Origin of the sequence: Bacteroides difficilis (genome assembly GCF_048319815.1) — a bacterium.
GTDB lineage: Bacteria > Bacteroidota > Bacteroidia > Bacteroidales > Bacteroidaceae > Bacteroides > Bacteroides zhangwenhongii.
This window is the reverse complement of record NZ_CP182814.1, coordinates 3460284-3517954: the sequence shown is the minus strand read 5'-3', so window position 1 is coordinate 3517954 and position 57671 is coordinate 3460284. Positions and strand designations below refer to the sequence as shown.

Here is a 57671-nt window from a genome sequence, read left to right as displayed (position 1 = left end):
ATAAGAGAATGACATTGAGATATAATATATTTCAATTCTTCTGCATTATGATCTGATATAAGTAACACACGTTTGGTATTTCTATATTTGTTGAAAATTTCACTCAATGGGTTTCTATCATCTGTATATGACCAAACAACATGAGGTATCAATGCTATATTATAGTTAGTATTTTTAAGTAAATAATCTATCAAGAAGAAATAATTATTCATAACAGCACCTTCTGATTGCTCACGTTCTATAATCATAGGACTGATATTTATACCAACAGTATTTCCAGGTATAAACCCCTCAGGTAACTTGCATTCTTTTGTTCGCAATATAAATGCTGGGTCTGGTAAACAATAGATATCACTATCTACACCAGCCTGTTTTAAAGCATTATATGAAATAGATTCTCGAGCGATTATAGCAGAATAATTTGAAAGGTCTTTAATCATACTAAGATCTGAAATATTCTCCAATATTGAACATCCCAAAAGAATTGTTTTACCACCATTTTGATTTATCTCAGTGTTTAGACAATTTAACCAAATGTTATTATTATAGGAATAATTGTCTCCTCCCGCTGAAATATAAAGGCTATCTCTATCCACAGACCTTAAAAAGTCTGTATACAAAAATTTATAATATCTATAATCAGAAGGAAAAAGTTTTTGTGAAACTAAATATTTAAAATATTTAAACTGATTTTTCTTAATTTCCGAATGAAGAGGCATAAAATGGACAATATCACCTAAACCATAAGAAATATCCTCTTTTATATTGGAGGAAGCAAACTTAATATCGTCTACACCAGTAGAAAGCAAACTATAGATCGAACGTGTTAGTGCCTCACATCCATGATTTCCTGCCGCTCCATTAGCATATACTACAATTTTCTTCATTGAAATAATGTATTTAATTGTTCTCTATATTTGTCCATTGTATAAGCCTGCAACTTTGTTTTTTGCAAAGATTGATAAGCAATACGTTTCTCTGGATAAAGAATACATTCTTTGATAGCATTACTAATTGATTCTTTATTATAATCAACCATAATGCCATATTTTCCATTATCCAAAACCTCGGTTGCACCAACTGTTTTTGTAGCAATACATGGCACTCCTAATGCCATTGCCTCAATCAGCACAAGTCCAAAACCTTCATACTTAGAAGGTAAAATTAAATAACTAGACTGTTTGACATATGGAAACGGATTCTGTTTGGCTCCCAGTAAAAATATATTCTTCAAATTATTTTCTCGAATTTTGGTTTCAAGAAATTTACGTTCGCATCCATCACCTATAATATACAAATGGCATCTCTTTACATATTCCTCTGGCAGACACGCCATAGAATCTATTAGTATTTCTACTCCCTTTTCATGATTTAGTCTTCCAACAAATACAAGATTCAAAACATCTTGATTCATTGTAATATCACATGAACATAATGATTTTTTATATATCGCATCAACATCCACAGCATTTGGGACGGAAATTGTTTTTGATAATGACAATAGTGTGGTAAATTTCTGTTTAAGCAACTCACTCACAAATATAGTTCTATCAAATCTTTGTAACATCAATCTTGTGTTACTTATCAAAGTTTCCCTATCATTCACGCCATCACATAAAAAATCTGTATGTATCCATGCATATTTACGACTTCTTGACTTCGACTTAGCTACTACATTTATTGCCCAATCCTCAGCAAAAGCGACCTCTATATCAAACTGATGACGACTAACATAATAGTTGTACAGAAAAACTTGAAATGCCCTATTATCCATAATAAGACGGCTGTATAAAGATAATAATACATTGTTTGATATTTTGCGACGCCAACAATCAAGTGTATTATACTTAGCTAATATCTTAATTTCTTCAATATATTCCGTATATAAATCGAAAATAGTTAATACTGTAACATCACAACGATTATTTAATGCTCTAAGCACATCTAAAAGAACATGAGTAAGCCCCCCTTCTAATACATAATTTACAACAATTAGCACTTTAGTTCGACCCATACCTACCAAATTACATCAATCAAATTGTTAACAAATTATAAATATCATTACCAATAAAATCACCTACTACTATATCTTAAATAAAGGATATTGTGTTAGCAAGTAAAATAAAGATATTGTGCTCATAGCAACTTCTAAGATAAAGTTACCATATTCTTTACTGATTTTCACAAATTACCATTATCTCCTAAAATAGTTTATCAAGGATTTTTCATATGCATTCATACCCCAAAACCACATTATAATAACATATATAATAGCATATAAAAAAGCATTAATAAACAAGTACAACCATGTATTCACTACCATAAAGCTACATACATAATAAGATATTACAAGTATAACACATGTGCAGATAATCAATTTCCCTATCTCCTTCCAAAATTTGAAAATATCAATTCGCATTTTTACCTTGTAGAACCAATTAAGAATGAAGAACTGACCTAAAATAAAAGTACCTCCAGTTACTGCCGCACACCCCAAGCCACCATATATTCTTGCCATGGGAATAGAAATACAAACATTAAGTATAGCAATACCAAACAAAACCAACGAACGAAACTTATGAAGATTTCTAGCATACATCATTTGAAGGCCTAAATTCTGTATTAAAGGAATTGTAAAAGGTATCAACACAAATAAAGCTATATAATATGACTCCTCATAATCTAAACCTGCCCACAATACTATGAACCGCTTCCCTAACAGAATAAAACCTGTAAGAACAAAGGCCAAAATAAGATATTGTAAACGCCCCACTTTAGTAAATAAGTCTGAAAATTCTGTATCTGAGACATGATTAACATCCATAGTAGTAAGACGAGGAAGGAACATTCCTGTTATCGCAGTTGAAAATTGCATATAATATGAGACAAAATTAGCACCGATATTGTATACTGCCACTACAACTGTTCCGGCTACTGCTCCAAGAATAAACTGATCTGTACCCCAATATACTTTATCCACGATAAGTGCAAAAAGGACATAGAATGAAAAACCAAATAATTCCCTAAGAAAACTTCGTTCAAATTTCACATGTTTAATTCTTACCTTTAATATACCGAATACATAATAAACAACAACTACTACATTAATAAGATTCAACATTGTAGAGGCTATTGTAATGCCAACAGATTTAGAACCAAGAAACAATAAAGGAAGCATAATAAGAGGGTTAATTACTATATTTATAATACCAACCGCCTTAGTAAACACAAAACGTTCATAAGCCATCATTACAGCATAAAAAACACTAGAGAGCATACTCATAGCCACATTGAACGTCATTAAAATCATCAACTTTTGTAATTTACTAAATTCTTCTTCTGTAAGAGACTGGCTAAACAATCCATGAATATTAAAAACGAGCAATGTTCCTACCAACAATATTACCAAACTAAGAAATCCAAAGATCTTCAAAAAAAGAGTCATCACTCCATACTCCATTTCTTTGTTTTCTTCTGCCTTGTATTTAGTTATATAACGTACCATTGCTGAACCTAATCCTAAGTTCAACAAGCCTAAATACCCTACTACCGATTGTGCTAAAGATATCAATCCATACTCACCTTGTCCCAACATCCGAAGCATAATAGGAGTGTAAACTATCGAGATCATAGTACCAAGGAATATGGTCAGATATGACAAAATTGCCCCTGATTTTATCTGATTAATTGCCATTATTCAACAAATTGCATACTAACTAATTTTTTCTCTAAAATAGGCCATAATACGTTCCATAGTTTTAATCGAAGTTGGTCGATTATTATTGCCAAAAAAAATACAACAAACATACACAAAAAAGATAGTATCCAAAATGTTATAGTTGTATAATTCGAATGTAGTTCAATAAAAAAATCTTTATATCTATAAAGTGTATTAGGATTAGTGTGTATAAGAAATACTGCGAAACAACTAGCTCCGCACCAATTTACAAATTTACTTTTAATTTCAACTTTAGAGAACAATAATAGAAAACTTACAGCAACAAGAAGAGTTGTAGGTGAGATGTAATTTAAAAATATTAAGCCCAAAGTTACTGTATGAAAACCAAGATATGAGGGCAGTATATACAAAGTTGACACAAAAATTATGGATCCAACAATCAATAATATATAAGTAATCTTATTGTAGTGAAGAAATCTTGAACCATAAACTTTTAAATATCTTGCAAACAAATATAGCCCCATGAATGATAAAGGATTATATCCTCCCCATATATAACGGGTTGCGGAAGGAAATATCCAACCATAAATAAATTGGAATATATAAAAACTCACTAATACTGTACACAATGTTTTTTTTGAAGAATGCTCTACTAAACTATTCAAAGCCGGGGACATTATATAAAGAACAAGATAGGCTTTTATAAACCAATTGAGTTCTGTCGCCACAATACAACCAAGTATTCCATTAACAGAAAGATGTGAAATCCCAATAAATAATGTAATAATATAGATCCCTATAAGCCAAAAGAAACACTGAAAAAGGAAACTACATATCCCCTTTACTCTAGGCTTTATACCAAACCAGCCAGATATAAGTACAAATATATCAACACATGCTATACTAAGTGACCAAAACAATAATCTAGGTATAACATCCACAAGATTTGTCACACATTCTTCTGCCGTTGGTTCCCCCAATGAAAAAAAATCAGCATGAACGAGTAAAACCAAAAACATGGCTACCATGCGCAAAAGTTCAAAATTAGATAATCTTTCTTTCCCTATCATATGTGTAAGGTATGTAGAAGATATTATTATATCATTCCCTGGAAAAAGGTACAAATACTCCTTTACTTTTTCCGGTCTATTTCTTCAAACTTGGAATTTTTAGACTTAAATTCAGGAACTATCCTTTTCATCAACTTCACCGTCTCCCAAATTTGTACTGAACGCGATAATCTCTCAAACTCATCATATGTTTCCACAATATCTTCATACTCATACCGACGCACCTTAGCTATCTTAATCTTCTTATGATGGGTAGGAATCGTATTTTCTTCATCACTTAATACCTCCTCATACAGTTTTTCACCCGGTCGTAGTCCTGTAAATTGTATTTCAATATCTTCATTCGGTTTATATCCCGCCAATTCGATCATACGAACAGCCAAATCTACTATTTTCACAGGTTTTCCCATTTCGAAAACAAAGATCTCATATCCTTCCCCCATAGTGGCGGCCTCCATTACCAAACGACACGCCTCCGGAATGGTCATGAAATAGCGTATGATATCGGGATGAGTCACCGTTACGGGACCACCATTTTCTATTTGTTCTTTAAAACGGGGAATAACTGAGCCATTGCTACCCAATACATTTCCAAAGCGGGTAGTTATAAATTTAGTACATCCTTTTACTTTGCCTTCTTTAATGGCATAGCTCAAACTCTGTACATAAATTTCTGCCAAACGTTTGGAGCACCCCATCACATTAGTAGGATTTACAGCTTTGTCTGTGGAAACCATGATCATCTTTTCCGCTCCATATTTAACTGCCATATCCGCAACTTGACGGGTACCGGTCACATTAACCAATACAGCTTCACATGGATTTTCCTCCATCAACGGGACGTGTTTATAAGCAGCTGCATGAAAAATAATTTGAGGATGATAGGTATCAAACACCATACGTAAACGCTCTATGACACGCACATCACCTATCACAGGAACAAAATCAAGATGTGGGAATCGGCGTTCACATTCCAAACGAATATTGTGTAATGGTGTTTCTGCCGAATCAAACATAATCAGTTTACGGATTCCAAGATGTGCCAATTGACGACAAAGTTCACTACCAATACTACCGGCTGCTCCCGTAACCATTACTACTTTATCGCTGAATTCATTGGCAACTTCACTCATATTGATATTAATTTCCGGACGTCCCAACAAGTCTTCAATCTTGACCGGACGTACCCATTGATGAAAGTTACCGTTTTCATCCGCTTCGCTGATAGAAGGAGCTATCAAAGTCTTGATGTGATTATCCTTGCAGTATTGAAGCAAACGAGTTTCCTCTAAACGGGTAGACTCATTATGAGCAAATAAAATACCTTGAATACGGCGTTTACGAATAAGCTGCTGGAAATCTTGTTCATTGGTGAAATAATAAATAGGGAATCCCGCCAAACGACGATGCTTGTAAATAGTTCCATAACAATAGAATCCGACAACTTTATAATGAAAACTATGTAGTAAACGGGTCTTCAGTGCTACACTCTTATCGTCTGTACCATAAATGAGAATACGCATATTCTCCTTATTCATCAATTCAATTAACGCCTCGTAGACTATCACCATCAACATACGGAAAGTAGACAAAGCAATCAAAGTCAACATCCCATCAAATAAGACAAACATCAACCTCTGATTGGCAGACAATCCGAACGGTTCAATCCATAAGAAAATAGCAATCGCTATACATACCGATTTGAATGATGAGCAACAGATCAACGGCCATAAACAACGCAACTGGGAATAACGAATGGTATTACGATAAGTATGGAAAAGATAGGAAGCTATCGTAGTCGCAATAGCGGCTAAAATTCCAATTCGAATCATAGCCCCACTATCTAAAGACACTTCAGCGTTATAATGTATCCACCAATAAGTAAAACAAGTGGACAATACTGAAATAAACAAATCAATTCCCCATATTATCCAGTAACTAAAGTAAGTTCTACTTATATACTGGATAAAAGCATTCAATTTTTCTTTCATCCCCCAATAATAAAAAGTTCCCCTTATTTCTTTTTTTTATTCGTCTCCGAGTAGTAGCCATCCCCATAGCCATATCCGTAACCGTAGCTATAACCATAGCCATAACCATACTTTTTCTTTTCAATATGGCTGTCGTTTAATACAATGCACAGATGTTTGAACTTACCTTCCTGATGCAAACGTTCCAACTCCGGAAGATAACGACGATCGAGTTTTCCATCACGGACCACATATAAAGTCAATTCAGCCACACGGTTTACAATCGTAGCGTCTGCTACCACCTGCGCAGGGACATTATCCAAAATTATATAATCATATTTTTTCTTCAACTCATCTACCAATTTCTCCAAACGATCGCTCATCAGAAGTTCGGAAGGATTAGGAGGCACAGGGCCAACCAACAACATATCTACAGCAGGATGAATCAGCCCTTTGTCCAGTATATTGTCTATATCATCATGCAAACCGGAAAGGTAAGTACTCAATCCTTCCTTATGTTTGACACCCACTAATTTACCTTGAGTCCGTTTACGTAAATCTGTATCTACCAATACTACTTTCTTTCCGGCTATAGCCAATGCCACTGCCAAGTTGCGAGACACAAAAGACTTTCCTTCACCGGGCATGGTAGACGTAAACATAATTACACGGGCATCCTTTGCTACAAAATTTATATTTGAACGCAATAAGCGAAAGGCTTCAGAGATAAGATCATTCTTATGTTCATCTACTACTATGAAATTATCTGCTACTTCTTCCTTACGGGAAGGAATCTCACCCAACACCGGAATGGTGGTATAATCTTCTATGTCCTTACGTCCCCGAACGGAAGTATTCCATAGCATCAACAACACTTGTATCCCCAAAGGAATAGCTAATCCCACCGCTAAAGCAGCCAGCAAAAAAGTTGTAGAATGAGGGGCAATAGGCGCATTAGAACCAAATGGAGACTCCACAACACGAATATTAGCCTCCGTTACAGCTAACTGAAGCGCATTTTCTTCACGCTTATTCAACAGAAAAGTATACAATGCCTCTTTAATGGATTGCTGGCGGATAATACTCAACGCCATCTTTTCCTGCTTGGGCACCGCTTGAATCTCAGTATTAATCTGATGTTCCACAGCACGTGTCCTATCCAATCGTAGACGAAGATTTTTGATATAATTATCCATTGAACCGGAAATTACGGTACGCATCTCCGCCAAATTCTTATCAGCCGTCTGGACTACCGGATTTTTTTCTCCGGATTCAGCCAACAGATGGTTACGCTGAAGCATAAGTTCATTGTAAGCGGTAATCTGGTTTTGCACACTTGCATCCCCTACTCCGGAAACATTAGGAATCAGTTGATTGTTGCGGGTTACATCCATCAAATAACTCTTAATGGATTGTGCAATAGACAATTCTGTTTCCATCTGCAAGGTTTCACCTTTCACACGACTGCTTTCAGCCAGATATTGAGAGCCGTTGCCTTCTGTACCTATAATACGATTGCGCTGTTTAAAGTCTGTCAATTCTTCTTCTACATCTCCCAGTTCCTTGCCGATCACCGCAATGCGTTCGTCTATGAATTTAGCTGTATTTACAGCTATACGATTTTTATCCTCAATAATCGTTTCGTTATACACATTTATCAAAGCACTCAATATCGCATCGGCACGTGAAACATTATTGCCAACACAGGTGATTTGTACCATCGTAGTACCTTTACCTGCCAAAGAAGTAGAAATACCTCCTTTATAAATAGCCGTAGCCGCTTCCGGACTCATACGTTTTACTAAGACAGGCTTACCTATGTATGTAGAGAGGTTCTCAGGTTTCAAATTGACAATCACTCGTCCTGCTTCTGTCTGTAATGTGTCTCCATAGGCATGATTACCATTTATTGAGAGCTTCTTTCCTCCTACGACAAGATTGGAAATCGTGTAGTTTTTTACATCCAGCGGAGTGACATTCATTGAAACAAAAGAGTGATAAGGATCAAAAAAAGTCACTTCAACCGGAGATTCTGCAAACAAGGAAGTATTACGAAAAAAGCCGTCTTCCTCATACGACACATCCAAATGCAGACGATTGACTACCTCACGTACCAATTGATGTGAGCGAAGGATATACATTTCATTTTCAACCCCGCTTCCTGTTACTCCTCCCTGAAGTTCCAGCATGGCGGATATATCCGAATTAGCTGTTTTTCCACCGGTCTTCACTAACATGACGGCCTGACGCTGATAAACAGGAACCAGTGTACGAGTATACAAGTAAGCAGCACTCACACAGACAATTACAGAAATGGCAAACCAATACCAATTAGCTATGATCAATTCTACAACATCCCGTAAAGTGATATTAAAACCACTCTCTCCAGCCGTTTTCTCCTTGTTTTCTTGAGTATATTCCATTTTTATTTTGCAAGAATAAAGATTAATGACAGTACGGAAGCCAACACACCTATAATACTACTACCGGCAGATAAGTAAGTCAGTGCAGAACTTCCCTTCACATTAATTGATTTATTGGGCTCTACGTAAACCACGTCATTTTGTTGCATATAATAAACCGGAGAATTAAAAATGTCTTCACTGGAAGTCAAATCTACCGTATAGCTCTTGCGCTCTCCGTTTTCTTCCCGAATCACCTGTATATTATTCCGTTTCGCTGTTGGCGGCAAATCACCGCCTAGCCCTATCGCATCCAAGATAGTCACCCTGTCGCTAGGAAGTTCTTTCACACCGGGACTGTTGACTTCTCCCAAAAGCAAAATTTTCGCTCCCTTAAAACGGACTTCTACCGTCGGATCTTTGATATACTCACCTTCTATCAACTTATTCTTGATTACCCCTGCCAATTCCAAACGTGTAAGACCGGCTACATGTATTTTTCCCAAAACAGGTACTTCAATATCGCCATTCTTATCCACCAGAAGTCCTTGCAGTTCTTGCGAAGCTCCGCTAGTGGTGGATGAGCCCAACACCTGACTATTGGCAAAAGGTGTCAACAACTCCGGTGCCTTGCTATTAATAGTAATATAAAGCTGGTCATCCGGCTTGATATGCAATTCATAATCATCAAGTACTTTCTGTGAACTCGGGTCTAACGAATTTGCACCCTGCAGATAAAGCATTTTTTTAGATGAGACACAGGAGGTCAGCCCTCCTGCAAGACACAAGAGTAGCAAAGAGTTTGCTAGAAATTTTTTCATGAAAATATTTTTTTTGATTATTCTGATACCGGCTCTACACATCCCACCGGTATATCCACACATGCACACCCCAACATAGTTAACCGAACAGCAACTTTAGACTTGCCGTCCACATTTACCAACTCTCCTTCCAAGCCTGCCAAAGGTCCTTTTATCACCCGTACCTTTTCTCCCGGTGCCAACGGCGATGTGCTCATACTGATCGTTTCATCCGAATAATCGAGCATAAATTTGAATCGCAACATTTGTTGGTCAGGAATAACAGCCGGAGTACTTTCCCCACGCAGTACCATATAGCGGCTGATAGCGGACAGCGTCAACACCTCTTTTTGTTCTTGAGGGTCGACATGGACAAAAATCATCATCGGAAGTAAAACGCGATCTACCACTTTACGACGATCACTCCATTTATGAACCTCTTGTTGAATAGGAAGGAAATTTTCAATCCCCATTTTCGTTAGCCGCTCACTCGTTTTTTTCTCGTGATATATGCGTACAACCGCCACTAGCCAGCGTTTTGAGCGCGCTACGCTTCTGCCAATCACAGTTGTTGGCAGAAGATTCTGATCGTCATTTTTTCTAATGATCATGTATATTTATCCTTCATTTCTCCGCTATTTTTAGGACAACGGAATGAATTTTGGTACAAAGATAGATAAAATAATAAATAACAAACAAGAAAAAAACTTTCTTTTTACTCACAAATCAAAATATGTGAGTAAAACAGTTTCGAACATAAAAGGATTATTTTTCTACGCAGCGAACGAAGCAAGCATCCTTACCGCCACTTGTACCCCAACTACCCATAGGATAAAAATCGAATGTAAAATAATTAAAATCCCATCCTACATTGTTTTCCGTTGTACCATTTACCTTATTCTCTCCGGTCTTATCATACCAGTATATCGCACCAGGACGCATATAGATGTCATAAAACAATGGGCAGTCATTGACACCATTAGGATAAGCAGCACTTACATCAGTCGGCTTGAAATATGTATTTCTACTTGATGCATATCGCAAAATTCCCTTATATTGATTTTCCGCTAATTCCCCTCTAGAATCTTTCCTATGACCATAACCGGAAGCACCTATCGGGAAAAATAGATTTTTTCCTGTTTGTTCGTTATAAACAAAACATCCTCTCATTCCACGTATCTTTGAGGTTGTGTAATCATAACCGTACACGTCATTTAGATCATCAGCAGTTTCTTTAGCCCCATCTCCATATAACACTCCATATCCTTGTTTTATATAATCACTATCAAACAATGCCTGATAATCCGAGGCACTGGCAACCTTCCAGCCGGTTTTGGGCTCCGTAAAATCTTCATTCCGGGTTATATCACTCCACTTCTTCTTTTCACCACTTCCGGCTATTGTAAAGAAGCCATCTTCAGGGTATGACTTTTTAAAATCCTCAGGTACGACATTAACCCAATATTCTTTGGGATTCTTATTATTCAACGCATCAATAGGGTAGGTCCAATTACCACGCCCGAACAGAGAGCCTTCATCCAGCGGAGATTCCGCTTCTTCCGTCTTTGTCCTCATATTCTTGGCATGCCATCTCGTTCCACCGGCTATCAAGTCATCCGGACTATCCCCCTGCCGTACAAATATAAGGTGATAGCAAGTATAGTTGTGGTATTCTACCCTTATGATGGCATAACGAGAAGTATTGGCATCACACGTCCCGTCAAAATTGACATTAAAATCAATCTCAGAACCGTTTTTCCCATATACGGTATCTTTTATGCATTCCGACATTCCACTCCCTTTGTCAAGGTTGATAACCCGCACTGAACTTCCATCGCTGTTGCAATGCCTTACAATATATGCCTTCCACGGACCTTCTGACACAAATGTCTCAAATTTGGTTGCATTCTCTTTTGGCAAGCGTTTCAACACCACATGAAACGGTTCACTCTTTCCGCTGCTACGATATATGCCTTTGGGATTGACAATACGGCGCACTTGATAAATGGTTACCATATTTTCAAATGGTTTTTCCAAACCTTTCAGCTTGGTAGTAATTTTGACTTCTGCCTTCCGATGATATGCGACATAAGGATTGTTACCGGTATAAGCCGTTTCTTTTATCAATTGTTTGGCACGCGTATACATAGGTATAAAGATATTGTATGTATTCGCTTCGGTAGGATGTTGTTCCACACGGTATGTGTCTGTCGAATCGGAACCGGTTGTAGTATGTTCTCCCACACTCATGTCTGTATATGTACGTTCTCCTCTTTTAGGAGCTTTTTCATAATGCTCTTTATTAGAATCCACGTTTACCGAAGTGGTCGTTTTGCGAATAACCAGATCTACAGTCTTATGCAATGAGAGGAAACCATTCCACTGATTAGCATTCACTTTGTCCATTTGGGAGTAATATATCAAGCCGCTGGCATTATACGGAGCCCAACGGTTATCCGTAATTTCCGCCTTGATGTATTCAATTTCACGTCCACCTGTATTTACTTTGATAGGGTACATCATTGAATGATTATACAAATATGATATGAAATAGGGTTCCGGAGTTATAACACCTGGTTCCGGTTCCTCATATTCGATATGCCAGTCTACATCATTGGCAAAATTTTTGAATCTGAGCGTCAGTTTGTAATGACAGTTGCGCTTGGCGTTATAGTCTTTGTAAATATCCTGACCAAGCATGAACCGGTATTTGATAGAACCATTGCCAATTCTTTCTGAATTAATGGATACATAATATGCATCTACTTCTACATATGTACCATACGGCATGCCATCCTTAAATTTATAACCGGGATCTCCCGGCATTCCGGGAGCGTCAAGCCCGTCTTTTCCATCAGCGTCCTGCCGCTTGTCCTTACCTTCCCCCTGCATATTCTCATAAAAGTATACAGCAACGGAGTCTTCATGATGGGAACCATAATAAGGTTTTCCCCGTGTGATACGCGGGCCGTTATATTCATGGTCGTAAGCTGTAGGCAAACTGCCTTTATAGTATTTTAGTTCCTCACCGTCCAACAAAGTTTTATCCAGTCCGTATCCCTCGGCACCTACATTATTATCCTTCCCCAAATAACATTGCATCGGAATATCCTTTATCTGTACCGACCTGAGATACACAAAAACACCTTCTTTCAGACGGCTGCCGTCATAAGCAATTGTAAGCTTCGAAGCAGCCCGGCGCAACCATGAATGCAGGTAGATGCTCGGTCTATTGATGGTAAGAGGTTCGTTTTCAGGCTGGTCTTTCTTGGTCGATGTGAAATATCCAAGCATCTGGCTGTTTTTGCCAACTTCACCGGAAACATTATGCCAGGTTAACGGAATACGCTTAAGTCCGTCTATGGTCTTGATATAATCGGAATACTTCTTGGCTAGAAGATCGGGAACATTGGCAACAGCATAAATATAGTATCTGCCAAAAGGTATTTCTTTTAATTTGAAAGTGGCACGTGGAGTCTGTGTCTCTGCAGATATTTTATTGTCTGCGTCTGCGTCCACACGTTTCTCATCGGTTATTTCAAAATCCAGAATCTGACGGCTTTGATTCTCCACAAGGTTTCCGCTTTCATCATACAACAAGACATAAAGTGTCTCTATTTCTTTAATCGCATCTCCCGCCGCCCTTGTGTTCTGCGTAAGCCCCGAAGCCATAGGACGGAAATCTACGGTGGCAGACACCGTGCTCTGCCCCTCTCCAAGTGATTCCGTTCTTTCAAACCAGTCGTCCACACAACTTGCCATGCTGAGGACAAGTATGAACAGAAATGTATATAATATATCACGTTTCATCATCTTACCGTATTATCGTTCTTTCTTAGTATGTTACTGTCGTTTCATTTATAATCCGAAATCCGGGTTAAGAACAACCTCGCTATAAGGTATTACATCCACTTTCACACCCTCCTCCCAGAAAGTGACGTCGACCAGTATATGAGTATTGCGGAAAAGGGCTTTCAGATTCGGAAAAAGCCGGGTAAACAATACTTCTTTCTCTTCTGAGGCCCCGTTTTCTCCTTCAAGATTCTTCTCTGTCAGATGAAGGGTCATCGTATAGGCTTGCTCTCCATATTCTTGCGTTCCATCTTTGAGGTTCTTACTCTCCGGGAGATAAAATACGGGGAACATTTTTTCACCGGGAGTGGGAGCTTCATTCACATGATACGTGAGACCGGGAACAAGAGTCGGAGAACGAACAATGACTGCCTCGTGAGCCTGCCCGGAAGGAATATCGTAATCCTGTATCCATCCTCTCCTATCCGCCAGCGTCACATCCTCCGGATGCTTTTGTGACTCATCCGCCACTTTTTTCATCCAATCAACCCAAAAGAACTGCTCGTCCTCAAAAAACATCTCCTTTTCCTTTTTATGAGGGATCAGATAGGTTGTCCCCACTATTCCGGAAATAGTAATTGCATCCACACTGACAGCATTTTCACGTTCGTTCGTAAAATGGAATGCGAATTTGGTAGCAGCACGAACCAAATAGAACTGCCGTTCTACCAGACTCTCCGCATTGACCGGAACATCATATACCGAACTCATAGGAATGGGGTTCCTATAATCAGGAGTGAAATACAATTCGTCCACAATGCTCCTGAATGTATTATCACCGACTGTCAATGTTTCCAATTTTCCATGAAGTTCGGAAGATACACTCTCTTCGTTAGCTATCAGGTATATTTTCTTCGTTTCATTCCGTGTCACCTCTAATATTCTGAAACACTCGGTTTGAGGGAAGTTACCGAAATCAACATAGACGTTATGTTCCACACTGCCGTCCGCATGGAGGACAACAATGCGTAACGTGTACATATATTCGACAGAGTTATCCGCAGAGATATCAACCGCACGGGTTTTATCAAGAAGAGCGGTATGCAGGATGAGTGTAGCGGTGGAAGTATCCGGCTGTACTTCGTCCATACAGCCATTCTCTCCGCTGCTACACGCTGCCAACAGTAATGCCCAACCGGCAAATGCTGCCATCCATACTGTATATCGCGATATTTTTTTCACTCTATATCCACATTAGAACGTACCACTTTCCATGAAAGGATTTGTATCACTGTACTTACCCATTTATTGTCTTCGTCAAGAAAAAATGTCATATTATACTCATCTGCCCGATCGAGAAATTCCTGTTCGGACATATTCCTGTTACATTCGCCTCTTACCAACAGAGCGTAGTCAATAACGGGAATGGAAACAACTAGTTTTCCTTCCGTAGTATGAATCGTCAACATCGGACGTGAGTACAGGTTCCAGTCTCTTTTCACCAACCTGCTTACCGTAAGTTCTGCTACGGCAGCCTTGACTGTTGTCACAGCACGGTTCCCGACTTCGGGCATTACATCCACACCGGATTTTGTTAGTACATCAACACCAGCTTCACCCGAATAGGTGGACCAAGCACGATAGGTAATCGGCTCATCATTGATCAATGAGTTATCATGTGCCATCCAGCCGTTCCGGTCTTCAATGCTAAAGACAAAGTCGTCAGCGTTTATGTCTTCTCCGGAAAGATGCTGAAGCACCACACGAAATACGTTCGTATCCTTCGTCAGGGGCATGACATATGTATACTCGCCCCCATCATCATTTACAGGCAGACTGACATCGAGAGTGCCATGAAACAATGGATGTAAGTCTTTTCTAGAACAAGTGATACGTTTTTGAGTACCTGTTGCTTCGTCTGTCTCCAAATCATATTGCCGTTTCAACTTACAATGCAAATCTTCCAGATGGCATCTATGCGATACGTCGGGCAAAGTGAAGGATTCTTCGTTATCAAGTCCGCACCATGCGACAAGATGGTAATCACCAGGATCAAGGTCAAGAGACATGGTATAATCACCTGATGCAAGGATACTGCTTTGTTCGGCAGACTGCCATACCAGCTCTCCTTCAGGATTGAACGCGTAGAGTCTGACAGACTTCACTTCATGAGCAAAAGCATCGGCAAACTTCAGATTCATATCATAACGGAATTTCAGACGGTAGCGCACGGAGCAATCGCCTTCTTCGTTATAAATCATACTATCACACGATACGAACAGGAAAGCATGCACTACGACTGTCAATGCTGCTATTCCCCAACATTTGATATAAGACAGTGTGTTCATTATCTATCATTTTTTATTAATGACCAATATATATAGTCTACGGGTGGAACCGCAGTGGAAATTTCTAATTAAGCGGAAACCCAGAATCTTCTTCGGGATTTCAAAAACGGCATCTCTCTTTGCGCCGATAGCCCAAGCGCTTTCTTTACATTAAAGGGATGGCGGAACTCTCTTCCGACGGGAAGCGGTCCCGCCATCAGGATTACTTAGTGGTTGTTTTTATGGTTCTGTTTGCTATGAATAATCACCATTCCAAATCAACATTCTGTTTTACAACTCTCCATGAAAGAATATTGATTTGTGCAGCAAGATAAGTATCATCATTCTTCGGATGTTGCGGAACAATCTTTTCATCAGGATTCAAAACCGGAGTTCCAAGGCCAGCAACAGAAGTGATGGCAATATCATAAATATGGTTACGTACTACCCCAAACTTACCCTTAGTTTCTTCCGCACTTTCTTCATGCTTAATGTCAGTATAATAATATGTTTTACCGGATGACCATATTCTTGCACCAATCGAATTCTTATTGGCAAGTATCTTATTTACGTCATCATGGGTAGTATACGCCTCTCCATTCGCTTTATAGAATGTCACATCTTTTGCCGTCTCTTCATTCAACTGCAAATAGCTCAAATATCTCTTACTGTCTTCTGAAGAATTATCAGCGACACCTGCATCTATACCGGAAACAAGTTTCACCATATCCTTACTAATTGATACCAGTTTCTCATTCTCGCCATCTTCTTCTTTTGTATAAATCTGAGTATTTACAATACCCAACATTGCTGTCAATGCACCGGCTTCGGTATACTGTGTTCCACCCCATTCAGCCAAACTAACAAAAGTAGCCTTATTGTTCTCATCGACTGTCACCAATCGGGCTGCAATAATCGCCTGAGTACGATTGCTTAGAGCATCAGCCGAGACGTAAGTGGACTTTGTTCCATCAATATTATCTGCCGCATTTTCAAGACAGTATGCATTATGACCATCATATGAAGTAGAATTTCCATTTTCAACTCCTATAGTGCCCACCTTCTTAGCTATTTCATTATAGCTTAAATAACCAAGTGTAATATTTGCCGGGTTCTGTGCCCAATAAGAACGATAAAGAGCAGACATATTCCAAGTCCAACCTAAATTCCAGTCAGAATCTACTTTTTTGAAAAGATATGTTTTATCAGCAGTACCCGTCACATCCCATCCAGTAAAAATAGCATATACAACTTTTGCGTCTTCTCCTTCACCAACAGTTATATTGGTGTCACTGTCTTTTGCTGTTTTCAACGGAACGGCTACATATTCTTTAGCTACGCCATCTTCTTCTAATGTTACTGTTTTGGAAGAGACTCCTTCTTTCCATGCAGTATACAATCTTGCTTTAGCCCATACGCGTTCTACATAGATATTTACCGGATCCTCAGTGGCAGCCTCTGGTCTAGTTTTCAACTTATCTGCAGTTACCTCAACCTCACAACAGAAACTCTTGGAACCAAAAACAGAACTTGTCATCAAGAAACCATCATCTGCAGAACCAGACGATGCTATCTCATCACGAAGTTGACTCAAAGACTTGTTAGCATCACCTAAGAAACAATTGGTACCTACTCCACCGTTAAGTACTGCAACCATAGATTTAAGACCATCTACATTGTCATCCTTATCCGTTTCAATAACGAGCACTGCATCCACTTTTTCCTCAATATTAGGCATCTCGCTTTCAGTACTTCCCAAATCTTTGCCTTCAAGTGAATAATCATAATAATTTTTTCCTTCACGTCTTACCGGACAAGCAGAACCATCTGCTTTGAAGAAATAAAAACGTATCGACTTCACTTCATTTTCATTCGCCAACCCTTCTTCAAACAAATCTCCATCCTGATTTCCGGGATTTGTTTCTGCACGTGTCCTGATAGCTGCCGGATTAGCAATCCGAACAGACAGAAAACGACTCTGACCGTCAAATTCCGGACCGTTGGTTTCGGGCATAATTTCATCGCTGGAACAAGCACTAAACACCATTACTCCAAGCAAGCCCCAAAATAAATTTGATAACTTCATAAAATTAAATGTTAATGGATTAATAAATTATTTTTAGCTTTCTCTATTTTATCTATCTCAATAAGGATTATATCAGCCTGTTCTACTCCCATCGCTTTCGCATCATTGAGGAGCCTTCGCGCATTATCATAATCTTCAATAAGAAAGGCATATGCTCCACGAGCATAAACCGCCTGTGATGAATCTCCCGCTTTGAAAAGATAGCGTTTTGCACTTTCAAAATCCTTGCGCTGCATTGCGGAATTCGCTGCATTCAGATTGGCAGTCTCATCATCAGGATACATTCTCACTGCCGTTTCAAACACGTCGTTGAACTCAACGCTTCCCGGTTCGTACGTCCGTGCCACAAGATAGAATTCATTGAGACTAAGTTTCTGGGGTTGCACCCTTATGACGCGCTTTATCTCTTCGACATCACTAAAGCTACGGATGACGTAGTCTATACGATAGTCTGTATGACGTAAGGCCGGATAACAATTCTGCAACAAGAAGCGGTATTCCTCCGGATAAGTCCGCTTTATCTTCGCTTCTTTAGTATCCGGTTCCAGATTGCTGTCAATCATGTCCAATATCTCTGTACGGTGTGCCAGATTAGTTTTTTCGACATAACGGCGCAAACCAGCCCAATCTTCCGGCTCATAGTCCGTAATTATCACACTATCCTTGAAATGATATAACTGATTGATATAATGCTTCAAAGCTGCCGTACGACCTATTGCCAGATCTCGATTATGGGAATACGGACTCTCGGGCGACGCATATCCTTTGAGCCATACGGAAGTGATAGTGATGTCCTTGTCATTCCGCACAGAATCTATAGAGGCTTGGATTTTACCCAGTTCATGCGTATTCCGACGATATTCAGGATAAATGACCGTCTTGTTGACCGGGAAGTCAATGAAGGCCGAACCGGAGAGCGAGCGACTCTTGACAGCCTCTGCCTGAGGGTAGACATAGAGCAACTGCGGAGACAACGGAAGTACTTCCATATAGCCGCCCAACGGCTCCACACATTCTGCCAATAGCGTGTTGCAACAGCCATAATCACTGCGATACAATTCCAATGCTGCTCCGTTCATCCATCCATAATATGGAATAATGGCATGGTATGCCACATCGGAGGGTTTTGAACGCGCTTTAAATGACATTTCTTTTGCACCGGACAGCATACTTTCTCCATTACGCACATAATAATAATAACGTTGACGCCCATAAACTCCTATTGACGGAAGTTCGAGCGTATCTGTAGCGCACACAAAGCGGGGAGTAAGCAATACAGCCCTGTTTATATCTACTTCCAAAGGGGACAAGCCCATATTCATGTCAACCACTATATATTCACCGTTCCGTTCAATCCTAAGACTATCGGTTGTCACTCCGACTGTTTGCTGGGCATTCAACATACAACCTATTCCCAGCAATGCTGCTATAATAAAAATAAATTGTTTCATAACTAAACGCTTTTAGAATAAATAGACTAGATTTACCGCTACCTTAGTGGGACCGAAATAGTTATGCGGTTTATTTTCACTAACTTTCTTTCCACATCCGGCACACCTGAAACGATCATAACGGGTATAGGAATAACCGACACCTATTTCCGTCTCGATGTTCCAATGCCGCCCCAATATCCAGGCATACCCATAGGCAACACCCGCGCCTACAAACCAGCCTTGATACCGGGTGCTTTTAAGCGTCGAGAAATCAGTGCCCAGTAAACTAAAATCTGTATCAATGCCACCTATATTATATTGTCCGCCGTGCAGATGGGCTCCGATAAAATGCCCCGCAAAACGGTCGCAAAACCAATAACGAGCTTCAGGTTGCACTGCCCAATGCTTCCACCGGCGATCATGAGACAAAGTCCATGCATTGACCTCTCCGGAAATGTCGAGCGTCCAACGAGGAGCCAGCCCTACCTCCAAACTGGTATTTATATTTAGAAAAACATCGGATAAAATATTGGTCTTTACTGCCACATCTTGTGCACAAACCGGATGAGCCACAATATTCATGACTATTATCAGAAAAAAAATCCCTAGTTTCATCATTTATGTGTATTCTTATGCTAAAATATTGTTGTTATTTCCCATGAAATATCATCCAAACAGGTAAAGCTACAAACAGACATACATTTTACCGATAATCCAAGAATATAACTGTTTAAGTTTCCCTTGTAAATATGTTTATCCCCCAATCATATCCTTTTTATAGCCTTATCTGATACTTCTCTTATCAAGAAAAGTACCACTAACACTGAATATCTGATATTTACATATTTGCATTACATGGATATGTCATTCCGATTAACATTTGACAAAAAATGCTAATATTATTTGTTGTAAAATAAAAAAGTTTATTTAATATAATGAGAGATACCCTGTTTTTTGTAATTTTGCACCGTTTAATACTTTTCTTGATAAGAAAAGTACCAGATTAACAACGTGTTTTCATACTTTTTTAAGTCATTATAAGGAGTTGATGATAAGACTATTAGCCTTATCAATAGCAGAAGTGTCCAATGAAGCAAGATAAATTTTCGTAGTATTCTCAGAATCGTGTCCCATAGCTTCGCAAATCACTGAAATAGAGATATTTTTACTTTTGGCTATACTTGCCCAAGCGTGGCGCGCAACATATGTTGTCAGCGTTACATTCAAGTTCAACAGTTTTCCAATCATTTTCAATTTCCTGTTGATTAAATGTGCCGCATTTTGATATTGCCGCCTCTCATCTTTTGCAATATCTTTTATTATCGGTAGCAGGTAAGGTGTATCTACCGTATCATACTTATTGATAATCTCCTGCATAGGCTTTTCCCATTTGATAAAAAGCTGCTGATTCGTTTTGTGACGCCGATAAGACAAAATACCGTTCCGGATATCTTTCTTTTTGAGAAACGCTATATCTACGAATGACATCCCACGGGTATAAAACGAAAACATAAAGATATCCCGGGCATAATCCATCGATGGAGAAAATTTCAATTCCAGATCCCTTATTTGACGGATTACTTTTATGGGCACAGCGCGTTTCATAGTCTTGTCAATTCCGGTATAAACATATTTGAACGGATTACGTTGCACTGTCAACTCTTTATCTACGGCACGATTATATATTGCCCGCAAATTTCTCATGTAATAGGAAGAGCTGTTGGGACATACTCCGGCGGATTTCAAATAGGTTTCATACTCGACCATAAGAACAGAATCGATACTTTCAATAAGGATATCTCCACGTCTTCCCATGAAACGCTCAAAACTATTCAAGGCCACCGTATAAGTTTCAGCAGTACGCTCTTTACCAACCTGCTCCAGCTGCATAACAAGTTCCCGTCCAAACGAAAGGAAACCACCAGCTAAAGAATCCTGAAAAGACTTCACCACATCTTCTGAGGTAAAGGTAGCCGTAGTTCGCTTGAGCCTCAAAACAATTTCCCTGAGTCGGGACTGATCTTCTAAAATACATTTTCTCATTGTAACCAAATAATGTGCACGTATTGCGTCATCAGCAGGAATGATGATTAACGACAACCGTTTATCCCATTCTGAGGGAAAAAGCTTGTAACCGGTGTTTATGCACCTCACAACCCTGTCATGAATCACTTGATAAAACAAAGTCCCCTCTTTATCCAAAACAGAGGAAGGACGAAATTTGAGTTTTACTGTTGCCATATAAGCTATATTTTGAATTAAACAATTAGTGATATAACAAATATGGAAATAAAAAAAAGAGACTGAATAACTTTTTATTGTTAAACAGCCTCTTAATATTGTTTTTTTAGAGTTTACCCAGAATTACCTACCACTTGTAGTTAATACCGAAACTGAGCAGTTCCTTTAACTGGAAATAACTGTCACCTTCAGTGGGTTTGGAACTATCATCAAAACGGGTGTGAACGTAAAGTTTGGTAGAGAGATAACGGTTCAGAACAAAATTGAATGTGTTTTCCCATTCTACACGAGCCCAATGGTAGTTAGTCAGATAGTTGAGACGGGATTCCAATGACACGGCAGAAATGATATTCCAGTTAAATGTCGACTGCAACTGCGAACCGAAGTCATTCTTGGAGCATTTGCCTTTATCCAGACCGAATTTCGTTTCATCCACTTCCGAGTTGTCAATATAACGCAGGTTATAAGTCAATGGCGCCATAAAGACAGAAAGATTGAATTTCTTTTTATTCAGTTTATAGTCCATACCGATACTGACCGCCAAATCAGCCGGAGACATGAAAGCTGAAACCAGATCTTCGCTGTTGGCCTTGTATCCATTGAAAAACTGGGTTTTGAACTCAGAGGAGATCGTATAATACCAATTCTTAAAAGCTCTCAATCCCAGCTTGTTATAGATGCGAAGTTGGTCAGTTGTAAAGAGATACTTATGGTATTCGTCCGACGGAGTGGAAGTCATACCCGCTTTCGCTTCAAGCTGATTTTCAAACAGCACTTTCTCATTGTCATTATAGTTTGCGAAGATCAGAAAAGTAGCTAATCCGGAGAAGTTGCTCTCCCCCCCCTTATACCAGTTGTCCGAAAGGTGGTTCTGGCTGATCTGTAATGAACCGTTACCTCCTACAACCCACCAGTTAGGACGGCTGATCTTGATATCGGCCTTTCCTACATTATCATTCATATCTTCACGTTGAAACAGATGAATCACATTGGCTTTGGGGGAGATCTTCGGTTTCACATCATGCCGGAAAACATCCCGACTCATGATACGGTCTTCCGTAGTAACAACCAAATTCGGATGTTGCAGATAAAGATCCATCAAAGCGTTATTGACTAATGTATTGGCACGTCGGGTTTTGGTAAACGCCAATGTGTCGTATGGTAAAAGTTCCGATGTCAGTTTGGGGGTGGTGTCCGGCTGCACAGGTTTCCATTCCAGTCTTGAATACTGCGCCATCGGGGCATAGTAATACGCCAAAGGAGTAAACAGGCGAAAATAGTCGGGATCCGACGGAATATAACGTGGCGGCACAGACGGATCATTCAGATAATCCAATTGGGCTATATACTTATTATATAAATAAGAAACGGTATCCAATTGGGGTGTCGGACCGGACATATTGAGTTTTAACATTAAATATTTCTGGAGTTCTGCCGAAAGTGTATCCGCTTTTACGACTTTGGCCTTAGCCACTACCGTTGAAGATTTGGGAAGTGAAGAATTGCCGGCATTTTCCTGTGCAAAAAGCGATAACGAAAATAACAACAGGATAAAAACTGAATATAAAGTAGTAACTCTCATCATATTTGTTTATGGTTTAGGCTGCAAAGCTACATTATTTTGTTCAGAAATCATAGGATTCTTTCAAAATTGCATTTTTTAATAAAATTGTAGAGACGAAAGTCTGCATTCTTCCTCTTTTTTTTATAATTTTGCGCTTTTTAAGTTCATAAGAATACTACTAAGTAAACAATTTTAAAAACAGTTATAGCTGTGGGAGAAACAAAGTATATTTTCGTCACCGGTGGTGTTGCCTCTTCATTAGGAAAAGGTATCATTTCATCTTCCATCGGTAAGTTGCTGCAAGCAAGAGGTTATAATGTAACCATTCAAAAGTTTGACCCGTACATCAACATCGACCCGGGAACACTGAATCCATACGAGCACGGAGAATGCTATGTAACGGTAGACGGACACGAAGCCGACCTCGACCTAGGACATTATGAAAGATTTCTGGGCATACAAACGACTAAGGCGAACAACATTACTACAGGACGTATCTACAAAAGCGTTATCGACAAAGAGCGTCGTGGAGACTATCTGGGTAAAACGATTCAGGTGATTCCGCATATCACGGATGAGATCAAACGGAATGTGAAATTGCTCGGTAACAAATACAAATTCGATTTTGTCATCACCGAGATCGGTGGTACGGTAGGCGATATCGAGTCACTCCCCTACCTCGAAAGTATCCGTCAGTTGAAGTGGGAACTCGGTAAGAATGCTCTTTGCGTGCACCTGACTTATGTCCCGTATCTTGCTGCCGCCGGAGAATTGAAAACTAAACCGACTCAACACTCGGTGAAGGAACTTCAAAGTGTGGGTATCCAGCCGGATGTACTAGTACTGCGTGCCGAACACCCGTTAAGCGACGGATTGCGCAAGAAAGTGGCACAATTCTGTAATGTGGATGATAAAGCCGTAGTGCAGTCTATCGACGCAGAAACAATCTACGAGGTTCCTATCCTGATGCAGGCACAAGGCTTGGATAGCACCATTCTCGAAAAGATGGGACTGCCGGTAGGAGAAACTCCGGGACTCGGTCCATGGCGTAAATTCTTGGAACGCCGCCACGCAGCTGAGACCAAAGAGCCTATTAACATCGCATTGGTCGGAAAATATGACTTGCAGGATGCTTACAAATCTATTCGTGAAGCATTGTCGCAGGCCGGTACTTACAACGACCGCAAAGTGGAAGTACATTTCGTAAACAGCGAAAAGCTGACAGACGAGAATGTGGGTGAAGCCTTGAAAGGTATGGCGGGTGTCATGATCGGACCGGGATTCGGCCAACGGGGTATTGACGGTAAGTTTGTAGCTATCAAATATACACGTACACATGATATTCCGACTTTCGGAATCTGTCTGGGTATGCAATGTATCGCCATCGAATTTGCCCGCAACGTATTGGGATATACAGACGCCAACTCACGCGAAATGGATGAGAAGACTCCGCACAACGTGATTGATATCATGGAAGAGCAGAAAGCGATCACCAATATGGGCGGAACCATGCGTTTGGGTGCTTACGAGTGTGTATTGCAGAAAGGCTCTAAAGCATATCAGGCATACGGAGAGGAACATATTCAGGAACGTCACCGTCACCGTTACGAGTTCAATAATGACTACAAGGAACAGTACGAAGCTGCCGGTATGAAATGTGTAGGTATCAATCCCGAATCGGATCTGGTGGAAATCGTAGAAATTCCGACATTGAAATGGTTTGTAGGTACACAGTTCCATCCGGAATATGGAAGCACGGTACTGAACCCGCACCCGTTGTTCGTGGCGTTTGTGAAAGCGGCTATCGAAAACGAAAAGTAATTAGTAATTTGTAATTAAAATAAGAATGGATAAAAATACCATCACAGGTCTCGTTTTAATAGGTATATTGTTAGTAGGATTCAGCTTTCTGAGCCGTCCCAGTGAGGAGCAGATAGCTGCGCAAAAAAGATACTACGATTCTATCGCTCTTGTACAACAGCAGGAAGAGGCGCTGAAAGCAAAAACGGAGGCAGCACTGGCTAACAGCAAGAAAGAGGCGGCATCTGCTGCCGATTCATCCTCCCTGTTTTTCAATGCATTGCAGGGAACAGACTCTAAAGTCAGTATCCAAAACAATGTAGCGGAAATCACTTTCACAACCAAAGGCGGACGTGTCTATTCGGCCATGCTGAAGGATTACATGGCACAGGACAAGAAGACACCGGTTGTACTGTTTGACGGTGACGATGCATCGATGAATTTCAACTTCTATAATAAGGAAGGAGCTATCCAGACAAAGGATTATTTCTTTGAAGTGGCAAACAAGACGGATAGCAGTGTGGTCATGCGTCTGGCGGCAGATAGCGCAAGTTATATCGACTTTATCTACACGCTGAAACCGGACAGCTATCTGATGAACTTTGAAATCAAGGCGACAGGTATGACAGACAAATTGGCAAACACCAATTATGTGGATATCGACTGGTCACAACGTGCCCGCCAACTGGAAAAAGGATTCACTTACGAAAACCGCTTGGCAGAGCTTACTTATAAGATCAAAGGAGATGATGTGGATAATCTGTCGGCAGCCAAAGACGACAGCAAGACATTGGAAAACCGCATTGACTGGGTAGCTTTCAAGAACCAGTTCTTCTCTTCGGTATTCATTGCCGAGCAGGACTTCGACAAGGTTTCCGTGAAATCAAGAATGGAGCAACAGGGAAGCGGATATATCAAAGATTATTCTGCTGAAATGAATACTTTCTTCGATCCATCGGGTAAAGAGCCGACAGAGATGTATTTCTATTTTGGTCCGAACCACTTCAAAACGTTGAAAGCATTGGATAAGGGACGTGACGAAAAATGGGAATTGAACAGACTGGTATACTTGGGTTGGCCCTTAATTCGCTGGATCAATCAGTTTATCACAATTAACGTATTCGACTGGCTGTCGGGCTGGGGCTTGAGCATGGGTATCGTGCTGTTGATTCTGACCATCATGGTGAAGGTTGTGGTTTATCCGGCTACGTGGAAGACCTATATGTCATCTGCCAAGATGCGTGTACTGAAACCGAAAATCGACGAAATCAACAAGAAATATCCGAAGCAGGAAGATGCGATGAAGAAGCAACAGGAGGTGATGGGGCTTTACAGCCAATACGGGGTAAGTCCGATGGGCGGCTGTCTGCCGATGTTATTACAGTTCCCTATCCTGATGGCTTTGTTTATGTTCGTGCCGAGTGCTATCGAACTACGCCAACAGAGCTTCTTGTGGGCGGACGACCTTTCTACATACGATGCATTCATTACATTCCCATTCCATATCCCGTTCTTAGGCAACCACCTCAGTTTGTTCTGCTTGCTGATGACGGTGACTAATATTCTGAATACGAAGTACACAATGTCTATGCAGGATAATGGAGCGCAACCGCAAATGGCGGCTATGAAATGGATGATGTATCTGATGCCGATTATGTTCCTGTTTGTCTTGAACGATTATCCGTCAGGTTTGAACTACTACTACTTCGTGTCGACCTTGATTAGCGTAGGTACCATGATTCTGCTTCGCAAAACGACTGACGAAACAAAATTGCTGGCTATCCTGGAAGCGAAAAAGAAAGACCCGAAACAAATGAAAAAGACCGGATTTGCTGCCCGCCTGGAGGCAATGCAAAAACAACAAGAGTTATTGCAGCAGCAAAGACAGAATAAGAAATAAGGAAGAAAATCCTATTATATTCTGAAAGAGCCGGACATCCTACTTGGGTTGCCCGGCTTTCTTTCTCTAAAAATGAAATAAGATGAAAACAAAATATACTTATAAACAAATTTGGACAATAGCCTACCCTATCCTCATCAGTCTGATCATGGAGCAAATGATCGGTATGACGGACACTGCTTTTCTGGGACGTGTCGGGGAAATTGAACTGGGCGCGTCCGCCATTGCCGGTGTATATTATCTGGCTATTTTCATGATGGCATTCGGATTCAGTATCGGTGCGCAAATATTAATTGCCCGCCGTAACGGAGAAGGAAACTACAAGGAAATAGGACCGATCTTCTATCAGGGAATCTATTTCCTGCTGGCTGTTGCCGTCATTCTATTCACGCTGTCCATCGTATTTTCACCACATATTCTAAGGAATATCATTTCGTCACCACATATTTATGATGCAGCCGAAAGTTATATCCATTGGCGTGTGTATGGTTTCTTTTTCTCGTTTGTCATGGTGATGTTCCGTGCATTCTTTGTTGGTACGACACAAACAAAGACACTGACTCTGAACTCCATTGTCATGGTGCTTTCGAATGTGGTATTCAACTATATCCTGATTTTCGGTAAGTTCGGTTTCCCGCAACTGGGAATTGCCGGTGCCGCTATCGGTTCTTCATTGGCGGAAATGGTATCGGTGATTTTCTTTATCATTTATACCTGGAAGCGGATTGACTGCAAAAAATATGCATTGAATATATTACCCAAATTCCAAAGAAAAACATTGAAGCGGATTCTCAATGTTTCGGTGTGGACGATGATTCAAAATTTTGTTTCTTTGTCTACCTGGTTCATGTTCTTCCTGTTCGTAGAACATCTGGGAGAACGCTCACTGGCTATCGCCAATATTATCCGCAACGTATCGGGAATACCGTTTATGATTGCAATGGCTTTTGCCGCCACCTGCGGTTCGCTGGTCAGCAACCTCATCGGGGCGGGCGAACAAGATTGTGTTCGAGGAACCATCAGACAGCATATCCGTATCGGATACGTATTCGTATTGCCGATTTTGGTTTTCTTCTGTCTGTTTCCCGACCTGATTCTAAGTATTTACACGGATATGCCGGATCTAAGGGCTGCCTCTGTACCTTCATTATGGGTCTTGTGCTCCGCTTATCTGGTGTTAGTTCCCGCCAATGTCTATTTCCAATCGGTATCCGGTACGGGAAATACGCGGACTGCATTGGCAATGGAGCTTTGCGTATTGGCAATTTATGTAGCCTATGCCACGTACTTCATTCTCTATCTGAAAATGGATGTCGCTTTCTCTTGGACAACGGAAAGCGTGTATGGTACTTTCATCCTGCTCTTCTGTTATCAATACATGAAGAAAGGAAACTGGCAGAAAAAGAAAATCTAAATTCTTTTTTCACTATCTTCGCAAGAAAATAAACATTTTATAAAATATATGAGACAAGCTAATTTATTTATGATGTCGGCAGCAATGTTGTTAACTGCCTGCGGAGGAACCAAAGACGCAGGCAAAACGGATCAGGTGCTTATCAAGAAATCGGATATCAAGATCGAAGGGAAGCGTATGACTCCCGAAGCACTTTGGGCTATGGGACGTATCGGCGGATTCGCTGTATCGCCCGACGGAAAGAAAATTGCGTATACGGTAGCGTATTACAGTGTGCCGGAGAACAAGAGTAACCGCGAAGTATTTGTAATGAATGCAGATGGAAGCGATAACCAACAAATCACTCGTACCCCTTATCAGGAGAATGAGGTGACTTGGATAAAAGGGGGCAGCAAACTCGCATTCCTAAGCAATGATAGCGGTAGTAGTCAGCTTTATGAGATGAATCCGGATGGTAGCGAACGCAGACAACTGACTAACTACGACGGAGATATCGAGGGATTTTCCATCTCACCGGATGGCAAAAAGCTTTTGTTTATCTCACAAGTAAAGACTAAAGACAGCACAGTAGATAAGTATCCGGATTTACCTAAAGCTACGGGCATCATCGTTACCGACCTGATGTACAAGCATTGGGATGAATGGGTCACGATGGCACCGCATCCGTTCATTGCAGATTTTGATGGAAACAAAATTTCCAATGTCATAGACATTTTGGATGGCGAACCGTATGAAAGTCCGATGAGACCTTGGGGTGGTATCGAACAACTTGCCTGGAATACGACTTCGGATAAGGTGGCCTATACTTGCCGCAAAAAGACGGGACTGGAATATGCGATTTCTACCAATTCGGACATTTATATTTATGACCTGAACACAAAGAAAACGGAGAATATAACGGAAGAGAACAAAGGATACGATACCAATCCACAATATTCACCGGATGGGAAGTATATCGCTTGGCAAAGTATGGAACGTGACGGCTACGAAGCTGATCTGAACCGTCTGTTCATCATGAACTTGGAAACTGGCGAGAAGCGTTTTGTGAGCAAGGCATTCGAATCGAATGTAGATGCTTTTGTCTGGGGAGCAGATGCAAAAGTGATCTATTTCACAGGTGTATGGCATGGAGAGTCACAGATTTATGCGCTTGACCTGACAAACGATTCGGTAAAGGCTATTACTTCAGGAATGTACGATTACGAAGGGGTAGCTCTTTTCGGAGATAAGCTGATCGCGAAACGCCATTCAATGAGTATGGGTGATGAGATTTACACTGTGGCATTGGATGGTTCTACCACTCAACTGACACAGGAGAACAAACAAATCTATGACCAGCTGGAAATGGGTAAAGTAGAAGGTCGCTGGATGAAAACAACAGATGGCAAACAGATGTTGACATGGGTGATTTATCCTCCACAGTTTGATCCGAACAAGAAATATCCGACTTTGCTGTTCTGTGAAGGAGGTCCGCAGAGTCCGGTAAGCCAGTTCTGGTCTTATCGCTGGAACTTCCAGATTATGGCAGCTAATGATTATATCATCGTTGCTCCGAACCGTCGCGGTTTGCCGGGATTCGGTGTGGAATGGAACGAACAGATTAGCGGCGATTACGGTGGCCAGTGTATGAAGGATTACTTCACTGCTATCGATGAAATGGCAAAAGAGCCGTATGTGGACAAAGATCGTCTGGGATGCGTAGGTGCCAGCTTCGGAGGATTCTCCGTATATTGGTTGGCCGGACATCACGACAAACGGTTCAAAGCATTCATTGCTCATGATGGTATCTTCAACATGGAAATGCAATATTTGGAAACTGAAGAAAAATGGTTTGCCAACTGGGATATGGGAGGCGCATACTGGGAAAAACAGAATCCGGTGGCACAGCGTACGTTTGCCAACTCTCCTCACCTATTCGTAGAGAAATGGGATACTCCTATTCTCTGTATTCATGGAGAAAAAGACTACCGTATTCTGGCTAATCAGGCAATGGCTGCTTTTGATGCTGCCGTGATGCGTGGTGTTCCTGCAGAGTTGCTGATTTATCCGGATGAAAACCACTGGGTATTGAAGCCACAGAATGGAGTTTTATGGCAACGCACATTCTTTGAATGGTTGGATAAATGGGTAAAGAAAGCGCCGTCCAAATAAAAACGGTGCATATTCCTATAAAGTAAAAAGAAGGCTCTGTTCTCAATCTACTTGAGTTCAGAGCCTTCTCCATTACATTCAACCAAAATCCGCTAATTTTTACCTCGAATAAATATTTTCAATTTCTACAATATACATCTTATGGAAACCTCCATGAGCACCACCATACCACTTTTCTATTGATTCTTTATCCAAAAAACATTCCGGTTTGATAGCGTCAGCATAAAGTTTCTTACATTCCAGACTCAAACGTGCCTGCTCGAACAGGACATTACCTTTTTCTGTAAATACAGGTTTCAATCCGGTTTCTTTTACTTTATCTATATTACGTCCCGACTTGGAACCACAAACAGCGTGAATCTTCTTATTTTCTTCTCCTAAGAAAGAAAGTGTCAGGTGATCGTTCTCCTCCACAAACTCGTATGTATACCGTTCGGGACGGATAAAAACGAAAGCAACCGGTTTATTCCACAACCAGCCAATGCCACCCCAACTTGCTGTCATGGTGTTAAACTTCTCTTTTGTTCCCGCCGTTACGAGCATCCACTCTTTTCCGATTGCTTCGAAAAAGTTTTCTTTCAGGTCTTTTACTTCTAATTTCTTCATCTCTTTATTTGTATCTAAGTATTCTTATTTCTGTTTCCTCAATTTCACAATCTCTCCCAAATAAGGAATTTCCACAGAGATCTTCCGTTTCTTTGCCTCTGTTGCAAAGACTTTCGGGGGATCATGCAAAGGCTCGTCAGACAAATCGAATGTGCCATAATGCATGGGGATAGTAAGTCCTGCATGCATTTCTTCGGCAGCAGTCAAAGACTCGTGAGGCGATATATGATTGGGACGCATAAACCAGCGAGGTTTATATGCCCCGATACCCAACAAAGCGTAATCCGGTGCTCCGAACAGATCGGGAATCTCACGAAAGTGGCTGGAATAACCTGTGTCACCACTGTAATAAAGGGAGATTCCATCTCCTTGCAGCATGAAGGCTCCCCACAATCGCTGGCCGCCATCGCGTACGGAACGTTTGCTCCAGTGTTGTGCCGGTAGAAAAGTAATCTTCAATCCCTCATCTTCCATTTGTTGATACCATCCGGCTTCAATCACCTTCATTTCAGGAAACCATCCCTGAATCAGTTCACCGGTTCCCAATCCACAAAAGAGTTTCATTTGCAGATTATTCTTCAATAGGCGTGCTATACTCTGCTTGTCCAGATGATCGAAATGGTCATGGCTGACAAGTAGATAATCAATCCCTGTAAATATGTCAGGATTAGCGGGAAACTCGCTCTGTCTCTTCACAAAAGGAATACTGCCGAACACAGGATCGAACATGATTCGTTTACCTGCTAATTGCAGAAAGAAAGAATTATGTCCGAGCCATATCAGGGAATCTCCTACCACCGCATCCAATGAACGGAGATAACAAACTTTCGGATCCCATTTCACCGTTTTCTTCTCCTTGCGTTGGGGATTAGGCGAAAGACGCCATTTCAGTACACTCCCCATCCCCGGACGGAAGCGATGCTGCCGATTAAAAAAACGCCCGCGCACCATCGGATTTCCTCTCCAATAAGGGTTGACTGTCGCTAAACGTTCGTTTCTCCTAAAACATATATGTTCACCCATTTTTATTTCCTGAATACGTATTTACAAACTTACTAAAAATTTCTCGATTTACGATGAATTAGAGTAAACAAAAAATGTACCCCGGACACACTATCGGGGTACATTTACTTATAAAAGAATAAATATTATCCTTTTTTAATAGAATGAGACTTCGTTAAGAGCAGTGCAAGCCATACAAAGGCAGTTGCCAGCCAAGAGCTGAAAGATTAATAATCATGATGACTGCACCCAATATCCATAGAATCAATAGCGACCATTTCAAACCTGTTCCCATCGGTGACCAATGGAATAATTGCCGCAAGATAGTATACAAGAAAGCTCCTAACGGAATGCCGATGAGGGCAACTCCGGCAATCGTACCTAGCAGTGTCATCATTGGAGATACGGAAGCAACCGGCATCCAGTCGATGGCAGGCAGCATCTCGTAAAGCAGTGCTCCTCCGCTAACTGCCACGGCAATTGCTGCAAACACCAGTGCTACCAGTACAACGGCCAGTACGAACAAGACAGGGCAGCAGAGAATGACAAGAGCTACCAGAAATATTTTAAAGAGAACAGCAGCAATGGAAACAAATACATCGCCTATCTTTTGAAGAAAGGTACGAGGTTTGCCGGAATTCATATAGTTATTGACTCCGTCCGCTACGCGTTCGAAACCGTCTGTCACTGTTTTGCCAATATTCTCAATGGTCACTGCCTCCCCACGCATACTCAATTTTTCTGCGGCAGTACGGGCTTCCGGAATAACAAGCCATCCAATAATATAAAGTATAATCATCGGGCAATAAGGAACAAATACCAGGATAATCATCAATATACGTACCAATGTGATGTCCCAACCGAAGTAAGCTGCCAATCCTGCCGCTACACCTCCCAACAATTTATTATCCGGATCACGGAACCAGCGGCGTTGAGCAGAGGTTTGTGTACTGCCTTGATTAGCAGACGATGTTTGTTCCGTTCTTTTCTGTGAGTCCATATCCTCATCAGCAATTCCAAAGTCTTCCGGTTTGCCGACGCGGGCGATGATTTCTTCTACATCCGAAACTGTGATGACCTGTTTCCCTCCATTTACTTTCTCGGCAAACAGTTCGGCAATACGCATTTCAATATCGTTTACGATCTCTTCCGCACCCTCCTGTTTACGAAAGTAATGTTTGAGGTTAGACAGATAATTGTCTAACAATCGGTAGGCATCATCATCTATATGATAGACAATTCCTCCTAAATTTATGGTCAATGTCTTTTTCATTTTTATTTCTTCTTTTTCGGATTATCTATTGGCAATATGATTCACTGTTTCATTGAGTTCTTTCCAGGAAATTTCAAGTTCTCCCAAAAAGACTTCTCCCTGTTCGGTCAATTTATAGTATTTGCGGGGAGGTCCTTGGGTAGATTCTACCCATTCATAACTTAGCAGGTCGTCATTTTTCAGACGGGTAAGCAATGGATACAAGGTGCCTTCCACTACGATCAGTTGGGCTTCTTTCAATTTTTGAATGATATCAGAAGCATAAGAGGGTTCCTTGTGTAGCAAAAGCATGATGCAATATTCAAGCATGCCTTTCCTCATCTGTGATTTTACATTGTCTACTTTCATTATTCACTTCTTTTAGATGCACAAATATATGCATTACTTTAGTACCTTGCATTGCAAAGTACTATAAATTAATAATAATTAAAACATTAGAGACTCTCCACCTTATTATAGAAGGAAATAATGGCTATATTTGTGCCCATTAAACCAAGAATAGATAATAGATATGTTTACAATTCGAAAAGCAACAGTAGCCGATTGCGAGCTTATTCATAAGATGGCAAAGGAGGTATTCCCCGCCACCTACAAGGAAATTTTATCTCCCGAACAACTGGATTATATGATGGACTGGATGTATGCTCCTTCCAATGTGCGCAAACAAATGGAGGAAGAAGGACATGTGTACTCCATTGCTTATAAGGAGAATGAACCATGCGGATACGTTTCCATTCAACAACAGGAGAAAGATGTATTCCATCTTCAGAAGATATATGTTCTCCCCCGTTTTCAGGGCACGCATTGCGGCAGTTTTTTATTCAAGGAAGCAATCAAGTGTATCAAAGAAATACACCCGGAACCTTGTTTGATGGAGCTCAACGTAAATCGTAATAATAAGGCTTTGCAGTTTTACGAGCACATGGGAATGAGAAAGTTGCGGGAAGGTGATTTCCCGATTGGTAACGGGTATTATATGAATGATTATATTATGGGACTGGATATTTGATATACAAAAATGCCCCGGAACATTTATAATACTTGTTCCGGGGCATTTTGTTTATTTAGTTAATGGCTAGATTTTATTTCGCCACGCGCTCCAGCCATTTTACCATTGAAAGCATTACAATCATAGAAGCACCTGTTGCTCCGACAAATACCAACCAACAAGCCCAAATAGGAACAGTTGTATAAAGGATACCACCGATAAACAACAGTGAATTACCCACAGCTGTTGCAGCCAACCAGCAACCTTGCATCAATCCTTGCAAATGAGGAGGGGCTACTTTAGATACAAAAGATAATCCCAGAGGAGAGATGAACAGTTCGGCAACCGTAAGAATGAAATACAGGCCGATCATAATCCATGGAGTAACACGGATAGCATTGATTTCGGCAGCACTCATAGTGCCCAACACTTCTTTTGAAGGCAATGTAAAAGAGAATACCATCAAGAATACATACGCTAATGCAGCAATACCCATACCGATAGCGATCTTCATCGGAGTAGATGGTTCTTTACCGTTCTTCTTCATCGAACCGAACATCCACATGATAAACGGAGTCAGGAATACAACAAAGAACGGATTAACGCTTTGAAATATCTCAGCACCTTTGATCTGTGTAAAGCCCAAATCGATATTAATAACACTTAAATCCACATAATCACGTGCAAAATAAGTCAACGAATAACCGTTCTGATGGAAAGACAGCCAGAAGAAAATAACAACGCCAAATACTGCAAACAGAGCATAGATACGCTGTTTTATTTCAGTAGCACTCATTTGGATTTCCTCTTTATTCACAGTTGCAGTTCCTTTATCTGTTTTTGCTTTCGTTGCCGGATCCGGGAAGCGCTTCTTATTTGCCATATAAATAATCAACGAAATAATCATAGCACCGATAGCAGCCATAAAGGCATATTGGAAACCGCGATTAAATACATCAAGATAATTATTCACAAATACGCCCATATCCGTTACAGGAGTTTTATCCAAGACAACACTATTAGCTAACGTAGTCAGATTTTCCATAGCCTGTGGAGCCATATCTTTTCCTTTTTCCAAATATTGATGACATAACTCCGGCAAAGTGGCATCATAATCAAAGTTATTCACTTTCAACCACCAGTTACGCACACCGATAGCAATAAACGGTGCAAAAACAGCACCGATATTAATAAACATATAAAATATCTGGAAACCGGCATCACGAAGATTTGAATATTTAGGATCATCATACATCTGACCTACCAGGGCTTGCAGGTTTCCTTTAAACAATCCGTTACCAAAAGCAATCACTAAAAGTCCGAAACAAGTCAGCCCCAAATAAAGAGCCATATTAGGAACCGGAGTCGGAGTAGGAATGGCAATAATCAAATAACCGACAGCCATCAGTATTAATCCCACCAAAATAGTGCCTTTGAAATTTTTCGTCTTATCAGCAATAACACCTCCCGCTAAAGCCAAAATATAAATGGATGCGTAAAATGCGGAATAGATGTATCCGGTAGTCGTCTCGGACAATCCGAATTTCGCTGAAATAAATAACGTCAAAATCGCCATCATAATATAGAAGCCAAAACGCTCTCCCATATTAGCTAAAGCCGCAGCAATCAGACCTTTAGGGTGTTTACTGAACATAGATATAAGTTTTTAGAATTAATAATTGATTGAATTAAATAAATATTTCTTGCAAATATATACTTTTTCCTGAGTTTTTGCACAAATAATTTGTAAAACTAGTCTTCAAACAAACGACAAGTTTCCGCTCCGGATTCACGAATCAAATCGTCCGGAGCTATTTTTATTTGAAGCCCTCTTGTGCCGGCACTTACATAAATATACGGGAATTTCCGGCAAGTCTCATGAATATAGGTCGGAAAATGCTTCTTCATACCAATAGGGGAACAACCGCCACGGATATATCCGGTAAGCGGCAATAGCTCTTTCATAGGTATCAGGTCGCATTTCTTATTGCCGGAAGCCTTAGCCGCCAATTTCAAATCGACTTCGTGCTCTCCCGGAATAACACATACAAAATATCCGCTCTTATCACCGTGCAAAACAAGCGTCTTGAATACTTGTTCAATATTCTCACCCAAACTGGCTGCCACATGCACGGCACTTAAATCATTCTCATCTACCTCGTATGGGATTAACTCATATGTTATCTTTGCTTTATCCAACAAGCGGGCAGCATTTGTTTTATTGATTTTCATCTTCTATAAATTGGCATTTATTATTCAGATCATCAAGGTCACCATTCTTTGCAAAGTCAAAGTCCTAATTCTTCGCGAAGAAACTTTGGTGTATATCCTTTAGAACTCTTCGCAACTTCTTCGGGTGTCCCGCAACTAAGGAGTTCTCCCCCGCCTTTACCACCTTCCGGACCCATATCGATGATATAATCCGCCATTTTAATAACGTCCAGATTATGCTCGATAACGATAACTGTATTACCTTTATCGACTAGTTTGTTCAATACTCCCATCAGCACCCGTATATCCTCAAAATGAAGTCCGGTAGTCGGCTCATCCAAAATATAAAGTGTTTTGCCCGTATCCCTCTTCGACAGTTCCGTAGCCAGTTTCACACGCTGGCTCTCGCCACCGGAAAGAGTGGTAGAAGATTGACCTAACTTAATATAGCCCAATCCGACATCTTGCAGAACTTTAATTTTATTGAGAATCTGTGGAACATTTTCAAAGAATTCCACAGCACGATTGATTGTCATATCCAGCACATCTGCAATGGATTTCCCCTTAAAACGGACTTCCAACGTCTCGCGGTTGTAACGTTTGCCATGACATACTTCACAGGGCACATATACATCCGGAAGGAAGTTCATTTCAATCGTCTTATAACCGTTTCCCGAACACGCTTCGCAACGCCCGCCCGCTACATTGAAGGAGAAACGTCCCGGCTTGTAACCACGAATCTTAGCCTCCGGCAATCCAACGAACAAATTACGAATGTCCGAAAATACGCCTGTGTAAGTAGCCGGGTTGGAACGGGGGGTACGTCCCAACGGAGACTGGTCAACATCCACCACCTTATCTATATATTCTAGTCCTTCAATAGAATCGTACTCTAAAGGATCTTGCAAAGAACGGTAGAATTTCTGTGAAAGAATCGGTTGCAAGGTTTCATTAATCAAGGTGGATTTTCCACTTCCCGATACTCCTGTTACGCAAATCAGTTTGCCTAACGGGAACTCCACATCCACATTTTTCAGGTTATTTCCTTTCGCTCCTTTCAACAAGATAGACTTTCCGTTTCCTTTTCTGCGTTTGGCTGGAACTTCTATCTTCATCTGTCCGTTCAAGTATTGCGAAGTCATTGTACTGGTTTTCAGCATCTCTTGTGGAGTGCCTGCAAAAACCACTTCCCCACCAAGACGACCGGCCTTCGGTCCCATATCGATGACATAATCGGCAGCAAGCATCATATCCTTATCATGCTCTACCACGATCACGGAATTACCGATGTCCCGAAGTTCTTTCAAAGAATTGATAAGGCGCAAATTATCACGCTGATGCAGACCGATACTCGGCTCGTCGAGAATATACAACACATTCACCAACTGCGAACCGATCTGAGTGGCCAAACGGATACGCTGGCTTTCTCCTCCGGACAGACTAACGGAACTACGGTTTAAGGCAAGATAGTCCAACCCTACATCTAACAGGAACTTCAAACGTGTACGGATTTCTTTCAAAATCTCCACTGATATCTTTTTCTGCTTGTCGGAAAGAAATTCATCCACCTTCATCAACCAGTCGTACAACTCGTTGATATCCATATTCGCCAGCTCATTGATATTCTTGTCATGGATACGGAAATGCAATGCCTCCTTATTCAAACGGGCTCCCTTACATTCGGGGCAAACAGTGGTTTTAGCAAATTGCTCCGCCCATTTCTGCGCTGTTGCGGAAGCGTCTTTCTCCTGCAACATCTGGATGTACTTCACAACACCTTCATAGGTAACAAAATAGTCGGAGGAAGTACCAATCAGCGAGCTTTTGATCTTAATCCGTTCATCAGAGCCATAGAGAACTTCTTCGATGGCATCATCCGGCAATTCCTTGACCGGAGTTTTCAATGACGCGTCGTACTTTTCCAGCAAAGCACTGATTTGCCAGAAAATCATGGCATTTTTATATTTTCCCAGAGGTGCGATTGCCCCCTCATAAATGGATAATTCACGGTCGGGAATCACCTTATCCACGTCAATCTGATTGACAACGCCCAGCCCTTTACATTTCGGGCATGCTCCCTGCGGGGAGTTGAATGAAAAGTTATGCGGGGCAGGTTCGCGATAAGAAAGTCCTGTCACAGGACACATAAGACGTTTACTATAATGACGGATACTTTCCGACTGGGCATCTAAAATCATCATCAAGCCGTCTCCCTGACGCATGGCAGTCGCCACACTTTGTTTCAGCCGCCGGTCGTCTTTTTCGGTCACCACCAGTTTATCAATCACCACTTCCACATCGTGATTCTTATAACGGTCGAGCTTCATTCCATGCGTTACTTCACGCACTTCACCATCCACCCGGACATATAAATATCCTTTTTTTCGCACCTGCTCGAACAGTTCCCTGTAATGTCCTTTACGTGCACGAACCAGCGGGGCAAGCAAATAGATCTTCCTTCCTTTATAATCTTTCAGGATCAAGTCCAAAATCTGTTCTTCGGTGTATTTCACCATTTCCTCGCCGGACAAATACGAATAAGCTACTCCGGCACGGGCATATAGCAGACGGAGGTAGTCATAGATCTCAGTCGTCGTACCCACCGTAGAACGGGGATTCTTGTTCGTCGTTTTCTGCTCAATGGAAATAACCGGGCTCAGACCTGTGATTTTGTCGACATCCGGACGCTCCAGATTACCCAGAAAATTGCGGGCATACGCTGAAAAGGTCTCAATATAGCGGCGCTGCCCTTCTGCAAAAATCGTATCGAAAGCTAAAGAAGATTTCCCACTGCCGCTCAATCCGGTGATGACAGTCAGACTGTTACGGGGAATCTCAGCGTCAATATCCTTCAAATTGTGCACGCGCGCACCGTACACATTAATATATTCTGTTTCCTGCATATTCATATCCTTCATAAATGCTACAAAATTAATGTTTCCGCCCGAAATATGCTCCTAAAAAAGCACAATATTATTTTCTTAACTCAAATCTTATGAAGATATAGGGCATTATTCGTACCTTTGTTCCTTGATTTCAAGAACCAATAGTTATAATTTGATGAAACCGATAAACCGAATATTCTTATTTCTGCTTTTTATAAGCGTTTCATACGCTGTCAGTTATGCACAAGAGAATCAATCCTATTTCTTGCATACCATCGAAAAAGGACAAAGTTTATATTCTATATCCAAGATGTACAATGTCACAACATCGGATATTATCCGTTTGAATCCCGGTTGTGACGAGAAAATTTATGCCGGACAAACCATTAAAATTCCCAAAGGAAAAGAAAGCCAGAAAGGAGAAACATTCCATACGATTCAAGCCGGAGAGACACTGTATAAACTGACAACAATGTACAATATATCCGCTAAGGATATATGTGAAGCGAATCCGGGGTTGAGCGCTGAGAATTTCCGTATCGGACAGGTGATCCTTATCCCGCAAAAGGAGAAGGAACAGGTCGTTACCGTCCAAAAACCGACTGAGCAAAGTAATATTCAAGGTCCTGTGGTTCCCAGATGCAAAGAAATGCATAAAGTGAAACGCAAAGAAACAATCTTTAGCGTAAGCCGCGAATACGGAATCAGTGAAGAGGAACTGATTGCCGCTAATCCCGAACTTAAAAAAGGGATGAAAAAAGGACAACTTCTTTGTATCCCCTACCCGGCGGCAACAACCACGCAACCCACCCAAAAAGAAGATCCATACGCTATTCCTCCAAGTAACAGCGAACTTTTCCGCGAAAGTAAGGAGACTCCCAAGAAGATGTCGACCATTAAAGCCGCATTGATACTGCCTTTCCAGGAAGACAAACGTATGGTGGAATACTACGAAGGTTTTCTTATGGCAGTGGATAGTCTGAAACGTACAGGTACTTCTTTGGATTTATATGTATATGACAGTGGAAAAGAGGTTTCTACCTTGAATGCGATTCTTTCAAAGAACGAGATGAAGAAGATGGATGTTATTTTTGGCCCGATGCATCAGAACCAAATCAAGCCACTGTCTGATTTCGCAAAAAAGAATGATATACGTCTGGTGATTCCTTTCTCTCAGAAGGGTGAAGAGGTATTCAATAATCCGGCTGTTTATCAGATCAATACACCGCAATCCTATTTATATTCAGAAGTTTACGAGCATTTCACACGTCAATTTCCCAATGCGCATGTTATCTTTATCGAGCCTATCAGTGCCGACAAAGAAAAGGCTGAATTTATCAGTGGCCTGAAACAAGAGCTAAAGAATAAGGGCATCTCCATGCAAACGGTCAATGAGAATGCTACAAAAGAAACGTTGAAAGCAGCGCTCCGCAATGATAAGGAGAACATCTTTATTCCTACCTCAGGAAAAAATGTATTGCTTATTAAAGTACTCCCGCAATTGACGCTGTTAGTCAGAGATAATACAGGACAGAACATCCATTTGTTCGGCTATCCGGAATGGCAGACTTACACGAGAGATCATTTGGAAAGTTTCTTTGAACTAGACGTGTATTTCTATTCTTCGTTTTATACGAACACACTATTCCCAGCTGCCGTGCAGTTTACCAACGCTTACCATAAATGGTACAGTAAAGACTTAATCAGCAAGTATCCCAATTATGCAATGCTTGGTTTTGACACCGGATTCTTTTTCTTGAAGGGATTGTCACGTTATGGCTCGGAACTTGAAAATAATCTGTCTAAAATGAATCTGACTCCTATTCAAACCGGCTTCAAATTCCAACGTGTGAACAATTGGGGAGGATTTATTAATAAGAAAGTGTTCTTCATTCGTTTCACTAAAAACTTTGAATTAGTAAAACTTGACTTCGAATAATACGGAAAATGATAAAGATAAAACCATTTTTGATCGCAGGCCTTCTGCTAACAGGATTCACTCTCTCCGCCACTGCTCAGATCGGAGAGGCACGAAGCAATTTTTCTGTAGGTGTCAACGGAGGTGTCAACTTAAATAGTGTATCCTTCACTCCTACCATCAAACAGAACAGCCTGATGGGAATAACCGGAGGATTGACAGCCCGTTATATTTCTGAAAAGTATTTTGCCATGATTTGTGGGGCACAGGTCGAACTGAACTTCTCACAACGAGGTTGGGATCAATTATTTGAAATCGTGTCACTAGACGATAATGGAAATGAAGTGACTTCCAAAGATCCAAGTAAAACTTATACCCGCAAGATGACCTATATCGATATTCCTTTTCTTGCCCACCTAGCTTTCGGACGAGACAGAGGATTGCAATTTTTCATTCATGCAGGCCCGCAGATAGGCTTTTTGATCAGTGAATCGGAAACAATAAAAGGAATTGATATGAATGAGTTGTCAAGTACCCAAAAAGCGGTATACGGTACTAAGATTCAGAATAAATTTGATTATGGCATTACCGGAGGCGGTGGTGTAGAGCTTAGAACGAAAAAAGCCGGTAGTTTTATAGTGGAAGGACGTTATTATTTTGCCTTATCCGATTTCTACAAGACAACCAAAAAGGATTATTTTGCCCGTGCAGCGCATGGAACAATTTCAATAAAGCTCACTTATTTATTCGATTTGAAGAAATAAAATCCTCCTACACGAAAAAAAATTCCACATTTGCAATGCATCGTTTTAGAGATGCCAAAGCGTAGCTTTAGATAGCAAAAAGCATAGCTTTATAGGAGTTAAAGCTATGCTTTTTGTCTATTATATTATTAACGAATTACTCAGAGAGTATAGGGAAAACTTTATCTTAATCTATCCGCAGCCTTTACCATCACTTCATCACGTCCGATAGCACGAACAGCCAATATATTCAGAATAATGGAAACAAGCGGCAAACACAAAGCCCACCCCACCCGAAACATATTCGCATCATTCTTCAATGCAAAATAGAAAGCAAGAAAAGCAATGTAATAGCCTACCAGCAATAAGCTGTTGAAAATCGTCATACGTATCTGCAACATACGATTTTTATATAAAAAAATTGTAGCTACGGCAACAATAGTACTAAGCAATAAGATGCAGAATAAGCCCCATGTAGACTCGTAAGCACCGTTTATTTCTATTCCTAGAGCTTTAAAAGAGTGCTCTCCCATCGCATCAGTAAAATATCCCATCGGCAAGCACATTGCTGTAATCAGCAAACCTGTAACAATCAGTAAATAAACTGTTTGAATTCTTTGAATCATAAATAGTATAAATAGTAGTTGAGTTAAACAATAATAGCCAAGCAATAAGGAGCAGGGATTGTCATCCCACTTACTACTTGACTATCAATTCTTTCGTCAGAAAATAAATTACTGAAGTTTTTCCTTCTCTTTAGCCGGATTTCTATAATATATTTTCCCTTCGATGTATTCTTGCGTAGCAATCAGGTCTGGTTTCGGCAACTTCTCATAATAACGAGAAATCTCGATTTGCTCTCTATTTTCAAACACTTCTTCCATGTTGTCAGTATAAGAAGCAAACTCTGCCAATTTCTTAGAAAGATCGTTCTTGATTTCCACACTAATCTGATTAGCACGCTTACCAATAATGGCAACTGTTTCATAAACATTCCCTGTATCAGAGCAGAGTTCCATCATGTCACGGGTTACCGTTGTAGTAGGAGCATTCGTCTTTTTGTAGTCCATAAATCTATTTAAATTTAGTCTTTAATTACTTTCTGTGATTCATTGAAAATTTTCTCAGCCTCTTTCAGATATTTGCTTTCCGGAAACTCATTCTTAAAAGCATAATATTCATCGATTGTCTCACGATAACGATCCATTTTCTTATCTTCCACGCTATAAATAGCCATCTCATGCCTTGCACGCAGAATCAAGATGGAAAGTTCTTCGCGATAATCAGTATAAGGATAATCCTTCAGTGCATTTTGAGCCGTGATTACACAAGACTCATAGTTGTTGCCCAAATAATTACCCAAGTTATAATATAATTTGGCTGAATAAAGTTCTTTCAACACCAACTTATCCTGCAAAGCAAAAATCATATCCTGTGCCTCTTGCTTTTTACTACTGTTCGGGAAATATTCCATGAACATCTGCAATTGTTGGATAGCCTGATAAGTACTTGACTGATCCAAACGTGGCTCCGGAGTATCCAAAAATAACGCTTTACCTGCATGGAAACGTGCCAATTCAGTAAAAGTTCCACGGGGATATGTATTAAAATAGGTGATAAAAGTCTGAGCCGCAGTCTGATAATCTTTTTGATTATAATAACTCATGCCCAACATATACAAAGATTCTTCCGCTTTATCCGTTCCTTTAAGAATAGTAATCAATTCGTTCAACAAAGTAGCCGAACGGTTATACTGTCCTTTTGCAAAATAGTTTTTAGCGGCTTCGTACTTGTATTCGTAATCGGTGCTTTTCAGCAATTTATTATACTCCCCACATGAAGTGAGAGTAGCTGCCGCAAGCAAAGTTATAATGATATTTTTCTTCATCCTATTTTAAAATATTGCGCAAAGTTACTTATTCGCAGGGAATTTAGCAATTAATCTATGTTTTTTAATACATAAAAGGCGTTAAACATCGACAAATGGGGAGAAAAAGACGATTAAAGTTTATACAAATCGCTAGCCGCCAGCAGATCGACTTTCTTTTCTTTCAACACCTCAATACATTTATCCAGATTGCTAGGACGAATCACTACATTGGCCACATTATTATTGGCAAACGAGTACATATATTCGATAAATACCCCTTCAGCGGACAAATATCCCAATACAGTTGCCAAAGCTCCCGGCACATTAGGACAACTGATTCCGACCACATCGGTCACATTTACTGCAAAATGATTATCCTTCAAAGCTTTATATGCTCTATCCGGATCGGACACAATTCCGCGCAAAATACCGAAATCAGCATTTTCAGCGATGCACAAAGCAGAAAGATTGATATCTTCTTTCGCCAGCACTTCAGTCACTTCCGTCAAACGACCTGACTTGTTTTCCAAAAAGATAGAAAGTTGTTTTGCTACCATAATCGTAGAGTATTAATTTTAAGTTTTAAAGTTTTCTGTTATCAATCACCCGTTTCGCTTTACCCACACTGCGTTCAATGCTACGTGGTTCTACCAACTTCACATTGACCCCCAATCCGAGTACACTCTGCAGACGCGCACCCAATTTCTTCTTCAGAGCCAACATCTTATTGATTTCATCAGAATAGAATTCCGGCCGTACTTCTACTTGAAGTTCCATCGTATCGGTATTATTCTCGCGTCCCACTATCAGCAGATAATGCGGTTCAAATTCCGCCATTTCAAGAATAACGGATTCTATTTGTGTCGGGAATACATTGACACCACGAATAATCAACATATCATCACTGCGTCCCAAGATACGATCCATGCGTACCAATGTACGTCCACAGGAACATTTGTCATAATGTAGAGCGGTAAGGTCGCGCGTACGATAACGGAGCAGCGGCATACCTTCCTTTGTAAGGTGGGTAAACACCAGTTCGCCTGTTTGACCGGGTTCTACCGGCTGTAATGTATTCGGATCAATAATTTCGGGGAAGTAATGGTCTTCATTCAAGTGGGTTCCATGCTGGCATTCACACTCGTACCCCACACCCGGTCCGGCAATTTCACTCAATCCATAGATATCGTATGCCTTAATGCCCAGCTTTTCTTCAATCTCATGGCGCATATTTTCCGTCCAAGGTTCTGCACCGAAAGCACCGACTTTCAGCTTAAACTCCTCACGCGGATACCCCGAATCCTTAATCGCATCTGCCAGATACAGTGCATAAGAAGGCGTGCAACAAAGTACTGTCGAACCGAAGTCATGCATCAACGTTATCTGCTTTTCAGTATTACCGCTAGACATCGGAATCACAGAAGCTCCGATATTTTCGGCTCCGGCATGTGCCCCCAGTCCGCCTGTGAAAAGTCCATATCCGTATGATACTTGAAAAATGTCCGATCGGCCTGCCCCGTATGCGGTAAAGGCACGAGAAATACATTCCGCCCATGAAGACAAATCCTTACGAGTATAGCCGACAACCGTCGGTTTTCCCGTCGTACCGGATGAAGCATGGATACGTACGATCTGACTCATCGGCACAGCACAAAGCCCGAACGGATAATTATCTCTTAAATCATGTTTCGTGGTAAACGGCAGTTTCACAATATCATCAATGCTATTGATATCGTCGGGAGTGACTCCCATTTCCTGCATCTTCTTCCGATAGAAGGGTGTGTTGTGATAAACGTAATCTACAATTTTCTTGAGTCGTATGCTTTGAATCTTACGAAGACTCTCACGATCCATACACTCAATGCTCTCATTCCAAATCATGCTTTTCATTATTAAAATTAAAAAATAGAGAATCGAGAATGAAAGGGAATTATCTGCTTCTGCAATACTTTTTAATTTTCAATTCTCAATTTTCAATTATTTTGTTGCAAAGTAAAGGATTTATTTGGAAAAATGATTTGTAATCTCGATTATTTTGCCGAATATTGTTCCAATTTTAGAATTAACTATGAATTTTGAACTAACATCAGCTTATAAACCTACCGGAGACCAGCCGGAAGCAATCGCACAACTGACTGAAGGGGTACTTCAAGGAGTTCCCGCACAGACTTTATTGGGGGTCACAGGATCGGGAAAAACATTTACCATTGCCAATGTAATCGCTAATATCAATAAGCCGACATTGATTTTGAGTCATAATAAGACGCTGGCTGCCCAATTATATGGAGAGTTTAAGGGATTCTTTCCGAATAATGCGGTGGAATATTACGTTTCTTACTACGATTATTACCAGCCGGAAGCCTATTTGCCTAGCAGCGATACTTATATAGAAAAGGATCTTGCCATCAATGACGAGATAGACAAGCTCCGTCTCGCCGCAACTTCCGCCCTACTCTCCGGACGAAAAGACGTAGTAGTGGTCTCTTCCGTTTCCTGTATCTATGGTATGGGAAACCCTTCGGACTTTTATAAAAATGTGATTGAAATAGAACGGGGACGCATGATTGACCGCAATGTTTTCCTCCGCCGCCTGGTAGACAGTCTGTATGTCCGCAACGATATCGACCTTAATCGTGGTAATTTCCGCGTCAAAGGAGATACTGTGGATATTTATCTGGCATATACGGACAACCTGTTGCGCGTCACATTTTGGGGAGACGAGATTGATGGCATAGAGGAGGTAGACCCAGTCAGCGGAGTCACTGTCGCCCCCTTCGAGGCTTATAAGATTTATCCCGCCAATTTGTTCATGACTACTAAAGAGGCAACCCTCCGAGCCATTCATGAGATAGAAGATGATTTGACCAAACAGGTCGCTTTCTTTGAGTCTATCGGCAAAGAATATGAAGCGAAAAGACTATACGAGCGTGTCACATACGATATGGAAATGATTCGGGAATTGGGACATTGCTCCGGCATTGAGAATTATTCCCGCTATTTCGACGGTCGTGCTGCAGGTACCCGTCCTTATTGTCTGCTGGATTTCTTTCCGGACGATTTTCTGATTGTCATTGACGAAAGCCATGTCAGTGTTCCTCAGATCCGTGCAATGTACGGAGGCGACAAGGCACGTAAAATCAATCTTGTGGAGTATGGTTTCCGCCTACCTGCCGCCATGGATAACCGACCGTTGAAATTTGAAGAATTTCAGGAAATGGCGAAGCAAGTGATCTATGTCAGCGCTACACCGGCAGACTATGAACTCATCCAATCCGAAGGGATTGTAGTGGAACAGGTAATCCGTCCTACCGGACTGTTGGACCCGATTATTGAAGTACGCCCGAGCTTGAACCAGATCGATGATCTGATGGAAGAAATTCAACTGCGTATTGAGAAAGAAGAGCGTGTTCTTGTTACTACTCTTACCAAGCGCATGGCGGAGGAGCTAACTGAATATCTCCTCAACAATAATATAAGGTGTAATTATATTCATAGCGACGTTGATACTCTCGAACGTGTAAAAATCATGGATGACCTCCGACAGGGAATTTACGATGTGCTGATCGGGGTCAATCTGCTACGTGAAGGTCTCGATTTGCCGGAAGTATCTCTTGTAGCTATCCTTGATGCAGACAAGGAAGGCTTCCTTCGTTCCCATCGTTCGTTGACGCAGACAGCCGGACGTGCAGCGCGTAATGTGAACGGAAAAGTAATCATGTATGCCGATAAAATTACGGACAGCATGAGACTGACCATCGACGAGACCAATCGTCGACGAGAGAAACAGTTGGCATACAATGAGGCAAACGGCATTACTCCACAGCAGATCAAGAAAGCGAGAAACTTGGATGTATTCGGCAATGCTAATTCGGAAACAAATGAATTGCTGAAAGAAAAACAAGCCTATATTGAACCGACAACTCCGAACATTGCGGCAGATCCGGTAGTACAGTATATGAGTAAAGCACAAATGGAAAGGAGTATCGAACGTACGCGCAAACTAATGCAGGAAGCAGCCAAAAAGCTTGAATTTATTGAAGCTGCCCAATATCGTGACGAATTATTAAAATTGGAAGACTTAATGAAAGAGAAATGGGGATAGATTTCCCCACTTCTCTTCTATTACAAACTTGATTATCAAGCATAGAAAATCTTAACAAACCTGTATCACGGCATCCATTCCGTTAATTAGAGTTATAAAAACACTTATCAATGACTGATAATTTGCAAAGTTGCCGGAAGTCCGTATCTTTGCATTGTGTTTTTCATAGTATTAGATTTAAGGTTAACAAAGGTTGGAGCAAGGCGTTGCTCCTTTTTTTATGTCTATACGTTATCTTCGTATTCAAAGTGCTTTCTCAATCGCTTTCTTTATCAACGGTTCCATGATATCATATCCTTCACTGTTCGGATGTACTCCGTCTTTTGTATATTGAGGATTCAATGCTTGATTCTCAGAAACAACCAATGCTTGATAATAATCCACATACGGAATTTTATTTGCTTTTGCATAAGTCTCTATCCGATCATTTAAAGATTTAATCTTCTGAGGAGCATCTTTAATTTCCATTCTCCACTTGAATGCAGCGGCAGGAAGTACGGAAGTCAGAATAACTTTAATCTTATTCGCTTTAGCCAATTCGACCATGGAGATGATATTTCCAAACGTATAATCTTCATTATAAGCCTGTGTATTTTCGGCAATATCATTTGTTCCGGCATTAATCACTACTAAAGCAGGAGAAAGATTAATCACATCTTCCCGAAAACGTAACAAGAATTGATAAGAAGTCTGCCCACTGATTCCGCGACCAATATATCCATTTGTCTTGAAGAAGTCCGGATGAGTCCTTACCCAACCTTCAGTGATGGAATTTCCCATAAAAACAACCCGTTTATCTTTTTTTGTCGCTTGCGGAAGCGCAGCATTTTGTTTTGAATAACGAGCTAAATTTGCAAAATCCTTTTTCTGTGCATAGCTCTCTCCCATTGAGAAGCTTAAACAAATAATTGCCAACAGTAACCATTGATACATTCTTCTTTTATCCATATTTATATTAGGTATTAGTAATAGATATTGGACGCAAAGATAAAAAAATCTCTGTACATAGACAGTAAAATTCCGAATAACCGTTAAGACAGGAATGCATTTTCTTAATCTATGTTATATAACATGCATTTTTTTTTGGATTATTTGCGAATATCACAGAAGTCCGTATCTTTGCAATGTGTTTTTCATAGTATTAGATTTAAGGTTAACAAAGGTTGGAGCAAGGCGTTGCTCCTTTTTTTTATATCTATACGTATAGGATCTATCGTAAAATAGAAACAATCAATTCAAATAACTAAATCCAATGGAACAACAAATTCAACTCAACGATCACAATAAGCAGGAATATCCTCCTATGCATACAGCAGAGCATTTACTCAATGCCACCATGGTGAAAACCTTTGGCTGCCCACGTTCTCGCAATGCCCACATCGAAAGGAAAAAGAGCAAATGTGACTATATACTTTCGTCATGTCCGACAGCGGAACAAATCCAGTCTATTGAAGATAAAGTGAACGAGGCAATCAGTCAGAACCTACCTGTGACAGTTGAGTTTATGACTCATGAACAGGCCAAAGACATCGTAGATTTAAGTAAGCTACCTGCCGATGCAAGTGAAACTCTTCGCATTGTCCGCATTGGAGATTATGATGCCTGCGCCTGCATCGGATTGCATGTATCCAATACTTCTGAAGTGGGTACCTTTAAAATCATTAGTCATGATTATGACGAAGAAAGGCAAACACTAAGAATAAGGTTCAAACTGATCGAGAAGAAGTAAACAGGTTATCAAATTAATATCTATCTTATATAAAATAAATAAAAACAGAATACATTTTGTCACCTATATTGCAAATTTGGCATTATCACAATGACAAATAGACAATTTTAGTCTCCAAAAACTCTTGGCATAAGGTTTGCATTTATAGAAGCGAACAACGGTTCGAGAGCGGACGATGGAAGGCGGGACAACCGATACCATCGGAAGTGAAAATACCGAAGTTCAAAATTTATTAATTGAATGTTTAACTTAAAGATAGGAGACTAAAATTATGATGCCTGTTAGAAGAACTCAAAGTTGGTTACCAAGTATCTTTAATGATTTCTTTGATAACGATTGGATGGTAAAAGCAAATGCTACTGCACCTGCAATTAATGTTTTGGAAACAGAAAAAGAATACAAAGTGGAATTGGCTGCTCCTGGTATGACGAAGGATGATTTCAATGTTCGCATTGATGAAGACAACAACCTCGTTATCAGCATGGAGAAGAAGGCTGAAAACAAGGAGGAAAAGAAAGACGGTCGCTATCTGCGTCGCGAATTCTCATACTCTAAGTTCCAGCAAACAATGATTCTACCGGACAATGTGGACAAAGAAAAAATTGCCGCATCCGTAGAACATGGTGTTTTAAACATCGAACTTCCGAAACTCTCTGAAGAAGAAGTGAAGAAGCCAAATCGGCAAATTGAAATAAAGTAATCTATATACCACCTAAAATGGTGGTAGAGTAATCTAAACAGCTCTTCTCATTTTTTGAGAAGAGCTGTTTTTGTATATACTCCCCACACAAGAACAACGTTTATTAATATAAAGAAAAAGAGAAGAATTATCAGGTTTATATTAAAAAAATTGAATATATTTGCAGTATTTTTAAGATAATATTAATAAAACTATTAAAACAAAACTTATGAAGAAGTTAGTATTTATTTTATTTGCCACTCTATTAATGGCGGGAAATTTATTTGCACAAAACAAACCGACAAAAGGTTCATGGAGTACAGAAGTCCAAATTAACCCCTTTGATCAGGATGGTGAAACTTTTAGTCTAGATGGTCTAAAAGTACGTTATTTCTTTAGTGATAAAGATGCTGTTCGATTAAAAATCGGAATCAAATCAATAAATTCAAAATATACAAACGATGAGTTCGATGAAGACACTGAAAGTAGTTATAACGAAGAATACAAATATAAAATGGGAAATTTTAATATCGACTTCGGTTATGAACGCCACTTTGACTTATGGAAAAGATTGGATGCATATGTAGGAGGTAGCATTGGATTTGGAAAGAATTTTGCATCTACAAAAGTTAAAGACTATTCAAAAACAATATCCAATACATCCAATGGAGAAGAAATAATTGAAACATCAAAAACAGGAGAACTAAAGAACGGTGCTATCGTCAGTGGAGATAATAGTGGCAATATATTCGAGCAAGCCCAAAGAGCAACATGGAACATCAACGCTGCTATTTTTGCAGGTGTAGAATTCTATATTTATAAAGGACTTTATATCGGAACAGAATTAGGACTTGGTTGTCAGTCAGCCAAAACACTGAAAATGGAATATGACGCAACCTCTATCACTAAAAACACCGTAAATGGTCAAACCACTACTCACGAAGATTCTATAAATGAAGAAACAACCGATAATTACCGGGTAACGAATTTTAAAACATACATCGAACCTAGATTACGTATTGGTATTACATTCTAAATAAGAATACTCTAAAAGAACAAAGGCGGGCAAAGATAAAGTCTTTTGCTCCGCCTTTGTTCTTTTAGAGTATTCTCTTTGCAACATAAGTACTAATTACTTATTTTTATGATAACTAAGCACCGCCCAAATATTGAAGACAACAACAAACAATAATAATATACCCAATTGTGGCAACAGGTCCACAAAACCACTCCCCTTTAAATACACCATTCGCATCACTTCCATAAAATAACGTAAAGGATTAAATAGTGTTATTAGTTGAGCCCATTCAGGCATACTAGTAATCGGTGTAAACAATCCACTCATCAAAATTACAACCAACAAACAGAACCACATAACAAACATAGACTGTTGCATCGTTGCCGAGTAGTTGGAAATAACAAGTCCGAAACCGGACATTACCAGAACGAAAAGAACTGCGAAAAAGTAAATCAATAGAAAATGACCGACTGGCACTATGCCATAAATTAACCAGGCTAATATGAAACATACAGTCAGCACCACAAAACCAATCAACCAGTAAGGCAGGAGCTTTGCCAAAATAAAGATAAACTTCGGAACCGGCGTCACATTGATTTGCTCAATCGTTCCTACTTCCTTCTCGCTAACTATATTCAATGCAGGTAAGAAACCACAAATCAGAGTCAATAACATGACCATCAATGCCGGAATCATATAGAGTTTATAGTTCAGATTCGGATTAAACAATCCCTGTGTATCAATGCCTATCGAAGGGAAAGAACCGGAGACTGTAGCAGTTGCAGGATATTCCGAACGCAGCTCGGCTGCATAATCATTAATAATAGAAGATAGGTAAGAACTCCCCAGCCCTCCTTTTGTCCCATTCACAGCATTGGCTGCTATCAGTATGTGGGTATCTTCGCCATTCATCCAATCCCGTTCCAGATGCCGCGGAATTTCCATCACAATATCCGCCGTTCCAATTTCAATATTCCGTAGGCCTTCTTCATACGAAGCCGGCACTTCCACCAGACGGAAATAGGTAGAGGCGGCAATCTTATTGACTAAACGTTGTGAAATAGCCGAATGGTCATTATCCACAATATTCAGCTGTATATTCTTGATTTCCAGGTTTACCGCCCAAGGCATCAACAGCATAATCATGCATGGAAATACAAGAATCAATTTCGGAAGAAACGAATTGCGAAGCAATTGTTTAAACTCTTTTTCTATCAGGAACTTTATCATAAATAATTCTTCCATTTATCAATCTGCCCATTAGCACACTGTATAGTATTCATGCAGCCAATTGGCATATCGACCTATTATTCCAATCTATACTTAAATTTCTTGATACTGATCGTAATAAGTACCGTCGCCATCAATAACAAGATACCAATCTCTTTATACACCAATGCAACTGGTACTCCTTCAATCATCAGTTTACGCACAGCCTGTATATACCAACGTGCCGGAAGTATATCCGAGATCCATTGAAGTATCACCGGCATACTCTCTATAGGGAAAATCATGCCCGATAAAAGCATTGTGGGCATCATCAGCATCAATCCGGAAACCAGCATGGCCGCAACCTGTGTACGTGTGACTGATGAAATCAATAAGCCCAATGCCAAGGATACGAAGATAAACAGCAAAGATACCGTGATTAACCAGAACAAACTTCCTACCACCGGAACATCTAACACAAAGACCGAAAGCAAAAGAATCGTTATCAGATTGACGAACGACAGCACAAAATAAGGTACAGCCTTTGCCAAAATAATAAATAGCGGCTTCACAGGTGAAACCAATAATACTTCCATCGTGCCTGTTTCTTTCTCACGAACAATGGAAATCGAGGTCATCATGGCGCAAATCAGCATCAGGATCAAGCCCATCACTCCCGGAACAAAGTTATAAGCACTCTTCATCTGCGGGTTGTAGAGCAATTTGATATCAGGAGTCAGGCGGGCAGCCGACATATTAGGGGGAATCATCTCCTGGCCTACCATAGAAACGATTCCTGTCGCATAATTAACTTGCGAAGTCGACATATTGGGATCTGTTGCATCTACTATCAGCTGTACACGAGCATCACCCGTATAGAGATCATCCGCAAACCGTTCGCTAAAGACAATCGCCATATCAACTTCATTCTTTAGGAAAGCAGCTTCCATTTCCTGGGGCGAATGAAAACGTGCAGTAACGGTGAAATACTCACTGGCATCCAAACGATCAATTATTTTTCGCGTTACCACATCATTAGAAGGGTCGAGCACCGCCAACCGAACATTCTTCACTTCCGTGCTGATAGCAAAACCGAATAGAATAATTTGCACGACAGGCATCCCCAACAAAATCAGCATGGTTCGCCGGTCACGGAAAATATGATAAAACTCTTTCTTTATAAAAGCTATAAACTGTCTCATAATCAATCTGCTTTGCGCACCGCACCGCGGGCTAATTTCTGAAAAACGTCATCCATCGTTTCCGCACCGAATTGTTGTTTCAGACGGGCAGGTGTATCAAGTGCTTTTATCTGACCGTCCACCATGATAGATATCCGGTTGCAATATTCTGCTTCATCCATATAATGGGTAGTGACAAACACGGTAATACCCTGATCGGCTGCCTGATAGATCAATTCCCAGAACTGTCTCCTCGTAGCAGGATCTACTCCGCCGGTCGGCTCATCCAGAAAAACGATTCTCGGTTCATGAAATATTGATACTGAAAAAGCCAATTTCTGTTTCCATCCCACCGGAAGACTCTTCACCAGAGTATCCCGTTCGGCAGTAAGCTCCAAACGATCCAACAATTCTTCTGTCTTCCGTTCTATGTCTTGTTCCTTCATACCATAAATTCCGGCAAACAGACGGATATTCTCCCACACTTTCAGATCTTCATATAGCGAAAACTTTTGGCTCATATATCCGATATGTTTCTTAACTTGTTCGGCCTCCCAATAAATATCATATCCTGCCACTTTTCCGATGCCTGATGTCGGTTTACTTAATCCGCAAAGCATACGCATAGCTGTCGTCTTTCCTGCTCCATTAGCACCCAGAAAGCCAAATATCTCGCCCCGGTTCACCTGAAAGGAGATATGATCTACTGCGGTAAAATCTCCAAAACACTTTGTCAACTGTTCCACTTCAATGACCGGAGCTACTTCATGCTTCACTTCCTCCCGCTCCAAAGAAGGAGGGCAAAGGATAGACGCAAATTGATGAAGAATACGTTCGGGAGTATCAATGCCATGAATCTGTCCATGATTGATGAAAGCAATCCGGTCACATTGCCGGGCCTCATCCATGATGGGAGTAGAAACGACAATGGTAATCCCCTGTTCCCGTAAGTTTCGGAGCATTTGCCAGAATTCCTTACGCGACACGGGATCTACTCCGGTAGTGGGTTCATCCAGAAATAAAATATCCGGTTTATGAATCAAAGCACAGCTCAATGCCAGTTTCTGCTTCATACCACCTGACAAAGCCCCTGCCCTTCTTTTCCTGAACGGTTCTATCTGTTGGTAGATATCTTTAATTAAATCATAATTCTCCTGAACTGTCGTATGGAACACGGTAGCAAAAAACTCCAGATTCTCTTCTACCGAAAGATCCTGGTAAAGTGAAAAACGACCGGGCATATATCCCACTTTCGTACGAATCTGTTTATAATCCGTTACCACATCCAGCCCGGCAACCATGGCCGTTCCTTTATCCGCCAGCAACAAAGTAGTCAGAATACGGAATAAGGAACTCTTACCGGCACCATCAGGCCCTATCAGACCAAAGATTTCTCCCCGTTCCACAACGAAAGAAACTTCTTTCAGCGCCTCCACTGTTCCATAGTTCTTGCCGACTTCTTTCACAACCACTATGGGTTCTCCCTTTTCCATCTCCTCTCCTTTAATTTTTAATCATTAATTTTCAATGTCACTCCTCCGTACATACCAATCTTCAATGCTCCGTCATTCTTCACGGCTATTTTCACTGCATATACCAGATTAGCACGTTCGTTTTTCGTCAAAATCGTTTTGGGAGTGAACTCCGAACGGTCGGAAATCCAGGTCACTACCCCCGGATAAGCTTTCTGCTCCGAGTTTCCATAATCGGCATACACAGTTACCTCATCTCCCAGTTTCACTTGCGACAACTGTTCGGAGGTAATGTAAGCCCTCAAATACATGCGATCCACTTCAGCCACTTTAAACAGCGGTTTACCTATCGCCGCCAATTCACCGGCTTCTGCATATTTTGCCAATACTGTACCTTCGATAGGCGACTGGACATGACATTTAGCTAACTGATCCTCCATCTGTGCAACCTGTATGGCAACCGAATTTCCTTGTTCTATCAGGCTATTTGTACTATTCTGCAATGATGATTCCTGTGCGACAAGCTGCCTTTCAAGCAATTTGACTTGTGCATCCCAGTCGTCCAACTGTTTCTGATTCGCCGCTCCAGCGGCAAGCAGGTTTTCCACGCGTTTCTTTTCACGTTCAGCTGTTGCTATTTGCTGTTTGGTAGCAGCTATCTGTTTAGCAAGATCCGGACGTTGGCTTTCCACAGATTTCATACTGGCCTCCAGTTGTAATTTCTTCAAATACAATTGCACCGTATCCACCAGTCCAATCTCCTCACCTGCTTTCAGTCTTGTCCCCTCTTCTACCTCCAGTCGCAACAACTTTCCGGCAGCTTCGGCAGAGACTATCACTTCTGTGGCTTCAAACGTGCCGGTTGCATCATAGCTGGGTATTCCCTTACCACAAGCAGCCAACATTATCAATGCCACTCCAACCATTCCTATCTTTGTCATTCGTTCCATATCTAAAGAAGTTATATTAATCATTCGTAGTATATTTCAATTGATAAATTCCCATTAACCGTTGAATTTCATGCAACGCTTTCGACTGACGTGCCAAACTCTCATTGGTCAATTCCCGAAGCATCTCGGTCACCGTCAATGTTCCATTCGCCACTTTAGCCTCTGCCGATTTGCGAATATTGGTACGCAAACGGATAATCTCATCATCATCCTGCATTTGCTTTTCCAATGATTGGATGGCCTGATCCTGTTGTGTCATCTCCAATCTTGTATTAAAAAGAAATACATCCCGGTTATTATCCAATTGCCGGCGTTTATTTTCAATTACCTTCCGGTCATTCTTCAAGGTGTACAAACTACCGAAATTCCATGAAAGGCGAACACCCGCAATATAGTAAGGAGAAAATTCATTTTTCAGCATATTCAGTCCGGGGTTTCCATAAGCTCCCTGCACAAACAATCCGAACTGTGGAAGATGACGCACATTCAAAGCTTTCTCCTGTACTTGTAATCCGACTCCTTGCGCATTAAACAAAGACAATTCCGGACGACGAATCTCACTGACAGCCGAAATCTCATCTTGAGGAACAGGTTTCTCCAAAACCGTTTCCTGCGACAACTTCTCTCCTACCAGAAGTGAAAGCATCTTCAAATATGCCATACGCGACGAAACCAATTCAACTCTTTTCTGCTTTGTATTCAACTGCTCCACTTTTACAGCATCCAAATCGGCCTGATTGGCAATGCCATTTTCTACGTAGGCAGTAATCTGGCGATAATTTCTCTCCAGTTCATCTTGCAACAATGCATTCTGTTTCAGCTGCTCGTCCAACAAAAGAATTCCAAAATAAAGGTCATTTACACGACTATTCAGCGCATACATATCCACATTCAGCTTTTCTTTCTCTATCTCCGCTTCCGCAGTCGTTTGTTTCTTCTGCATCCGGATTCCTCCGCCATCCCAGATTTTCTGTTGTAACTCCAACATCACCTGATATTGATCTTTCGGCAGTCCTTTCAAATCCACTCCGGGAAGCTTCACCGGAATTTCTGTTACCTCACTCTGATAAGAAGCTTTAGCCGAAAGGGCAAACTGTGGCAAATATCCTTTTGCCGCATTCTCAAGATTATATTCCTTTGTTTTCTCCACCAGACCATACTGATGTACCAACGGATAATTTTCCTGCGTCTTCCGTTGACATTCTT

45 protein-coding genes (2 of these 45 cut by a window edge) are annotated in these 57671 nt (G+C 40.6%); 11 read left to right on the top strand and 34 right to left on the bottom strand.

From position 1 onward, the window contains the following. The 16 genes from ACNOGP_RS13390 to ACNOGP_RS13315 form a co-directional block, all read right to left on the bottom strand. A protein-coding gene (locus ACNOGP_RS13390) for a polysaccharide pyruvyl transferase family protein (RefSeq protein WP_418213013.1) crosses the window boundary here: on the bottom strand, positions 1-887 show its 5' portion. The gene continues 283 nt to the left of window position 1, outside the view; only the first 887 of its 1170 coding nucleotides appear in the window; it begins with the start codon at positions 885-887; the stop codon falls past the left edge of the window. Further along, positions 884-2014: a glycosyltransferase gene (locus ACNOGP_RS13385; RefSeq protein WP_418213012.1), complete on the bottom strand. Its 1131-nt coding sequence runs from the start codon at positions 2012-2014 to the stop codon at positions 884-886. The genes ACNOGP_RS13390 and ACNOGP_RS13385 overlap by 4 nt, the downstream gene beginning before the upstream one ends. A gap of 180 nt (positions 2015-2194) precedes the next feature. Beyond that, the gene (locus tag ACNOGP_RS13380; RefSeq protein WP_418213011.1) at positions 2195-3694 is read right to left on the bottom strand and encodes a lipopolysaccharide biosynthesis protein; all 1500 of its coding nucleotides are present in this window, start codon (positions 3692-3694) and stop codon (positions 2195-2197) included. Continuing rightward, on the bottom strand, positions 3694-4749 hold the full coding sequence (locus tag ACNOGP_RS13375) for an acyltransferase family protein (protein WP_418213010.1): 1056 nt from the start codon (positions 4747-4749) through the stop codon (positions 3694-3696). The genes ACNOGP_RS13380 and ACNOGP_RS13375 overlap by 1 nt, the downstream gene beginning before the upstream one ends. Before the next feature lie 62 nt (positions 4750-4811). After that, positions 4812-6740 carry a polysaccharide biosynthesis protein gene (locus ACNOGP_RS13370; RefSeq protein WP_418213009.1) on the bottom strand — a complete coding sequence of 643 codons (1929 nt, stop codon included), beginning with the start codon at positions 6738-6740 and terminating at the stop codon, positions 4812-4814. A gap of 23 nt (positions 6741-6763) precedes the next feature. Next, on the bottom strand, positions 6764-9142 hold the full coding sequence (locus ACNOGP_RS13365) for a GumC family protein (RefSeq protein WP_418213008.1): 2379 nt from the start codon (positions 9140-9142) through the stop codon (positions 6764-6766). Positions 9143-9144: 2 nt separating this feature from the next. After that, positions 9145-9942 (bottom strand): polysaccharide biosynthesis/export family protein, encoded by a 798-nt coding sequence (locus ACNOGP_RS13360; RefSeq protein WP_195476707.1) that lies wholly within the window; start codon positions 9940-9942, stop codon positions 9145-9147. A gap of 17 nt (positions 9943-9959) precedes the next feature. Beyond that, entirely contained in the window at positions 9960-10532 is a 573-nt protein-coding gene (locus ACNOGP_RS13355; RefSeq protein ID WP_418213007.1) for a UpxY family transcription antiterminator, read from the bottom strand. Between the two features lie 154 nt (positions 10533-10686). Continuing rightward, positions 10687-13734, bottom strand: a complete 3048-nt coding sequence (locus ACNOGP_RS13350) for a hypothetical protein (RefSeq protein WP_418213006.1) — start codon at positions 13732-13734, stop codon at positions 10687-10689. A gap of 45 nt (positions 13735-13779) precedes the next feature. Next, the gene (locus ACNOGP_RS13345; protein WP_418213005.1) at positions 13780-14955 is read right to left on the bottom strand and encodes a hypothetical protein; all 1176 of its coding nucleotides are present in this window, start codon (positions 14953-14955) and stop codon (positions 13780-13782) included. Next, positions 14952-16061, bottom strand: a complete 1110-nt coding sequence (locus ACNOGP_RS13340) for a FimB/Mfa2 family fimbrial subunit (protein ID WP_287667794.1) — start codon at positions 16059-16061, stop codon at positions 14952-14954. Before ACNOGP_RS13340 ends, ACNOGP_RS13345 begins: the two co-directional genes overlap by 4 nt. Before the next feature lie 244 nt (positions 16062-16305). Further along, a complete protein-coding gene (locus ACNOGP_RS13335; RefSeq protein WP_418213004.1) occupies positions 16306-18126 on the bottom strand; it encodes an Mfa1 family fimbria major subunit in 1821 nt (606 codons plus the stop codon). 11 nt (positions 18127-18137) lie between these two features. After that, complete coding sequence (locus tag ACNOGP_RS13330) at positions 18138-19577, bottom strand: DUF3868 domain-containing protein (RefSeq protein WP_418213003.1); 1440 nt, start codon at positions 19575-19577, stop codon at positions 18138-18140. Between the two features lie 12 nt (positions 19578-19589). Continuing rightward, on the bottom strand, positions 19590-20174 hold the full coding sequence (locus ACNOGP_RS13325; protein ID WP_195476719.1) for a DUF3575 domain-containing protein: 585 nt from the start codon (positions 20172-20174) through the stop codon (positions 19590-19592). Positions 20175-20594: 420 nt separating this feature from the next. After that, positions 20595-21800, bottom strand: coding sequence for a tyrosine-type recombinase/integrase (locus ACNOGP_RS13320; protein WP_418213002.1), 1206 nt, complete (start codon positions 21798-21800; stop codon positions 20595-20597). Positions 21801-21927: 127 nt separating this feature from the next. Continuing rightward, positions 21928-23385, bottom strand: coding sequence for a DUF3078 domain-containing protein (locus ACNOGP_RS13315; RefSeq protein ID WP_418213001.1), 1458 nt, complete (start codon positions 23383-23385; stop codon positions 21928-21930). A gap of 189 nt (positions 23386-23574) precedes the next feature. Here ACNOGP_RS13315 and ACNOGP_RS13310 point away from each other — a divergent pair, with 189 nt between their 5' ends. The 4 genes from ACNOGP_RS13310 (at position 23575) to ACNOGP_RS13295 (ending at position 30629) form a co-directional block, all read left to right on the top strand. Next, a complete protein-coding gene (locus tag ACNOGP_RS13310) occupies positions 23575-25185 on the top strand; it encodes a CTP synthase (RefSeq protein ID WP_007761204.1) in 1611 nt (536 codons plus the stop codon). A gap of 25 nt (positions 25186-25210) precedes the next feature. After that, the gene (yidC, locus tag ACNOGP_RS13305; RefSeq protein ID WP_143865627.1) at positions 25211-27064 is read left to right on the top strand and encodes a membrane protein insertase YidC; all 1854 of its coding nucleotides are present in this window, start codon (positions 25211-25213) and stop codon (positions 27062-27064) included. An 82-nt stretch (positions 27065-27146) separates the two neighbouring features. Continuing rightward, positions 27147-28478, top strand: a complete 1332-nt coding sequence (gene bexA / locus ACNOGP_RS13300) for a multidrug efflux MATE transporter BexA (protein WP_143865625.1) — start codon at positions 27147-27149, stop codon at positions 28476-28478. A gap of 48 nt (positions 28479-28526) precedes the next feature. After that, positions 28527-30629 (top strand): prolyl oligopeptidase family serine peptidase, encoded by a 2103-nt coding sequence (locus ACNOGP_RS13295; protein WP_418213000.1) that lies wholly within the window; start codon positions 28527-28529, stop codon positions 30627-30629. A gap of 99 nt (positions 30630-30728) precedes the next feature. Here the strand turns inward: ACNOGP_RS13295 and ACNOGP_RS13290 are convergent, their stop codons facing one another. From ACNOGP_RS13290 to ACNOGP_RS13275, 4 genes are all read right to left on the bottom strand, one after another. Beyond that, positions 30729-31235 carry a flavin reductase family protein gene (locus tag ACNOGP_RS13290; RefSeq protein WP_029425934.1) on the bottom strand — a complete coding sequence of 169 codons (507 nt, stop codon included), beginning with the start codon at positions 31233-31235 and terminating at the stop codon, positions 30729-30731. A gap of 24 nt (positions 31236-31259) precedes the next feature. Next, a complete protein-coding gene (locus ACNOGP_RS13285; protein WP_418212999.1) occupies positions 31260-32258 on the bottom strand; it encodes an MBL fold metallo-hydrolase in 999 nt (332 codons plus the stop codon). A 154-nt stretch (positions 32259-32412) separates the two neighbouring features. Then, a complete protein-coding gene (locus ACNOGP_RS13280) occupies positions 32413-33510 on the bottom strand; it encodes a PspC domain-containing protein (RefSeq protein WP_418212998.1) in 1098 nt (365 codons plus the stop codon). 21 nt (positions 33511-33531) lie between these two features. Beyond that, entirely contained in the window at positions 33532-33858 is a 327-nt protein-coding gene (locus ACNOGP_RS13275) for a PadR family transcriptional regulator (protein ID WP_007752390.1), read from the bottom strand. Between the two features lie 163 nt (positions 33859-34021). Between ACNOGP_RS13275 and ACNOGP_RS13270 the strand changes: the two genes are divergently transcribed. Then, on the top strand, positions 34022-34519 hold the full coding sequence (locus ACNOGP_RS13270) for a GNAT family N-acetyltransferase (protein WP_004299981.1): 498 nt from the start codon (positions 34022-34024) through the stop codon (positions 34517-34519). Between the two features lie 73 nt (positions 34520-34592). Here ACNOGP_RS13270 and ACNOGP_RS13265 read toward each other — a convergent pair whose 3' ends face one another. The 3 genes from ACNOGP_RS13265 to uvrA all read right to left on the bottom strand — a co-directional run bounded on the left by ACNOGP_RS13265 (position 34593) and on the right by uvrA (position 39612). Next, positions 34593-36152, bottom strand: coding sequence for a peptide MFS transporter (locus tag ACNOGP_RS13265; protein ID WP_143866817.1), 1560 nt, complete (start codon positions 36150-36152; stop codon positions 34593-34595). Between the two features lie 98 nt (positions 36153-36250). Then, positions 36251-36730 (bottom strand): Cys-tRNA(Pro) deacylase, encoded by a 480-nt coding sequence (ybaK, locus tag ACNOGP_RS13260; RefSeq protein ID WP_007761220.1) that lies wholly within the window; start codon positions 36728-36730, stop codon positions 36251-36253. A 56-nt stretch (positions 36731-36786) separates the two neighbouring features. After that, on the bottom strand, positions 36787-39612 hold the full coding sequence (uvrA, locus tag ACNOGP_RS13255; RefSeq protein ID WP_195476791.1) for an excinuclease ABC subunit UvrA: 2826 nt from the start codon (positions 39610-39612) through the stop codon (positions 36787-36789). Positions 39613-39769: 157 nt separating this feature from the next. Between uvrA and ACNOGP_RS13250 the strand changes: the two genes are divergently transcribed. Both ACNOGP_RS13250 and ACNOGP_RS13245 read left to right on the top strand, forming a co-directional pair. Then, complete coding sequence (locus ACNOGP_RS13250; RefSeq protein WP_418212997.1) at positions 39770-41533, top strand: LysM peptidoglycan-binding domain-containing protein; 1764 nt, start codon at positions 39770-39772, stop codon at positions 41531-41533. A gap of 8 nt (positions 41534-41541) precedes the next feature. Beyond that, positions 41542-42276: a porin family protein gene (locus ACNOGP_RS13245; RefSeq protein ID WP_017143043.1), complete on the top strand. Its 735-nt coding sequence runs from the start codon at positions 41542-41544 to the stop codon at positions 42274-42276. Between the two features lie 161 nt (positions 42277-42437). Here the strand turns inward: ACNOGP_RS13245 and ACNOGP_RS13240 are convergent, their stop codons facing one another. From ACNOGP_RS13240 to ACNOGP_RS13220, 5 genes are all read right to left on the bottom strand, one after another. Beyond that, entirely contained in the window at positions 42438-42881 is a 444-nt protein-coding gene (locus ACNOGP_RS13240) for a DUF4293 domain-containing protein (protein WP_143866821.1), read from the bottom strand. Positions 42882-42989: 108 nt separating this feature from the next. Beyond that, positions 42990-43325: a DNA-directed RNA polymerase subunit omega gene (locus ACNOGP_RS13235; protein WP_007752374.1), complete on the bottom strand. Its 336-nt coding sequence runs from the start codon at positions 43323-43325 to the stop codon at positions 42990-42992. Positions 43326-43339: 14 nt separating this feature from the next. After that, entirely contained in the window at positions 43340-44143 is an 804-nt protein-coding gene (locus ACNOGP_RS13230; protein ID WP_143866823.1) for an outer membrane protein assembly factor BamD, read from the bottom strand. A 113-nt stretch (positions 44144-44256) separates the two neighbouring features. Further along, positions 44257-44682, bottom strand: coding sequence for an amino acid-binding protein (locus ACNOGP_RS13225; RefSeq protein ID WP_007761230.1), 426 nt, complete (start codon positions 44680-44682; stop codon positions 44257-44259). Between the two features lie 25 nt (positions 44683-44707). After that, complete coding sequence (locus ACNOGP_RS13220) at positions 44708-46006, bottom strand: phenylacetate--CoA ligase family protein (protein ID WP_007761233.1); 1299 nt, start codon at positions 46004-46006, stop codon at positions 44708-44710. Positions 46007-46193: 187 nt separating this feature from the next. Between ACNOGP_RS13220 and uvrB the strand changes: the two genes are divergently transcribed. Further along, positions 46194-48227: an excinuclease ABC subunit UvrB gene (uvrB, locus tag ACNOGP_RS13215; protein WP_272719479.1), complete on the top strand. Its 2034-nt coding sequence runs from the start codon at positions 46194-46196 to the stop codon at positions 48225-48227. A gap of 243 nt (positions 48228-48470) precedes the next feature. On the opposite strand, the gene ACNOGP_RS13210 is transcribed toward uvrB, so the two are convergent. Next, positions 48471-49175 carry an SGNH/GDSL hydrolase family protein gene (locus ACNOGP_RS13210; protein WP_270539757.1) on the bottom strand — a complete coding sequence of 235 codons (705 nt, stop codon included), beginning with the start codon at positions 49173-49175 and terminating at the stop codon, positions 48471-48473. A gap of 304 nt (positions 49176-49479) precedes the next feature. Here ACNOGP_RS13210 and ACNOGP_RS13205 point away from each other — a divergent pair, with 304 nt between their 5' ends. The 3 genes from ACNOGP_RS13205 (at position 49480) to ACNOGP_RS13195 (ending at position 51671) form a co-directional block, all read left to right on the top strand. Beyond that, positions 49480-49956 carry a hypothetical protein gene (locus tag ACNOGP_RS13205; protein ID WP_186968159.1) on the top strand — a complete coding sequence of 159 codons (477 nt, stop codon included), beginning with the start codon at positions 49480-49482 and terminating at the stop codon, positions 49954-49956. Positions 49957-50227: 271 nt separating this feature from the next. Then, positions 50228-50656 (top strand): Hsp20/alpha crystallin family protein, encoded by a 429-nt coding sequence (locus ACNOGP_RS13200; protein WP_272719434.1) that lies wholly within the window; start codon positions 50228-50230, stop codon positions 50654-50656. A gap of 208 nt (positions 50657-50864) precedes the next feature. After that, a complete protein-coding gene (locus ACNOGP_RS13195) occupies positions 50865-51671 on the top strand; it encodes a hypothetical protein (RefSeq protein WP_272719433.1) in 807 nt (268 codons plus the stop codon). A 96-nt stretch (positions 51672-51767) separates the two neighbouring features. On the opposite strand, the gene ACNOGP_RS13190 is transcribed toward ACNOGP_RS13195, so the two are convergent. The 5 genes from ACNOGP_RS13190 to ACNOGP_RS13170 all read right to left on the bottom strand — a co-directional run. Further along, positions 51768-52883: an ABC transporter permease gene (locus tag ACNOGP_RS13190; protein WP_418214761.1), complete on the bottom strand. Its 1116-nt coding sequence runs from the start codon at positions 52881-52883 to the stop codon at positions 51768-51770. Positions 52884-52960: 77 nt separating this feature from the next. Continuing rightward, positions 52961-54064: an ABC transporter permease gene (locus ACNOGP_RS13185; protein ID WP_004300010.1), complete on the bottom strand. Its 1104-nt coding sequence runs from the start codon at positions 54062-54064 to the stop codon at positions 52961-52963. A gap of 2 nt (positions 54065-54066) precedes the next feature. After that, a complete protein-coding gene (locus ACNOGP_RS13180; protein ID WP_418212996.1) occupies positions 54067-55536 on the bottom strand; it encodes an ATP-binding cassette domain-containing protein in 1470 nt (489 codons plus the stop codon). Between the two features lie 17 nt (positions 55537-55553). Next, entirely contained in the window at positions 55554-56465 is a 912-nt protein-coding gene (locus ACNOGP_RS13175; RefSeq protein WP_418212995.1) for an HlyD family secretion protein, read from the bottom strand. A gap of 16 nt (positions 56466-56481) precedes the next feature. Next, positions 56482-57671, bottom strand: the 3' portion of a protein-coding gene (locus tag ACNOGP_RS13170) for a TolC family protein (protein ID WP_418212994.1). Its footprint extends 70 nt past the window's final position; the window shows 1190 of its 1260 coding nt (coding positions 71-1260); the start codon falls outside the window, past its right edge; it ends in the stop codon at positions 56482-56484.

What these genes read in the sequence shown, in the direction of transcription:
- uvrB (WP_272719479.1), top strand. Translation starts at nt 46,194, where the DNA reads ATGAATTTTGAACTAACATCAGCTTATAAACCTACCGGAGACCAGCCG.
- ACNOGP_RS13350 (WP_418213006.1), bottom strand. Translation starts at nt 13,734, where the DNA reads ATGATGAAACGTGATATATTATATACATTTCTGTTCATACTTGTCCTC.
- ACNOGP_RS13220 (WP_007761233.1), bottom strand. Translation starts at nt 46,006, where the DNA reads ATGATTTGGAATGAGAGCATTGAGTGTATGGATCGTGAGAGTCTTCGT.
- ACNOGP_RS13180 (WP_418212996.1), bottom strand. Translation starts at nt 55,536, where the DNA reads ATGGAAAAGGGAGAACCCATAGTGGTTGTGAAAGAAGTCGGCAAGAAC.
- ACNOGP_RS13275 (WP_007752390.1), bottom strand. Translation starts at nt 33,858, where the DNA reads ATGAAAGTAGACAATGTAAAATCACAGATGAGGAAAGGCATGCTTGAA.
- ACNOGP_RS13200 (WP_272719434.1), top strand. Translation starts at nt 50,228, where the DNA reads ATGATGCCTGTTAGAAGAACTCAAAGTTGGTTACCAAGTATCTTTAAT.
- ACNOGP_RS13205 (WP_186968159.1), top strand. Translation starts at nt 49,480, where the DNA reads ATGGAACAACAAATTCAACTCAACGATCACAATAAGCAGGAATATCCT.
- ACNOGP_RS13230 (WP_143866823.1), bottom strand. Translation starts at nt 44,143, where the DNA reads ATGAAGAAAAATATCATTATAACTTTGCTTGCGGCAGCTACTCTCACT.
- ACNOGP_RS13340 (WP_287667794.1), bottom strand. Translation starts at nt 16,061, where the DNA reads ATGAACACACTGTCTTATATCAAATGTTGGGGAATAGCAGCATTGACA.
- ACNOGP_RS13190 (WP_418214761.1), bottom strand. Translation starts at nt 52,883, where the DNA reads ATGATAAAGTTCCTGATAGAAAAAGAGTTTAAACAATTGCTTCGCAAT.
- ACNOGP_RS13360 (WP_195476707.1), bottom strand. Translation starts at nt 9,942, where the DNA reads ATGAAAAAATTTCTAGCAAACTCTTTGCTACTCTTGTGTCTTGCAGGA.
- ACNOGP_RS13325 (WP_195476719.1), bottom strand. Translation starts at nt 20,174, where the DNA reads ATGAAACTAGGGATTTTTTTTCTGATAATAGTCATGAATATTGTGGCT.
- ACNOGP_RS13295 (WP_418213000.1), top strand. Translation starts at nt 28,527, where the DNA reads ATGAGACAAGCTAATTTATTTATGATGTCGGCAGCAATGTTGTTAACT.
- ACNOGP_RS13335 (WP_418213004.1), bottom strand. Translation starts at nt 18,126, where the DNA reads ATGAAGTTATCAAATTTATTTTGGGGCTTGCTTGGAGTAATGGTGTTT.
- ACNOGP_RS13285 (WP_418212999.1), bottom strand. Translation starts at nt 32,258, where the DNA reads ATGGGTGAACATATATGTTTTAGGAGAAACGAACGTTTAGCGACAGTC.
- ACNOGP_RS13270 (WP_004299981.1), top strand. Translation starts at nt 34,022, where the DNA reads ATGTTTACAATTCGAAAAGCAACAGTAGCCGATTGCGAGCTTATTCAT.
- ACNOGP_RS13210 (WP_270539757.1), bottom strand. Translation starts at nt 49,175, where the DNA reads ATGGATAAAAGAAGAATGTATCAATGGTTACTGTTGGCAATTATTTGT.
- ACNOGP_RS13385 (WP_418213012.1), bottom strand. Translation starts at nt 2,014, where the DNA reads ATGGGTCGAACTAAAGTGCTAATTGTTGTAAATTATGTATTAGAAGGG.
- ACNOGP_RS13175 (WP_418212995.1), bottom strand. Translation starts at nt 56,465, where the DNA reads ATGGAACGAATGACAAAGATAGGAATGGTTGGAGTGGCATTGATAATG.
- ACNOGP_RS13250 (WP_418212997.1), top strand. Translation starts at nt 39,770, where the DNA reads ATGAAACCGATAAACCGAATATTCTTATTTCTGCTTTTTATAAGCGTT.
- ACNOGP_RS13245 (WP_017143043.1), top strand. Translation starts at nt 41,542, where the DNA reads ATGATAAAGATAAAACCATTTTTGATCGCAGGCCTTCTGCTAACAGGA.
- bexA (WP_143865625.1), top strand. Translation starts at nt 27,147, where the DNA reads ATGAAAACAAAATATACTTATAAACAAATTTGGACAATAGCCTACCCT.
- ACNOGP_RS13320 (WP_418213002.1), bottom strand. Translation starts at nt 21,800, where the DNA reads ATGGCAACAGTAAAACTCAAATTTCGTCCTTCCTCTGTTTTGGATAAA.
- ybaK (WP_007761220.1), bottom strand. Translation starts at nt 36,730, where the DNA reads ATGAAAATCAATAAAACAAATGCTGCCCGCTTGTTGGATAAAGCAAAG.
- ACNOGP_RS13375 (WP_418213010.1), bottom strand. Translation starts at nt 4,749, where the DNA reads ATGATAGGGAAAGAAAGATTATCTAATTTTGAACTTTTGCGCATGGTA.
- ACNOGP_RS13195 (WP_272719433.1), top strand. Translation starts at nt 50,865, where the DNA reads ATGAAGAAGTTAGTATTTATTTTATTTGCCACTCTATTAATGGCGGGA.
- ACNOGP_RS13330 (WP_418213003.1), bottom strand. Translation starts at nt 19,577, where the DNA reads ATGAAACAATTTATTTTTATTATAGCAGCATTGCTGGGAATAGGTTGT.
- ACNOGP_RS13370 (WP_418213009.1), bottom strand. Translation starts at nt 6,740, where the DNA reads ATGAAAGAAAAATTGAATGCTTTTATCCAGTATATAAGTAGAACTTAC.
- ACNOGP_RS13240 (WP_143866821.1), bottom strand. Translation starts at nt 42,881, where the DNA reads ATGATTCAAAGAATTCAAACAGTTTATTTACTGATTGTTACAGGTTTG.
- ACNOGP_RS13355 (WP_418213007.1), bottom strand. Translation starts at nt 10,532, where the DNA reads ATGATCATTAGAAAAAATGACGATCAGAATCTTCTGCCAACAACTGTG.
- uvrA (WP_195476791.1), bottom strand. Translation starts at nt 39,612, where the DNA reads ATGCAGGAAACAGAATATATTAATGTGTACGGTGCGCGCGTGCACAAT.
- ACNOGP_RS13380 (WP_418213011.1), bottom strand. Translation starts at nt 3,694, where the DNA reads ATGGCAATTAATCAGATAAAATCAGGGGCAATTTTGTCATATCTGACC.
- ACNOGP_RS13280 (WP_418212998.1), bottom strand. Translation starts at nt 33,510, where the DNA reads ATGAAAAAGACATTGACCATAAATTTAGGAGGAATTGTCTATCATATA.
- ACNOGP_RS13235 (WP_007752374.1), bottom strand. Translation starts at nt 43,325, where the DNA reads ATGGACTACAAAAAGACGAATGCTCCTACTACAACGGTAACCCGTGAC.
- yidC (WP_143865627.1), top strand. Translation starts at nt 25,211, where the DNA reads ATGGATAAAAATACCATCACAGGTCTCGTTTTAATAGGTATATTGTTA.
- ACNOGP_RS13225 (WP_007761230.1), bottom strand. Translation starts at nt 44,682, where the DNA reads ATGGTAGCAAAACAACTTTCTATCTTTTTGGAAAACAAGTCAGGTCGT.
- ACNOGP_RS13365 (WP_418213008.1), bottom strand. Translation starts at nt 9,142, where the DNA reads ATGGAATATACTCAAGAAAACAAGGAGAAAACGGCTGGAGAGAGTGGT.
- ACNOGP_RS13315 (WP_418213001.1), bottom strand. Translation starts at nt 23,385, where the DNA reads ATGATGAGAGTTACTACTTTATATTCAGTTTTTATCCTGTTGTTATTT.
- ACNOGP_RS13290 (WP_029425934.1), bottom strand. Translation starts at nt 31,235, where the DNA reads ATGAAGAAATTAGAAGTAAAAGACCTGAAAGAAAACTTTTTCGAAGCA.
- ACNOGP_RS13185 (WP_004300010.1), bottom strand. Translation starts at nt 54,064, where the DNA reads ATGAGACAGTTTATAGCTTTTATAAAGAAAGAGTTTTATCATATTTTC.
- ACNOGP_RS13265 (WP_143866817.1), bottom strand. Translation starts at nt 36,152, where the DNA reads ATGTTCAGTAAACACCCTAAAGGTCTGATTGCTGCGGCTTTAGCTAAT.